Annotated in this window: 58 protein-coding genes, 1 tRNA gene and 2 pseudogenes (2 of these 61 cut by a window edge); 27 read left to right on the top strand and 34 right to left on the bottom strand. The window is 57.1% G+C overall.

Going from position 1 to position 55815, the window contains the following annotated elements:
• The 6 genes from recO to KQI82_RS04630 form a co-directional block, all read right to left on the bottom strand.
• Positions 1-30, bottom strand: the 5' portion of a protein-coding gene (gene recO, locus KQI82_RS04655) for a DNA repair protein RecO (RefSeq protein ID WP_216631725.1). The gene continues 723 nt to the left of window position 1, outside the view; the window shows 30 of its 753 coding nt (coding positions 1-30); it begins with the start codon at positions 28-30; its stop codon lies off the left edge, out of view.
• 280 nt (positions 31-310) lie between these two features.
• Entirely contained in the window at positions 311-1207 is an 897-nt protein-coding gene (gene era, locus KQI82_RS04650) for a GTPase Era (protein WP_216631724.1), read from the bottom strand.
• 56 nt (positions 1208-1263) lie between these two features.
• Positions 1264-1767, bottom strand: a complete 504-nt coding sequence (ybeY, locus tag KQI82_RS04645; protein WP_216631723.1) for an rRNA maturation RNase YbeY — start codon at positions 1765-1767, stop codon at positions 1264-1266.
• A 48-nt stretch (positions 1768-1815) separates the two neighbouring features.
• On the bottom strand, positions 1816-2781 hold the full coding sequence (locus tag KQI82_RS04640; RefSeq protein ID WP_216631722.1) for a PhoH family protein: 966 nt from the start codon (positions 2779-2781) through the stop codon (positions 1816-1818).
• Positions 2782-2813: 32 nt separating this feature from the next.
• The gene (yqfD, locus tag KQI82_RS04635) at positions 2814-4010 is read right to left on the bottom strand and encodes a sporulation protein YqfD (RefSeq protein ID WP_216631721.1); all 1197 of its coding nucleotides are present in this window, start codon (positions 4008-4010) and stop codon (positions 2814-2816) included.
• A gap of 19 nt (positions 4011-4029) precedes the next feature.
• A complete protein-coding gene (locus KQI82_RS04630; protein WP_216631720.1) occupies positions 4030-4296 on the bottom strand; it encodes a YabP/YqfC family sporulation protein in 267 nt (88 codons plus the stop codon).
• Between the two features lie 111 nt (positions 4297-4407).
• On the opposite strand from KQI82_RS04630, the gene KQI82_RS04625 reads away from it, so the two are divergent.
• Positions 4408-5304 (top strand): nucleoside recognition domain-containing protein, encoded by an 897-nt coding sequence (locus KQI82_RS04625; RefSeq protein ID WP_216631719.1) that lies wholly within the window; start codon positions 4408-4410, stop codon positions 5302-5304.
• A gap of 112 nt (positions 5305-5416) precedes the next feature.
• On the opposite strand, the gene deoD is transcribed toward KQI82_RS04625, so the two are convergent.
• The 3 genes from deoD to KQI82_RS04610 are packed head-to-tail and all read right to left on the bottom strand — an operon-like array spanning position 5417 to position 7825.
• Positions 5417-6136 (bottom strand): purine-nucleoside phosphorylase, encoded by a 720-nt coding sequence (deoD, locus tag KQI82_RS04620; RefSeq protein ID WP_216631718.1) that lies wholly within the window; start codon positions 6134-6136, stop codon positions 5417-5419.
• A gap of 28 nt (positions 6137-6164) precedes the next feature.
• Positions 6165-6821 carry a deoxyribose-phosphate aldolase gene (gene deoC / locus KQI82_RS04615; protein ID WP_216631717.1) on the bottom strand — a complete coding sequence of 219 codons (657 nt, stop codon included), beginning with the start codon at positions 6819-6821 and terminating at the stop codon, positions 6165-6167.
• A 14-nt stretch (positions 6822-6835) separates the two neighbouring features.
• The gene (locus KQI82_RS04610; protein WP_216631716.1) at positions 6836-7825 is read right to left on the bottom strand and encodes an MBL fold metallo-hydrolase; all 990 of its coding nucleotides are present in this window, start codon (positions 7823-7825) and stop codon (positions 6836-6838) included.
• 153 nt (positions 7826-7978) lie between these two features.
• On the opposite strand from KQI82_RS04610, the gene KQI82_RS04605 reads away from it, so the two are divergent.
• The gene (locus KQI82_RS04605) at positions 7979-9277 is read left to right on the top strand and encodes a S1C family serine protease (protein WP_216631715.1); all 1299 of its coding nucleotides are present in this window, start codon (positions 7979-7981) and stop codon (positions 9275-9277) included.
• Between the two features lie 73 nt (positions 9278-9350).
• Here KQI82_RS04605 and KQI82_RS04600 read toward each other — a convergent pair whose 3' ends face one another.
• The 7 genes from KQI82_RS04600 to KQI82_RS04570 all read right to left on the bottom strand — a co-directional run bounded on the left by KQI82_RS04600 (position 9351) and on the right by KQI82_RS04570 (position 16284).
• A complete protein-coding gene (locus KQI82_RS04600) occupies positions 9351-10220 on the bottom strand; it encodes an AraC family transcriptional regulator (RefSeq protein WP_216631714.1) in 870 nt (289 codons plus the stop codon).
• Between the two features lie 170 nt (positions 10221-10390).
• A complete protein-coding gene (locus tag KQI82_RS04595; RefSeq protein ID WP_216631713.1) occupies positions 10391-11047 on the bottom strand; it encodes an HAD hydrolase-like protein in 657 nt (218 codons plus the stop codon).
• A gap of 80 nt (positions 11048-11127) precedes the next feature.
• Positions 11128-12090, bottom strand: a complete 963-nt coding sequence (locus KQI82_RS04590; RefSeq protein ID WP_216631712.1) for a DMT family transporter — start codon at positions 12088-12090, stop codon at positions 11128-11130.
• Positions 12091-12219: 129 nt separating this feature from the next.
• On the bottom strand, positions 12220-13197 hold the full coding sequence (locus KQI82_RS04585) for a D-isomer specific 2-hydroxyacid dehydrogenase family protein (RefSeq protein WP_216631711.1): 978 nt from the start codon (positions 13195-13197) through the stop codon (positions 12220-12222).
• 237 nt (positions 13198-13434) lie between these two features.
• Positions 13435-14685, bottom strand: coding sequence for a tetratricopeptide repeat protein (locus tag KQI82_RS04580; RefSeq protein ID WP_216631710.1), 1251 nt, complete (start codon positions 14683-14685; stop codon positions 13435-13437).
• Between the two features lie 16 nt (positions 14686-14701).
• Positions 14702-15118, bottom strand: a complete 417-nt coding sequence (locus KQI82_RS04575; protein WP_216631709.1) for a hypothetical protein — start codon at positions 15116-15118, stop codon at positions 14702-14704.
• Positions 15115-16284: an SPFH domain-containing protein gene (locus tag KQI82_RS04570; protein ID WP_216631708.1), complete on the bottom strand. Its 1170-nt coding sequence runs from the start codon at positions 16282-16284 to the stop codon at positions 15115-15117. The genes KQI82_RS04575 and KQI82_RS04570 overlap by 4 nt, the downstream gene beginning before the upstream one ends.
• Positions 16285-16456: 172 nt before the next feature.
• Here KQI82_RS04570 and KQI82_RS04565 point away from each other — a divergent pair, with 172 nt between their 5' ends.
• Positions 16457-16768: a helix-turn-helix domain-containing protein gene (locus KQI82_RS04565; RefSeq protein WP_216631707.1), complete on the top strand. Its 312-nt coding sequence runs from the start codon at positions 16457-16459 to the stop codon at positions 16766-16768.
• A gap of 173 nt (positions 16769-16941) precedes the next feature.
• Here KQI82_RS04565 and KQI82_RS04560 read toward each other — a convergent pair.
• Positions 16942-17013, bottom strand: a pseudogene (locus tag KQI82_RS04560) (NADH peroxidase); the annotation flags it as partial.
• A gap of 183 nt (positions 17014-17196) precedes the next feature.
• Here KQI82_RS04560 and KQI82_RS04555 point away from each other — a divergent pair.
• The gene (locus tag KQI82_RS04555; RefSeq protein ID WP_216631706.1) at positions 17197-18408 is read left to right on the top strand and encodes a tyrosine-type recombinase/integrase; all 1212 of its coding nucleotides are present in this window, start codon (positions 17197-17199) and stop codon (positions 18406-18408) included.
• Positions 18409-18479: 71 nt separating this feature from the next.
• Here KQI82_RS04555 and KQI82_RS04550 read toward each other — a convergent pair whose 3' ends face one another.
• Entirely contained in the window at positions 18480-19556 is a 1077-nt protein-coding gene (locus KQI82_RS04550; protein WP_216631705.1) for a helix-turn-helix transcriptional regulator, read from the bottom strand.
• Between the two features lie 85 nt (positions 19557-19641).
• A complete protein-coding gene (locus tag KQI82_RS04545; protein WP_216631704.1) occupies positions 19642-19824 on the bottom strand; it encodes a ribbon-helix-helix protein, CopG family in 183 nt (60 codons plus the stop codon).
• A 125-nt stretch (positions 19825-19949) separates the two neighbouring features.
• On the opposite strand from KQI82_RS04545, the gene KQI82_RS04540 reads away from it, so the two are divergent.
• Positions 19950-21251, top strand: coding sequence for a hypothetical protein (locus tag KQI82_RS04540; RefSeq protein ID WP_216631703.1), 1302 nt, complete (start codon positions 19950-19952; stop codon positions 21249-21251).
• A 60-nt stretch (positions 21252-21311) separates the two neighbouring features.
• Here the strand turns inward: KQI82_RS04540 and KQI82_RS04535 are convergent, their stop codons facing one another.
• The 3 genes from KQI82_RS04535 to KQI82_RS04525 form a co-directional block, all read right to left on the bottom strand.
• A complete protein-coding gene (locus KQI82_RS04535; protein ID WP_241426614.1) occupies positions 21312-21875 on the bottom strand; it encodes a tyrosine-type recombinase/integrase in 564 nt (187 codons plus the stop codon).
• A gap of 141 nt (positions 21876-22016) precedes the next feature.
• Positions 22017-22328: a DUF6809 family protein gene (locus tag KQI82_RS04530; RefSeq protein WP_216631702.1), complete on the bottom strand. Its 312-nt coding sequence runs from the start codon at positions 22326-22328 to the stop codon at positions 22017-22019.
• A gap of 62 nt (positions 22329-22390) precedes the next feature.
• On the bottom strand, positions 22391-22669 hold the full coding sequence (locus KQI82_RS04525; protein WP_216631701.1) for a hypothetical protein: 279 nt from the start codon (positions 22667-22669) through the stop codon (positions 22391-22393).
• A gap of 268 nt (positions 22670-22937) precedes the next feature.
• Here KQI82_RS04525 and KQI82_RS04520 point away from each other — a divergent pair, with 268 nt between their 5' ends.
• Positions 22938-23150 carry a helix-turn-helix domain-containing protein gene (locus KQI82_RS04520; RefSeq protein ID WP_216631700.1) on the top strand — a complete coding sequence of 71 codons (213 nt, stop codon included), beginning with the start codon at positions 22938-22940 and terminating at the stop codon, positions 23148-23150.
• Positions 23151-23347: 197 nt separating this feature from the next.
• Here KQI82_RS04520 and KQI82_RS04515 read toward each other — a convergent pair whose 3' ends face one another.
• The 9 genes from KQI82_RS04515 to rlmB all read right to left on the bottom strand — a co-directional run bounded on the left by KQI82_RS04515 (position 23348) and on the right by rlmB (position 32828).
• Positions 23348-23488 (bottom strand): hypothetical protein, encoded by a 141-nt coding sequence (locus KQI82_RS04515; protein ID WP_216631699.1) that lies wholly within the window; start codon positions 23486-23488, stop codon positions 23348-23350.
• A gap of 708 nt (positions 23489-24196) precedes the next feature.
• Positions 24197-24904, bottom strand: a complete 708-nt coding sequence (locus KQI82_RS04510) for a hypothetical protein (RefSeq protein WP_216559281.1) — start codon at positions 24902-24904, stop codon at positions 24197-24199.
• Between the two features lie 273 nt (positions 24905-25177).
• Complete coding sequence (locus KQI82_RS04505) at positions 25178-25381, bottom strand: hypothetical protein (protein WP_216559278.1); 204 nt, start codon at positions 25379-25381, stop codon at positions 25178-25180.
• A 22-nt stretch (positions 25382-25403) separates the two neighbouring features.
• Positions 25404-25841 (bottom strand): hypothetical protein, encoded by a 438-nt coding sequence (locus KQI82_RS04500; RefSeq protein ID WP_216559275.1) that lies wholly within the window; start codon positions 25839-25841, stop codon positions 25404-25406.
• 45 nt (positions 25842-25886) lie between these two features.
• A complete protein-coding gene (locus KQI82_RS04495) occupies positions 25887-26327 on the bottom strand; it encodes a hypothetical protein (protein ID WP_216559272.1) in 441 nt (146 codons plus the stop codon).
• Positions 26328-26830: 503 nt separating this feature from the next.
• Entirely contained in the window at positions 26831-27373 is a 543-nt protein-coding gene (locus tag KQI82_RS04490; RefSeq protein ID WP_216559269.1) for an NADH peroxidase, read from the bottom strand.
• Positions 27374-27637: 264 nt separating this feature from the next.
• A complete protein-coding gene (locus tag KQI82_RS04485) occupies positions 27638-29713 on the bottom strand; it encodes an elongation factor G (RefSeq protein ID WP_216559266.1) in 2076 nt (691 codons plus the stop codon).
• A gap of 212 nt (positions 29714-29925) precedes the next feature.
• The gene (locus KQI82_RS04480; protein ID WP_216559263.1) at positions 29926-32037 is read right to left on the bottom strand and encodes a hypothetical protein; all 2112 of its coding nucleotides are present in this window, start codon (positions 32035-32037) and stop codon (positions 29926-29928) included.
• Positions 32038-32069: 32 nt separating this feature from the next.
• Positions 32070-32828, bottom strand: coding sequence for a 23S rRNA (guanosine(2251)-2'-O)-methyltransferase RlmB (gene rlmB, locus KQI82_RS04475; protein ID WP_216559261.1), 759 nt, complete (start codon positions 32826-32828; stop codon positions 32070-32072).
• A gap of 404 nt (positions 32829-33232) precedes the next feature.
• Here rlmB and ftsH point away from each other — a divergent pair, with 404 nt between their 5' ends.
• A complete protein-coding gene (gene ftsH / locus KQI82_RS04470) occupies positions 33233-35368 on the top strand; it encodes an ATP-dependent zinc metalloprotease FtsH (RefSeq protein ID WP_216559258.1) in 2136 nt (711 codons plus the stop codon).
• 172 nt (positions 35369-35540) lie between these two features.
• Positions 35541-36803, top strand: a complete 1263-nt coding sequence (locus KQI82_RS04465) for a helix-turn-helix domain-containing protein (RefSeq protein ID WP_216559255.1) — start codon at positions 35541-35543, stop codon at positions 36801-36803.
• 63 nt (positions 36804-36866) lie between these two features.
• On the opposite strand, the gene KQI82_RS04460 is transcribed toward KQI82_RS04465, so the two are convergent.
• Positions 36867-37715 carry a pyridoxamine kinase gene (locus KQI82_RS04460; RefSeq protein WP_241426787.1) on the bottom strand — a complete coding sequence of 283 codons (849 nt, stop codon included), beginning with the start codon at positions 37713-37715 and terminating at the stop codon, positions 36867-36869.
• A 111-nt stretch (positions 37716-37826) separates the two neighbouring features.
• On the opposite strand from KQI82_RS04460, the gene KQI82_RS04455 reads away from it, so the two are divergent.
• From KQI82_RS04455 to KQI82_RS15935, 3 genes and pseudogenes are all read left to right on the top strand, one after another.
• A tRNA-Leu gene (locus tag KQI82_RS04455) sits at positions 37827-37911 on the top strand.
• Positions 37878-38216: a hypothetical protein gene (locus KQI82_RS04450; RefSeq protein WP_216559252.1), complete on the top strand. Its 339-nt coding sequence runs from the start codon at positions 37878-37880 to the stop codon at positions 38214-38216. The genes KQI82_RS04455 and KQI82_RS04450 overlap by 34 nt, the downstream gene beginning before the upstream one ends.
• Positions 38217-38325: 109 nt before the next feature.
• Positions 38326-38469: pseudogene (locus tag KQI82_RS15935) on the top strand (cupin domain-containing protein); the annotation flags it as partial.
• Positions 38470-38574: 105 nt separating this feature from the next.
• Here KQI82_RS15935 and KQI82_RS04440 read toward each other — a convergent pair.
• Both KQI82_RS04440 and KQI82_RS04435 read right to left on the bottom strand, forming a co-directional pair.
• On the bottom strand, positions 38575-40845 hold the full coding sequence (locus tag KQI82_RS04440; protein ID WP_241426613.1) for a bifunctional diguanylate cyclase/phosphodiesterase: 2271 nt from the start codon (positions 40843-40845) through the stop codon (positions 38575-38577).
• Between the two features lie 124 nt (positions 40846-40969).
• On the bottom strand, positions 40970-41887 hold the full coding sequence (locus KQI82_RS04435; protein WP_216559249.1) for a nucleotidyltransferase family protein: 918 nt from the start codon (positions 41885-41887) through the stop codon (positions 40970-40972).
• A 172-nt stretch (positions 41888-42059) separates the two neighbouring features.
• Here KQI82_RS04435 and KQI82_RS04430 point away from each other — a divergent pair, with 172 nt between their 5' ends.
• The 16 genes from KQI82_RS04430 to KQI82_RS04355 form a co-directional block, all read left to right on the top strand.
• The gene (locus KQI82_RS04430) at positions 42060-42458 is read left to right on the top strand and encodes a Fur family transcriptional regulator (protein WP_216559245.1); all 399 of its coding nucleotides are present in this window, start codon (positions 42060-42062) and stop codon (positions 42456-42458) included.
• Positions 42455-43411, top strand: coding sequence for a metal ABC transporter substrate-binding protein (locus KQI82_RS04425; RefSeq protein ID WP_216559242.1), 957 nt, complete (start codon positions 42455-42457; stop codon positions 43409-43411). The genes KQI82_RS04430 and KQI82_RS04425 overlap by 4 nt, the downstream gene beginning before the upstream one ends.
• On the top strand, positions 43408-44127 hold the full coding sequence (locus KQI82_RS04420; RefSeq protein ID WP_216559239.1) for a metal ABC transporter ATP-binding protein: 720 nt from the start codon (positions 43408-43410) through the stop codon (positions 44125-44127). The genes KQI82_RS04425 and KQI82_RS04420 overlap by 4 nt, the downstream gene beginning before the upstream one ends.
• Positions 44124-44945: a metal ABC transporter permease gene (locus KQI82_RS04415; protein WP_216559236.1), complete on the top strand. Its 822-nt coding sequence runs from the start codon at positions 44124-44126 to the stop codon at positions 44943-44945. Before KQI82_RS04420 ends, KQI82_RS04415 begins: the two co-directional genes overlap by 4 nt.
• Before the next feature lie 74 nt (positions 44946-45019).
• Positions 45020-45538, top strand: coding sequence for an RNA polymerase sigma factor (locus KQI82_RS04410; protein WP_216559233.1), 519 nt, complete (start codon positions 45020-45022; stop codon positions 45536-45538).
• Positions 45501-46385 (top strand): anti-sigma-V factor RsiV, encoded by an 885-nt coding sequence (rsiV, locus tag KQI82_RS04405; protein WP_216559230.1) that lies wholly within the window; start codon positions 45501-45503, stop codon positions 46383-46385. The genes KQI82_RS04410 and rsiV overlap by 38 nt, the downstream gene beginning before the upstream one ends.
• A 218-nt stretch (positions 46386-46603) precedes the next feature.
• Positions 46604-47059 (top strand): ribosome maturation factor RimP, encoded by a 456-nt coding sequence (locus KQI82_RS04400; protein WP_216559227.1) that lies wholly within the window; start codon positions 46604-46606, stop codon positions 47057-47059.
• Between the two features lie 37 nt (positions 47060-47096).
• Positions 47097-48164, top strand: coding sequence for a transcription termination factor NusA (nusA, locus tag KQI82_RS04395; protein ID WP_216559224.1), 1068 nt, complete (start codon positions 47097-47099; stop codon positions 48162-48164).
• A gap of 15 nt (positions 48165-48179) precedes the next feature.
• Positions 48180-48461 carry an RNase P modulator RnpM gene (gene rnpM, locus KQI82_RS04390; RefSeq protein ID WP_216559221.1) on the top strand — a complete coding sequence of 94 codons (282 nt, stop codon included), beginning with the start codon at positions 48180-48182 and terminating at the stop codon, positions 48459-48461.
• A complete protein-coding gene (locus tag KQI82_RS04385; protein WP_216559218.1) occupies positions 48448-49092 on the top strand; it encodes a L7Ae/L30e/S12e/Gadd45 family ribosomal protein in 645 nt (214 codons plus the stop codon). Before rnpM ends, KQI82_RS04385 begins: the two co-directional genes overlap by 14 nt.
• A gap of 175 nt (positions 49093-49267) precedes the next feature.
• A complete protein-coding gene (gene infB, locus KQI82_RS04380; protein ID WP_241426612.1) occupies positions 49268-51658 on the top strand; it encodes a translation initiation factor IF-2 in 2391 nt (796 codons plus the stop codon).
• Positions 51659-51874: 216 nt separating this feature from the next.
• Positions 51875-52237, top strand: a complete 363-nt coding sequence (rbfA, locus tag KQI82_RS04375) for a 30S ribosome-binding factor RbfA (RefSeq protein ID WP_216559215.1) — start codon at positions 51875-51877, stop codon at positions 52235-52237.
• Between the two features lie 2 nt (positions 52238-52239).
• Positions 52240-53193 carry a DHH family phosphoesterase gene (locus KQI82_RS04370; protein ID WP_216559212.1) on the top strand — a complete coding sequence of 318 codons (954 nt, stop codon included), beginning with the start codon at positions 52240-52242 and terminating at the stop codon, positions 53191-53193.
• Positions 53194-53221: 28 nt separating this feature from the next.
• Positions 53222-54085 (top strand): tRNA pseudouridine(55) synthase TruB, encoded by an 864-nt coding sequence (gene truB, locus KQI82_RS04365; protein ID WP_216559209.1) that lies wholly within the window; start codon positions 53222-53224, stop codon positions 54083-54085.
• Between the two features lie 6 nt (positions 54086-54091).
• Positions 54092-54982 carry a bifunctional riboflavin kinase/FAD synthetase gene (locus KQI82_RS04360; protein WP_216559206.1) on the top strand — a complete coding sequence of 297 codons (891 nt, stop codon included), beginning with the start codon at positions 54092-54094 and terminating at the stop codon, positions 54980-54982.
• Between the two features lie 203 nt (positions 54983-55185).
• Positions 55186-55815 carry the beginning of a SpoIIE family protein phosphatase gene (locus KQI82_RS04355; RefSeq protein ID WP_241426611.1) on the top strand. 1362 nt of this gene lie beyond the right edge of the window, so only the first 630 of its 1992 coding nucleotides appear in the window; the start codon lies at positions 55186-55188; the stop codon falls past the right edge of the window.

Raw genomic sequence — 55815 nt, 5'->3', positions numbered from 1 at the left:
GATCCCCGGCGTCACCAGATGAGATGTCATCTATGTACCCTCCCCGCGGCGGAGAGAGTCTCTCCGCCTAAGCCGTCTTAGAGTCCTGCTGTTCTTCCTCGGCACACTGCCGTTTATATAAAAGGTAAAAAACCGGACAGCCGGTCTCCATAAAAAGTGTCCAATATTCGCTTCCGTCCATGTCTGCATCCTCCCTTTCGGGATTAGCATGGCGCGGAGTGTCGAATTTTATGACTGGCAAATCCTGCGCAAAAGCGAAAACCGCCCCATCCCCCATCCCGCAGCTCCCTGCGGAGGATGGATACCGCGCTTACTCCTTATAGCCGAAGTTCCTGATGGACGCGGGGTTGTCGCGCCAGTTCTCCTTGACCTTCACCCAGGTCTCAAGATAGACCTTGGTCCCCATGAAGCGCTCCATGTCCTGGCGGGCCAGTGTGCTGATTTTTTTCAGCATGGCGCCCTGCTTGCCGATGACGATGCCTTTATGGCTGCTTTTTTCACAGTAGATGGTGGCTTCCACGTCGATGATCTCGTTTTCCCGCTCGGAAAAACGGGTGATCTCCACCGCCGTTCCGTGGGGGATCTCCTTGTCCAGGCACACCAGCAGCTTCTCCCGGACGATCTCCGCCATCACCTGCCGCTCCGGCTGATCCGTGGTCATTCCGTCGGGAAACAGCTGAGGCCCTTCGCAGGCGTACTTGTGCATCTCCGCCACCAGCTCCTCCAGCCCCTCTCCGGTGTGGGCGGAGATGGGGAGGATGGCCTTGAAGTCAGGATATACCTCGTGGTACGCGGCCATCACCGGCAGCAGTTCCTCCTTTTTCACCGTGTCAATTTTGTTGATGCACAAAATTGCCGGCAGCCGGCCCTCCCGGATGCGCTGGATCAGCGCCTCCTCCGGCGCGCCCACATGGGCGATGGGCTCCACCAACAGCAGCACGCAGTCCACTTCCGCCACACTGGCGTTGACCACTTTGACCATGTAGTCTCCCAGTCGGGTGCGGGCCTTGTGGAGTCCCGGAGTGTCCAGCAGCACATATTGAGTGTCGCCCCGGTTTGCAACGCCGTAGATGCGGTTGCGGGTAGTCTGGGGCTTGTTGGACACGATGGCGATCTTTTCGCCCACCAGGGCGTTGGTCAAACTGGACTTTCCCACATTGGGACGCCCGCAGACGGTGACCATGGCTGTTTTTTTGATCTCATTCATAAAAGGTGATCCTCAACTTTCTTGAGCGTTTTATTTTTCCCGCAGCAGGGTATTCTCTATCGCTGGATGCCAAGCTCTGATAAAACGGCCTCTTCCCTTGCACGCATCCGGGCCTTCTGCTCCCCCTCGTCCAGGTGGTCAAAGCCCAGAAGGTGCAGCACCGAGTGGGCCACCAGGTAGGCAAGCTCCCGGCGGCCCGAGTGGCCGTACTCCCGGGCCTGCTCCTTCACCCGCTCCATGGAGATGGCCATGTCGCCAAGAGGCAGCAGCCCCGTGGCCCAGTCCAGCAGCTCACCGGCGCTCTCCTCCGTAGGAGGGCAGTCCGGTGAAAATTCAAACATGGGAAAAGAGAGCACGTCCGTGGACTTGTCCACATCCCGCATTTCCAGGTTGATCTGCCGTATTCCCGCGTCGTCGGTCAGCAGCACGTTGACCTCACAGGGCACCGTGACCCCCTGCGCCGCCAAGGCGGTGCGGATGGTCTTTCGAATCAGCGCCACATTTCCCTGGCTGGCCGCGCCGGGCACATCCGCCGTCACCGCAATCCGATTCCGCTTCATTCTTCATCCCTCTTTCTCTTTTCCTGTCCGGTCCGGGCACTGCGCCTCTTATTGTTTCACCCGTTTTCTCTTTTCATACTCGTCATAGGCCTTGACAATGCGCTGCACCATGACGTGACGCACCACATCCTGATTGGTCAGGGCGCAGATGCCGATCCCCTCCACACCGTCCAGCACCCGCATGGCCTCCTTCAGCCCCGACGTTTTGTCGGAGGGCAGGTCGATCTGGGTCACGTCGCCGGTGATGACGATTTTGGAGCCAAAGCCCATGCGGGTGAGAAACATCTTCATCTGTTCCCGGGAGGTGTTCTGGGCCTCATCCAGGATGATGAAGCTGTCGTCCAAAGTCCGGCCCCGCATGTAGGCCAGGGGCGCCACCTCGATGTTGCCCCGCTCCAGATACTTCTGATAGGTCTCCGCGCCCAGCATGTCAAAGAGGGCGTCGTAGAGAGGCCGCAGATAGGGGTCCACCTTGCTCTGGAGGTCGCCGGGCAGAAAGCCCAGCCGCTCTCCCGCCTCCACCGCCGGGCGGGTGAGGATGATGCGGTTGACCTGCTTGTCCCGGAAGGCCGCCACGGCGGCAGCCACAGCCAGGTAGGTTTTTCCGGTGCCCGCGGGGCCCACGCCGATGGTCACCGTATTTTTCAGCACCGATTCGATATACTGCTTTTGTCCGATGGTCTTGGGCTTCACCGGGCGGCCCTTGGCGGTGATGCACAGCACATCGCCCGTCAGCTCGCTGACCCGCTCCTCCTGTCCGGTGCGGGCCAGGCCGATGACGTAGCGCACGTTCTGCTCGCTGATGGGCTCCCCCCGGGAGGACAGCGTCAGCAGCGCCCGGATGGCCTTGCAGGCCAGCATGGTCTCCTCAGGCTCACCGTTGACCCGCAGCTCACCCTCCCGGTTGACCACCGTGACGTGGAACTCCTCCTCCAAAAGCCGAATGTTTTCATCGAAGGAGCCGAAGATATTCACTGCCTGCTCCAATCGTTCAATGCTGATTCGCTGTTCCATGGATACACTCCTTTGCGGCGTCAGTCCGCCGATCAATCTGTGAGGTCTGTGGGAATGGGCACTGACTTCCCGATCTGCTCCACGCACTCTGCGGAGAGGGTAACGGTCAAAATGCCGTTCTTTTCCCGGGAGGAGCAGATGGTGGAGGAAACGCTTCCCTCCTCGCCGACCAATGTGGCAAGATACGCCTGGAGGATTTTTTCCCCCTCCCGCTCCGCCTCTTCCGCCGGGCGGCTGACCTCCTGGGTCTCATAGAGCCGGTACGTCTCCTCCACCCAGCTGATGGGCAGCGCAAAGCCGCCCGGCAGCGTCCATTTGATTTTCCTGCTTATTTTATCATAATCCCCCGTGTCAATGCTACCATTCCCATAAAATTTTATCCGGCTTGTTCCAATGGTCAGCGCATAGCGGTGTTTTTCCGCCCCCGTGTCCACTTTCTGCGTTATGGTGAGCGGCATCTCCATGCTCAGCTGATACCAGGTCCTGGCATAGACCTTGCCCATGCCGGCCAGGACCCGGGCGCCGAATGTATCCGTGTCGCTGACGCCGGAGATCAGCAGCTGGCCCGCCTCCACCGTGTCGCCCTCCAGCACCTGCTTGTCGCCGCCCAGCGCCTCTACCCGCACCACATAGCCGTCTTTCACCGCCACCACGTTGGCGGGGGACTTTTTGTCCGCCAGCTCCGGTTTGATTACCCGTTCCCGCACCTGGACATGGGCCCGGTAGCCGGAGACATTCACGGCGATCCAGGAGAGCTCCGGGATATCTATCAGAACGTGGTTGCGCAGGTCCTCCGAATCCACGCTGAGCCCGAACACACCCCGGGTCAATCCATTTTTTTCAAGAGAGCGCAGAATCTGCTCATCCGTCACCGTCCGGTTCCCCTCCAGTTCAAAGTCCCAGACAAAAAAGGAGCCCAGCAGCAGCATCCCCAGACACAGGCAGAACCCGGCCAGCAGCACCTGGCGGCGGCGGGCGGCACCCAGGAGAAAGGGCACGCCTGTTTTTTTCTGCACGCAGAGGGTGCAGTCCAGCTTTGTGGCGGCCTGCCGCAGCCGGTGGTAGTCCTTCCGGGTCAGGCGGCAGGTGAACTCCGTCGGGGAGCGCCACTGCAGATCCCACAGGGCGATGCCCTGGGCCGCGCAGAGGTTGAGCACCCGCTCCGGAAAGCCGGATTCCGCCCGCAGCCACACCTCTCCCCGCAGGAAGTTGCTTCCCTGCTCCAGCACAGTTGTCCCCTCCCTTCTACTACTGTAAGAATTCCACACCGGCGATGGTGCCGCCGATGCGCAGGGCCTCTGATGTCATGGCCAGCAGCTCCAGCCGCTCTCCCCGGATACGCACCACCCGCCCCACCGTGTTCACGTCGATGATGCGGTCGCTGTAGGAGAGGATGCCCTGGTGATTTTCGATGAGCAGCTGCCTCTGCCCCACCAGTTCAATGTGGGGCAGCCCCGCCACCACCTCGCCCGGCAGGTCAAAGAGCTCCGCCACCCGTGCCAAGATTTCTTCCATATGAGTTCCTCCATTTCCGTACCTCCAATCTATGTCCCTCTCCGGAGAAACTTGCGTGTCCCCGTCATGGTAGGGACAAAAGATGCATAGGTTGGACGGGGTGATACAGAAATGAAGCGAAAACTCCTCTATCTTTTCCTGCTGCTGACTATGGCGGCACTGCTCTACTGGTCCCAGGATGTGCGCGCCGGCGTGCAGGAGGGGATATCTCTCTGCCTCCAATCGGCCATTCCCTCCCTCTTCCCCTTCTTTGTGGTATCGTCGCTGTTGATCGACCTGGGGTTTGCCGACGCTCTGGGGCGGCGGCTGGAAGGCCTCATGCAGCCGCTGTTCCACGTGGGCGGCGCCGGAGCTGCGGCGCTGGCGCTTGGGGTCCTTGGCGGATATCCCGTGGGGGCCGGCACCGCCGCCGCCCTCTATTCCCAGCAGGCACTGAGCCGGGACGAGGCTCAGCGGCTCCTTGCCTTTTGCAACAACTGCTCTCCCGCCTTTGCCGTGAATGTCCTTGGCCTGGGCGTTTTCGGCAGCGGCCGGATCGGATTCTGCCTGTGGCTCATCCATGTGCTGGCCGCGCTGCTCACCGGCCTTTTCTTCCGCGGCAAACGCTCAGATCTCCGTGGCGTCCGGCTTCGGCGCGTAAAAAAAGCACTTTCCTTTTCCGAGGCCTTTGTCAAGGCCGCCGGCAGCGGCGCCCGCTCCATGGCCGGCGTGTGCGCATTCATCATCCTCTTTTCCGTGGCGCTGCTGCCTCTTCGCCGTCTGGGCGGTGAGACCGGCGCGCTGCTGATCGGCTTTACGGAGCTTTTCAATGGCGCCGCGCTGCTCAGCGCCGACCGCCTGGGCTTTCTCACCGCGGCAGGACTCCTTGGCTGGGGTGGTCTCTCCGTTCACTGCCAGACCCTCTCCGTCATCCCCGGCCTATCCTCCCGTTACTACTGGATGGGCAAATCCATCCAGTGCCTTTTATGCGTGCTCTTGGCGGCTGCCGCAAGCCCTCTGTTCTTTTAAAACGGCAGCCTCTTCTGCACGCCTTTTCCGCGCCTCGCCGACCGGATAGGAAAGCGCCCCCGCTGCCGGATTGGCAGCGGGGGCGCTTTTCGTCATGTTTCTGCCATGTAGATCAATCCCGGCTGGCCATCTCAACGGCCACCCGCAGGGCGATGCGCATCATCTGAGTGAATCCGGTCTGACGGTCCTCAGAGGACAGCTCCTCCCCCGTTATCAGGCTGTCGGAGATGGTCAGCAGCGCCAGAGCCCGCTTGTGGGCCTGCGCCGCGTTGCAGTAAAGGCCCGCCGCCTCCATCTCGGCACACAGGACCCCCATTTTGGCCCAGTCCATGGTGGAGTTGGATGCATCGTAGAACACGTCGGAGGAGAGCACGTTGCCCACCGGCATCCGCACCCCCATCTCCCGGGCGGCGGCCACCGCCGTCTCCAGCAGTTCAAAGCTTGCAATGGGCGCGAAGGTACCGGGCATACGAAACTGGGACACATAGTTTGAATTGGTGCAGGCGCCCTGGGCCGCCACCACATCCATCAGCTTTAAGTCCGGAGACATGGCGCCGGCGGAGCCGATGCGGATGATGTTGTCCACATCGTAGAAGTGGAACAGCTCATGGGAGTAGATGCCGATGGAAGGGGTGCCCATCCCGGAGGCCATGACGGAAACCGGCACACCCTCGTAGGTGCCGGTGTAGCCGTGGATGCCGCGGACATTGTTTACCAGCACGGCATCCTTCAAAAAGGTCTCTGCGATGAATTGGGCGCGCAGCGGGTCGCCCGGCATCAAAACGGTCTTGGCAAACTGGCCCTTTTCGGCGCTGTTGTGAGCAGTAGACATGGTATCTTCTCCTTTTCCGATTGTAAATTCAGTTGCTTCCCTCTTTTACCGCCTTGACAATGCGGGATGTGCCCAGGCGGTCGGCCCCCAGGGCGATGAAATCCTCCGCGTCCCGGAGCGTGGAAATCCCGCCCGCGGCCTTTACCTTCACCCCTGGCGCCACATGAGCGCGCAGCAGCGCCACATCCTCCCGGGTGGCTCCGCCTGTGGAAAAACCGGTGGAGGTCTTGATGAAGTCGGCGCCGGAGTTGGAGACCACCTGGCACATGCGGATTTTCTCCTCCTCCGTCAGCAGGCAGGTCTCCACAATGACTTTCAGCACATGGCGCTGGCAGGCGGCCTTCACCTCCCGGATTTCCCGCTCTATCTCATCGTAGCGGCCGTCCTTCAGCCAGCCTAAGTTGATGACCATATCGATCTCCGACGCTCCGGAGGTCAATGCCTCCTCCGCCTCAAAGCATTTGGCCGCCGTGGTGGAATAGCCGTTGGGAAAGCCCACCACGGTGCACACCGCCACGGCGCCCCGCACATGGTCCGACGCCTGACGCACATAGGCGGCCGGGATGCACACCGACGCGCAGCCATAGGAAGCGCCGTCGTCGCACAGGGCACGGATCTCCTCCCAGGTGGCGTCGGGGCGGAGCAGCGTGTGGTCGACTCTGCTTAAAATCTCTTTCAGTTCCATTTTAGGTATCCCCCTTATACTTGGTCCAACGCCGGGAAATATCGGCGGATTCCCCCCGTCTCCCGGCACAAAAGCCGGCCGCGAACCGCCAGGTAGTCCAGGTGGGACAGCGCCTCGCCCACGGCGAACCACTTCTGGGTCAGCGGGAAGTCCTCCCAGCTGCGGCAGCGGATGTCCCAGGACATTCCCCCGGCGATCTCATAGGCGCTCTGCCCCGGGGCGCGGCTCACCTGGTCCAGCGTGTTTTGAAGCCGGGTCCCGTGATGGGCCCGCAGCTGGATGACCCGCTGGCGAAAGTCACCCTCCACCGCCCGGTGGGCTGGCAGAGGAGTCTCTACCTCCAGATCGGCCACCAGGTCCAGGCTCTTCAGATAGCTGCCAAGGGCGTCGGGCATGCTCCTCCAACGGGTGATGTTGGGCGAGATGTGATAGAGCACGTGGTCGCCGCAGAAGAGCATTCGTTTCTCCGTCTCATAGAGGCACATGTGGCCCGGCGTATGCCCCGGCGTCAGCAGACATTTCAGGCGGTAGCCTCCATAGCGCAAGATCGTCCCATCCCGCACCGGCGTGTAGCCTGAAAAGGGCACGGGGTGGATGTCCCTGGCCGGATTGTCGCCCCATAGCTCCCTCAGCTCCGTGCGTGGGAAGCCCTCTTTGAGATAGGCGTCGAAATTCTCCTCCCAGTATGCCTCGCTCTGGCTGTGGATCAGCAGCGGCACGTCCACATCGCTGAGCATGGCCCGGCAGCCGGGCCGGAGCAGCTCCTGGGCAAGGCCGGTGTGGTCGGTGTGCAGATGTGTCAAAAACAGGTCCGTCCGGTCCATGTCCACGCGCAGCTCCAAAAGCTGTTCCGCCATGGCCCGGCGGCAGGGCTCCTGGCGAAATCCCGTGTCGATGAGCAGATTCCGCTCCCCTGTGATGAGATAGCTGTTCAGGTTCTTAAGGGGGTTCTCCGGCAGCGGGATGTCCAGCCGGTATAGGTTTTCTCCAATTTGTTCAGCCATATTCTCTTCCTTTCCCCGATAGTTTAACAGATTGTACCTTTGCTGTCCACGTTCTTGTAAAAAATGATGGCCCGTGCTATGATAGAGACCGCATTCCGTATCCTCCGCCGTTTTTGCGGCGCTGGCATTTTATTCATTTGGAGGTACCCTCACATGAAAAAACGCATTGCCGCGGCGCTTTGCGCCCTCTTGCTGGCAGTGAATCTGATCCCGGCCGCCAGCGCTCTGCCCGGCGAGCAGACACTTGCGGCGGACAAGCTCAATACGCTTGGCCTGGTCAACGGCACCGGCTCCGGTTATGACCTGGACCGCTCCGCCACCCGGGCCGAGGCAGTCACTTTGATCGTGCGCCTGGCCGGCGGAGAGCAGTCCGCCGCCAGCGGCAGCTACCACGCCCCCTTTACCGACGTCCCCGCCTGGGCCCAGGCGGATGTCAGCTATGCCTATGCCTGCGGCTGGGCGGCCGGCACTTCTGAAACCACCTTCTCGCCCAGCCGAACCGTCAGCGCCGATGAGTTTTTCACCTTTCTGCTGCGGATTTTGGGCTATCAGGACAGCAACGGAGACTTTGTTCCCGGTGAGGCGGCCCTCTTTGCCCGCCACATTGGGCTCTCCACCGTGACCTCCTACTCCACCTTCACCAGGGGCGATCTGTTCGAGGCCATGCTCAGCGCCCTGACCTTCCCGAAAAAGGGCGGCACACAGACGCTTTTGGATGGCCTGATGGCCAAGGGCCTGGTGAGTCAGGCCGCGGCCAACGCCCTGGGGCTGACCAGCGAATCCCTCACCGCCCGCCAGATCGCCGACCGCTGCAGCTCGGCGGTGTTCTTCATGGAGTGCTACGCCACCGACTACTACCGCGACACCAATACCACCTCCAGCACCTCCAGTGGATTTTTCATCACCTCTGACGGCATCGCCGTCACCAATTACCACTCCATCGACGGCATGGCCTACGCCAACATCACGCTGATCACAGGCGAGAAGTATCCGGTGGAGAAGGTTCTGTACTACGATGCCGGCGAGGACATCGCTGTGCTGCGGATTTCCACTCTCTCCACCGCCGGCGAGCGCACCTCCGCCTTTGCCTTTTTGCCCATGGTATCCTCCGACACGGTCCGCAACGGCGACGTCATCTATGCCATTGGCAGCCCTCTTGGCCTTCAAAACTCCGTAACCTCCGGCGTGGTCAGCAGCTGCTCCCGCACCATTGAGGGCTTTTCCATCCCCGTGATCCAAAATACCGCCTCCATCTCCATCGGCAGCAGCGGCGGCGCGCTCTTCAATGAGTTCGGCCAGGTCATCGGCATCACCAGCGCCTATCTGATCTACGGCAACAACATGTACCTTGCGGTCCCCATGGACCCTGTTCTGAGGGCGGACCTGAGCGTGCCCGGCAAAACGCTGGAGCAGGTGAAAAACATCGAAAAAACAAAATCCGACGCAGCCTGATCCAGCCGCCCCTTTCAAATAGAGGGAGGGAAAAGCAATTGCTTTTCCCTCCCTTTTTCTGTCCGCGAGACTCTTACGCCGGCCTGACCGGCCACAGCTCGATATAACCTCTTGTCCCAATGGGCTCCAGCTGAATTCTTGGGCTCCGGTCATCCCAAACGCACCCGATCAGGGCCGGGTCGTACCGCTTGACCGCCGTCTGCACCTCCTCAATGGCACCGCAGTAGTCCTCCTCCGCAAAGGGCTCCCCCCGAAACATCAGGTATCTCCCGGCCGGCAGCGAGATCAGGTCAAATCCCTCCGGCACCGCCCCACTGTAGTCCGGAGGGACTTCCGCGCCCTGGACGTACTCCGACGTCCCCGGTTTGCGGTACAGCGGCGGCAGGTAGAGGCACACCGGCTCCGGGCCGATGGACTGAACGCTCTGGAGAAGCCCCCACACATCACAGCCCACCTCCTCACAGTAGGACCAGTAGTCTCCGGCCTTGATCCCCCGCTTGATAAGCACCTTGCGCGCAGGCTTTTCCACCATCTGAACAAATACGGTCTTCACAGGTTCCACAGCTTTTCTCCTTTCGATGTGCCTGAATTTTACCCCGTAAGGTGTGAACAGATAGATGGGACCGGGGTCGGCCGCATAGTCGCCCGGGTTGCATCCAAATTCTCGGAAGAAGGCCCGCTGGTACCCGTCCACGCTTCCAAATCCGGCTGCAAAGGCGGCGTCCGCGACTTTTAAGCCCCGCCGCAGCCCCAGAGCGGATTTGGAGAGGCGAAGCCGCCGGATATATCCGGCCGGCGTCATGCCCACCAGGTTCACAAACAGCCGGTAGGAATGCCAGGGCGAAAAGAGCGAAGCCCTTGCCAGGTCCGCCGGCGTGATGGGCTCATACAAATGGACCTCAATATAGTCCTGCATCCGCTGCACCGCCTCAACCTGCTCCATCCCTCAATCCCTCCTTACCTGCTGTCAGTATAGACCGCCGCCCGGCGCCCCTCTCGACTTTTTTTGCCTTTTTCACGGGCGGCCTGGTCGGCCGCGGAAGCTCTGTCATAAAAAGCGGGACAGCATTCTATGCTGTCCCGCCAAATCTCATCCATACACAGGCCGCCATTTCAGTGGCTCAAAATAAACTCCTCCAACTCCTGGACGCTATGTACCACCGCCACGGCTCCGGCCTCCGTCAGTTCACCCGGTGCGGCGTAGCCGAAAAACTCCACGCCCAAACAGTCGATGCCGCACTCCCTGGCGCCTAACACATCAAACTTCCGGTCGCCCACCATCAGCACCGACGCCTTGTCCTCCTCGCCGATTTTCAGGCGCCGGAAGGTTTCCCGGATCACCTCCGCCTTGGAAGTCTCTCCCACGGGCGGACTGCCGGCGATGACGCTTAAGGATTGGTCGTAGCCGAAATGGGCGCAGATCTGCTGGCACATGTCCTCCGGCTTGGAGGAGGACAGCGCCATCACGTAGCCCCGCTCCTTCAGCCGCCGGCACAGCTCCGGCAGACCCGGCGTGGCCGTGTTCTCAAATTTTCCAATGGGCACATACCGCTCCCGGAATATGCCCACGGCGCGCTGGGCCTTTTCCAGGCTGTAGCCGCAGTATTCCATAAAGGAGTTTTGCAGCGGCGGGCCGATGAACTTGATCAGCTCCGCATCGTCAGGCACCCGTTCTCCCATCTTTTCAAAGGCATAGCGCAGGCACTTGAAGATGCCCTCCTTGGAATCGGTCAGCGTTCCGTCCAGATCAAACAGGATATAATGATACATCGTTTCTCATCCTTTCACATGAAAAAGCGTATCATAAAATTCTCTGCCGCGCAAGTCATTTTATCGATTACCCATGAACTTTACGCCTCATTTACATCGATTTGCTCTGCCGGCGCATCCTCCGGCGGCCCAGCGGCGTCGCCTTCCATCCCCTCCGCCGTCAGCTCCGTATCCCGGGGCGCGGGCACCGCCTTGCGGGAGCGCAGCTGCTCCAGGAGCACACCGCTGAAGATCAGTACAATGCCGAACAGCATCCGCATCGTGATCCTCTCATGGAGGATGATCGCGGATAAGATGGCGCAGAACACGCTCTCCGTAGAGAGGATCAGCGAGCAGCGCACGGGGCTCATGTAGCGTATGGTGATATTTTTAATCATGTAGCACACCACCGTGGGCATCACGGCCAGATAGAGCACCGCTCCCGTGCTCTGGAGCGTAAAGCCGCCGCCGCTTCCTTGAAACAGGGTCAGGATTCCCATGAATACCGCCGTGGAGGCAAACTGCAAAAAGGTCATCTGTGCCGCCGTGCAGTCCTTGCCCATGGTGACCGTCACCAGCGCGTAGACGTTGTAGAGAAGGGCCGCCAACAGCAGCAGCAAGTCTCCGACCTCCACCGCGTAGGACCCGCCGGTAAGGCTTAAAAATCCCACGCCGGTCAAGGCCAGCATGGCCGCCCCCACCGACCGCAGGCCCGGCTTCACGTGGCAGACCAGCCAGTAGAGAAACGGCATCATCACCACGTTGGTGGCGGTGATGAACGCCGCCTTTGTGGTCTGGGTCATGGTGATGCCGTACATCTCCGCGGCAAAGCTGGCGGTGGTGACAAGGCCCAGCGCAATGCCGGTCTTCCAGGTCTGGCGGGAAATGCCGCGCAGCTCCTTGCGGAAGATCAGCCACATCAGCACCGCGCCGATCAAAAACCGGTAAAACACGATTTCAAACTGCAGCATCCCGCTGTTCAGACACACCTTAGACGCCACAAAGCTGCTGCCCCACATCATGGATGCCAGCAGCAACAGTATAGAGGCCTTCCGCTGACTCATCTCTTTTCACGCATCCCTTCCAGAATCTTCCTCCATCGTAGCACACCCGTTCTGAAAAGGCAATTGGGAAAACATATCTTCCGGTGCGGCAAAAAGGGAGGGCTTTCGCCCTCCCTTTCGCGATATCACTTATACCACCTGCCAGGGGTTCTTCTCGCCCCGGTCGTCGTACAGGCAGCTGAGGATGGAGTTGTGCACCATGTCCGAAACACTGCGGTCCGTGTAAAAGGCCATGTGGGGCGTCACCACCACGTTGGGCATGTCCCGCAGGATGGAGAGCCTGCGGTTGCCCACCACGTCGCTGCGGCGGTCGAAATAGTACATCTGGAACTCGTCCTCCACCACGTCCAGGCCGCAGGCGCCAATCTTGCCGGATTCCAGGCCCTCGATCATGGCGTCGCTGTCGATCAGGCCGCCCCGGGCGGTGTTGATCAGGATCACGCCGTCGGGCATCTTTTCAATGGCCTTGCGGTCGATCATGTGGAAGTTCTCGTCGGTCAGCGGCATATGGAGGGTGATGAGGTCGCAGCGGGTGAACAGCTCCTCCAGCGGCAGATACTCCACATCCACCTGGTCGCTTTTATAGAGGTCATAGGCGTAGACCTTGCAGCCAAATCCCTTCAGGTCCCGGATCACCGCCCGGCCGATGCGGCCCGTGCCGATGACGCCCACGGTCCGCTCCGGCAGAAGTCCTCCGTTGATGCCCTGGAGCGTAAAGTCGTTGATGGAGGCGCGCTGCATGATCCGCTTCATCTTGCGGATGGACATGAGCATCAGCATCACCGTGTAGTCCGCCACGCACTCCGGCGTGTAGCTGACGTTGGAGACCTTCATCCCCACCTCCTTAGCATGGTGGTAGTCGATGTGGTCGTAGCCGATGGTGCGGGTGGAAATCATCCGAACGCCCATCTCCCGGAACCGGTCCACCAGCTCCGCCGGTACCGGCGTGGTCAGAATGGAGATATAGTCGTAGCCCCTGGCCAGCACCGCGTTTTCCATGCTGACCGGCTCCCGGCTGATGCCAAGCTCCACGTTCAGTTCCTCAGCGTGCTTGAGGAAAAAGGCCTCCTCGTCGAATTCCCGGCACCCATATGCAAACAGTTTCATAATACATCCTCCCTTGATGCTGTTCTATCACACTTTTTGTATGGTAGCACCGTTCCCCCGGATGGTCAATCTCAATTTATCCGCATTGCGGAAAAAACCGCGGAGCATGCTCCGTGACCGCACAGAAGCCATAAAAAAGGGAAGCAGCGTACGCTGCTTCCCTTTTTATCCGTCTAACCTATAAAGTTGCATAAGTTGCAAATCAGTCCAGCGGCCTAATAAAAGACGCTTATGTAGTTACCATTCTCTGTCCTGATACGGTGTATCCTCTACACCCTCATTCTTTAATTTTACAATCATGCGGTCAAGCCTGCCTCTCCACGTCTTCTTAAACCACTCTGTATGGCCAAACCACTTTACAAGCGTGGGGCTAATTGCATAATAGGTGTGGATAAATGCCCGGCCATACCACGTTTTTGCCAATGTATAGTCGCGGTAGCGGCGCAGTGTCCACACTTGTGGGCAGTCGTAGGATCCATATACAGCGGTGGCAACATAACAGCCGCTGGAAGCCTTGGGGCGTTCCGGGATTGTATAATTGGGATCGATTTCCTTAATTTTATTATGGTACTCCATAATTTGATTGATAATCTTCTCTTTGCCTTCTCCTGTGTACTGATATTCTTTTCCCCACGCGCCATTTGAATATCTGTAAGAAGCCGAGGATTCGATTTCCTTTAGAATAAAAATGATATTCTCATAACGTTGTTTGTCTGCAGAAGCATCGTCATCGCTTAAGGAAATCGCATATTTCAGCAAATCCACAGCAGCCCACGCCTGCTCCGTGTACCTATCCCATGCGGCCTTAGAGGGGTGCCCGGTAGACCCCCAGTAATCTTTTTTAATGTCGCCATTATATGCGGCTACAACAGCCTGATTGATTTTTGTCGCAATTTCAGATTTAAAATCTTTGGGCTGCACACCGCACTTGGTCAAAAGCTGCAAAGCATACAGCTGCACCTTGACACAGTTGCTTTTGATGGTGTTGGCGTTGTTCGTGCTTCCGTTTTTTGAATAGTTGTTGCAGCATAGCTGCACCAGAGCCTTGGACAGATTGGTGATCTCCTGCGATGCGCCCTTCTTGACTTCTTCCGCTTTATCTTCCGGCACATTTTCAATGGCCTTGGTAAAGCAGTTCACAGACTCTTCCACGCGAATATTGGCAAGGGTGGATTGCCAGCCTGCCGCCTTGCCCTTAAGAAACCAGGCTTCATAATTGCTGGGGTCAATCTCGATGATTTTGTTGCAGTAGTTCTCCGCTTCCTTTTGATTGCCTGCATCATAAGCGCTGTTGGCCATCACCAGATAGTTCGCTATTTTATCGCTGCTGTCAACTTTAACTGTGCCGGCGACCTCAACCGTGCCCTCTACCATCATTTTTTTGGCTTCTTCAATGGAATACTTTGTTCCGCAAGACTGACAGACAAAAACACCGTCCTGTTTCAGTAATTCTGTGCTCCCGCACATTTCACAAGTTAACTGCTTCACTTTTCCCGCTCCCTTTTTATAATTTAGTATGATGATTTTTTTGACGTTGATCGATACGGTCAACGTGATTTCGCCCTATCAAAGAAAATACAAACAGCAAGCACATACTGGCCAGAAATATTGCATTGACTATCACCGCGATTTTACCAGAGGTGCTGACCAGCGCAAATATCACGCAGAGAATGATCTGCCCGGCAATATAACACACTGAGTAAAACAACAGAGGAGTCTGCAAAAACTGTTGTTCAGGAGAGGGCTTTTCCCTCCAGGCCGTAAACCACAAAATAAGCTGCGAAAAAAACGCAATCAATGTAAAACCATAGGTAATCCACTCTGCCTTTTCCATTTCTTGGGGCAGGAGAAATACAATCAAATGCGCCAAAACAATCCCAACCAGCCATAGCAGGATTCCCAGTACTTTATTTTGCTTCATTGAATTTCCTCCCGTTTGGCACCGCACTTTGGGCAGAATTTTCCCGGGCGCTCAAACAAATAGCCACACTTGACGCAGTGTGGTACAGCCGCCACCCCGGCGCCACAATTCTCGCAAAAAGCCGCCCCCGGCATAAGCTGAGCGCCGCAGTTTTCACAGAACAAATGCATAGCGGCGGGAGCGTTCATTGTTCCAAGCACACCACCAACAGCACCGCCAACCATGCCGCTGACTGCGCCGCCGACGCCTGTCATCATGCCAAGGCCAATCCCGGCGCTGCTGAAATTGCCGGCTCCCTCGTTTTGAGCGGCCTTTTCGGCTATATCAAAACCACGTTCCTGCTGGTATGTATACCCTTCAATGGAACGCTTCTGTGCGGTTCCCTGTGCCTTAATAATTACCTTTTGCCTCTCCGCCTCTTGATCGATTACGCCTACTTGCTGACGAATTCTTGCCTCGGCAATGTCCGCATACTGGCGAAAATGCAGTTCTTTGAACTTTTCGTACTGCGGCTCTCCATCGGGCTTTACAATATTGGAGACAAAAAAGCGTTCCAGCGCAATTCCGTAATCAGCAAAGTCAGGCGTGAGCTTTTCTTTAAGTGCGGAGGAAAAATCGAGGAGCTGTTCATCTATTTCAAAAATATTTGCCTTTAACTCTCTGATACTCTGCGCTATGTATGTTTTTACCTTTGTCATCAGGAAGGCCCGGAAATATGATACCAATTTATCACGGCACATATCGTGTTCTGTGCCTACAAGTTTTGTAAGCAGCTTGATGCTGTTTTCTGCCCGTAAGCTCATTTCTCCGCTTGCGCCAATAGAGAGTGGAAACCCATAGGTCGGCTCCACATACTGTACCTTACTGTCCGTCCCCCAGCGGATTGCCATCTGCTCAATCTTGTTGATGAAGTAGACTTCACAATGAAATGCAGATTGTCCTCCAGTGGGAATGTTGATCGCATGGCGCAGCAGAGGAATATTTTCTGTTTCCAGCGTGTAACGTCCGGAGCCAAACAGGTCGAGCGGCTGTCCATTTAGAAAAAAAACAGCCTCCTGCGACTCGTGGACGATTAATTGCGAGTTGGTATTGAAGTCCTCTTTGGGATATTTCCATACAAATATTGAGTTATCCCCTTCGTATTTAATAACTTCCGCAATTGCCAAACAGTCTCACCCCTTACATAGATATAAGTTTTTTAAACGGCATTTTTATTTTTTTAACATCTATACGACCATAATAACATTTTTAAAAGTGCTAATCAAGATGTTTAAAGTTTTTAAAAAGTATATTTCTTATGGTTGCACGGTTATCCTTGTTACACAAGGAGGCGATCGGATGGATACAAACTTTGTCCGAGAGAGAATCACACAGCTCCGCATGAGAAAAGGCGTTTCAGAGTATCAAATGAGCTATGATCTCGGGCATAGCAGAGGATATGTCAATAACATCTCTTCAGGTAAATCCCTCCCATCCCTGACGGAGCTGTTCGCCATCTGTGAGTATTTTCAAATTACACTGGTTGAGTTCTTTGATGAAAATATTAGTAATCCCGCATTGTTGAAAAACGTGGTAAATGAATTGGAACAACTGAGTGAAAAGGATTTGCAGCTGATCCAAACAATTGTTGAACATTTAATACAAAGATAAAGATGAACGGTTTTATCCTTGAACCGTTCATCTTTATCTTTGTATCTCAAGCTTATTTCTTACCGATTCTCAAAATAGTGATGGGGTTTACTGGCCTATCCCACATGTATCTATAAATAAAGAGGATGGAGCAATGCTCCATCCTCTCAAAAGTGCTTTAAGCAATTAGCACTTTATTTGCCGAAATAGCGCTTCAGCAGGCCCTCAAAGGCACGGCCATGTCTCGCTTCGTCGCGGGCCATCTGTTAGTCACTTCGCATTCGCTCGTGACTAAAGTGTAGCCTTTCCAGCTTGTTTCTAAGGAAATTGTATCATTATCTGCGACTTTTGGCAAGAGATTTTGTAAGCCAAAGTTGCACAGTGTGTAAGTCTTGGCAAATAGCAACCCAAAATGTTGCACCTAAATTTGCACTTTAGGAGGCAACAGCATGGGAAGACAGAATGATGTGGGTGTATTTCAGTTGGAAAATGGTCTTTGGGCTTTTCGCTACACTTTCACAACGGATGGAAAGCGAATTTCCAAAAGAGGGAGCAAAGATGAATTCGGCGCACCACTCCGCACGAAGAAAGACGCTATAAAGGCAAGGCAAGCCGCCCTTGCTTTAGCGCAGGATGCCAGAAAGCCGAAGCCCGTAGTCAGAAAAACGGTAAAGGAAGTCTATCAAGAATACTGCGCAAACGGGCGGAAAGACAGAGCCTACCAGACAATCCGCAAGCAAGACAGTATTTGGGACAATCATCTTTGCTCCAAATTCGGCAAGCGGTTTGTGGATGAAATCAGCTCGGCAGAGGCCAATGATTACCTTTCCGAACTCTATTATGATGCAGAATATTCCTATCAATACACGGAAAATTTCTTGAAAATGTTTTACCTAATCTTTGGTCAAGCTCATTCCCGAAACTACCTTGACGGAGCTATCTATAACAAACTCTGCGTTAATAAAGATACGAAAATCAAGATGCCAAAGATGAAAACAGAGGACGATACCAGCATCATAGCGTTCAGTCGTGAGGAACTCACACTTTTGGATGACTACTTCAAGGGGACAAATGCAGAAACGGCGTATTTGCTTGGGCGGTATTGCGGTCTGCGTATCAATGAAGCCTTTGGGCTGAAATGGTCGAATGTGGATTTAGAGAATGGCACGATAACCATTGACAGGCAAATGCAGTATCAAGAGGGACTTATTAAACTCATTCCTCCCAAAACGCGCAACTCCAAACGGACAATATACCTCTGTCCCACGCTCAAAGAGCATTTGGAGGAAAAAGCTCGGCGGCGGGCAGAAGATGAAGTGAAGTTTGCCGTCTTACGCGAACAGAAGCGGCGGTTTATTGACGATCTGGACGGAAAGAAAATTGCCTCCACAGATTTGGTGAATTGTCTGCCGGACGGCACTATTCAGACAGTCAATTCTTTCAAATACCCATCCCGTGAGATAAAAAGCAAGCTGGGCATCAATTTCAAGTATCATTTTCTCCGACACACTTACGGCACGATGATGGCGGAGCTGAACACACCTACACACTTGCTTTGCAATCAGATGGGGCATGGTCACATTCATGTTACTCAGCGTTATTATCTCGCAGTTTCCAAAACGGGTATTGAAATTTTACAAGATAATCTTAATCGGCTTTAATCACTCTACGGCATCGACTTTTGACAACAATCCTCCAGAAGTATCAACTTTCTGGAGGATTGTTTTATCTTTTATTCACTTTCGTATCTGTTGGAGATTTCATTGAGGAAGTTTTTCATGCCCTCCACTACTTCGGGGGGATTGATGATTTTGGCTTTTGTGTGGAAGCCGCAGACCCACGCGTAAAACTGCTTGCTGATCTCCACGTGGGCAGATACAACAAAGTGTCCTTTGTCATCGGGACGGTAGAAAACCTCTCCTCCGTTGCCGAAACGCTCCACAGCGGTGTCCAAAAGGTCGTTGGTGAAACGGATGCTGACAAATTTATCTTCGCCGCCGAACATGGAAAAAACACGCTGGGTATAGGTTCTCATGTCGATTTTGTCATAGACGGCAGCCCCATCCCTCGCCTCATGCTTGATCTCTACGTCTTTCATGCGGTCAAGGCGGTATGTTCTCATGTCCTCTTTTTCGCTGTCGTAGGCCAACAGATAGTAATTGCCGTCGTTGATAAGCAGCTTGTACGGGCTGCGGATGTAGTCTTTTCCGCCTCTTCTGGCTACCTGAGTGGAGCGGTCATTTAGGGTGTATTTCAGATACTTAAAGCTAATTTTGCATTTTTCTTTGATTGCCCGATTGATTTTCAGCATAGAGCGCATGATGTGCTTGTTACTGGTTTTGTTGCGGCCTACAAGATAGACTTCGTTGTGCAGCTCTTCGATCTGGCTTTCGCTGCACAGGTCTTCAATGGTGGTCAGCAGATGTTCTTCTTGGCTCTTGGAAATGAACTTAGAGGCGCGGACACACTCAGCCAGAAGACGCAGTTCTTCAAAGTCGTAGGGACGGCAGACGACTTTGTAACCTCGTTTGCTGGTATCGTAGATGATTTCGTAGTTGAGGCGGTCACGATCATCAATCTCGGCTGCCGCGTCGATAGCAAAAAGCTCGTTTAGCGCGTCAATGTCACGGGCAATGGAATGGCGGTCTGCGGTGATGCCGTATTCCCGCAAATGCTCCTTGATGGCCTCGGAGCTGGCAGCATGGTCATCGTCTGTGTGCTTCAAAAGATACTGCCATACCAGTAGAGATTTGAACTTCTGGCCGGGACGCTTGCCGCCCTTGTCGCTGTTCTTGATTGGTGATGCCATGCTTGCCGCCTCCGTGATTACTTTTTCGCCATTATACCATGCTCACGGCAAAGAAAAAAGGGCAGGAATATCCCACCCCTGATGCTTATACAATTTCAAGATTTTTGATTCCGTGGCTGAGAATGATGTTTATTAACTCATTTCGGGAATAGTTGCTTTCAGCAGCGGCTTTATCAATCGCCGTCAGGGTCTCTTCTTTTATGCGGACGGTAATGACCTTGTTCCCATCTTCGCCACGGCGTTTAATTTTTAAAGTTTCATTGCTCATATCATCTCGCCTCTCAATCTACATTTCATTATAGATTGACAAAGACGAACGAAATATACTACAATAAGATTGCTATATCAATATCAACTGTGATATCAACTAACAAGAGAGGGAAGGTTACGAAAATGGCTCGTTATCGTTGTGCAGCTTGCGGCAGTCCTAATGTCGTAAAGGATAGCCAAGCAGGAGGGGTATCATACAATTACAAAAAAGGAATTATTGGTGCGGTTGTTCTCGGCACTGGTGGAGCTGTTGCAGGAATTGAAAATAAAACTCAACTGGTATATAGATGCCCAGATTGCGGCCTTACCATGACCTATCCCATGGATGAAGCCGAAAAGCTTGCTATTGATGCGGGTGTGCAGAGTGCCGCAGCGAGAGATCGTCTGACGGTATATGGTATTTCCGTGCCTTGGAATTACTTTACCAAAAAGTATGTCAATATTGAAAGCGGAGCAGCTGACGAAGAAACGAAAGCAAATGAAGCACACTCGGTTAAAATGAAAGAAATCAGCACCCAGACCATGCGGATAGTTGCTGATTCAATTATTGAGGATTATCAAATCCTTCAAGCTGAGGCGGCCCTTTTAGAAAAAGATGAGTATGATTTTGAAGGTCGTCAAGCCGCATGGGAGGCGGTATCAAAAAGCGTGTTAGATGCGCGGCGGAACGAATACGAGCAGGCAGAGCAGAAAATCCTGTCCCAACTCCGCGAAGAAGTTGAAAAGGCAAAGAAAGAACTGGAAGACAAGATAGAACACGCAAAAAACTCCCATGAAACAATGTTGGCAGAGAAAACAGCATTAGTTGAGGAACAATCTGGACTGGGGTTATTTAAGGGAAAAAGGAAGAAAGAGATTGCCCAACGGTTACAGGAATTGGAAGCGACAATGGCGGCCAATGACCTTGTGCGTAATACGGCAGAACAATCTTTTGTTAATGCTGAAAAAGAGATAACAGAAAAAGCAAATAGCAACATTGCCGCAGAAAAGGCAAAGATTGATGAGAAATATCCGTTGGAAGAAAGTCCTGCTGACCACAGAGAGAAAGTCTTAAAAAAGAAAGCTTACTTAGATGACATCAGAGAAAATGGCGGATATACGGCAAAGCAGAAGGCAGCCCGCTATATTGCTACTTATAAATTTATTGAATTTGTAACTGTGGGTTCGAAGAATCCAGTGGCATTTTCACTCCTCACAAATGAAAGAGACATAAGTGGTGACTTTGAAACCTATCCTGCTTCCGACATTGTTGAAGTGTATGAAATGCTCAAGGAGAAACTATCTGAAATTCTCGCTTCGGATGTTTCCAGTCTGGGTTTCTTCAACGAACAGACTGTTGCCGCTGCCTTGAAGGAGCTTACCGATGCAGGTGTTTTGAACCTTGTAACAATCAAATACAAACGATATTATTCGATTCAGCGATGATTTTCAGTAAAACAGGGAGCCGATTTTTCGGCTCCCTGTTCATCTATCCAAAAGAAAAGATTACAAGAGTTGTGCGTGTCCCTGAATGGCTGCTTCAATCCTCTGCGGCTCAATGCCGATGTAACGCTGTGTGACGGCGGCGGAGCTGTGCTGCAAGAGCCGCTGAACAAGGGCGATGTCGTAACCATTAGCTTTGTAGATTTCCGTGGCATACCACTTGCGGAAACTGTGGGTGCTGATGCCCTCAAAGCCTAAATAGTCACAGACGATGGCAAGTTGCTTCTGCACGGCTCGCTCCGTGATGGGGAAAATCAAGTCCTCTCTGCCGATACCGTTCCGCAGACAGTAGTTCTCGACATACTGAGCGATTACCAGCGGGACGGTGAAGACACGCCGCTTGCCCGTTTTCTGCTCCACGATTTCAAGGCGGAAGCGGTCTCCATCCCGAACAATGTCACAGGGGCGGAGTTTCACAATATCGCTGATACGCAAGCCCAAATTCCCCTCCAGAACAAGGGCGGTTGCGATACGCTCATTGGGACGGCAACCGCAGAAACCCTCTTTCATGGTCTGGATGATTTCTTTGTATTGCTCCGTGGTGAGAGCCTTTGTTTTCTTGTTCATGGTGTCCTCCAGAAGAGAAAAGTTCGTAATTTTCAGCGGTCAAGTTCGTTTGTTTGCCGCGTCAGCTTCGATGCCTTGAAATGTCTGGCTTTTGGTGTTCGTATTTGTTAGATTATAAGAACTTTGAAGAGGCGGCGGAGGTTAGTCCTCCGCCGTATCCATTTCGTTGATTTGGAGCATCGGGGAGTCGTAGTCCCCTACCACATCCAAAATCATCCTTGCCCCAAGTCGGAAACCACGGATAAAGGTGTCGCAGTCCTTTACATCTTCAAGCTGCCCTTGTTGATCGCAATGGGTTTCATACGCTTTCTTTCCAACGGCAGAAAGGTCTTTATAAAAGATGTCTGCGGTTTCGTTGGATTGCCGCACCAGTTCGGCATACGGACTCCCCTTTCGATAACCTCTATCACTGGGGGTGATTTTCCCCTCCCATAAATCCTCCAGAATATACATCTTCAAATCCTCCTATTTTCTCACTCCACGGGCTTTCTGTTGCCCGTGGAGCGTTTTTCCAGTCAGCAAGACACGGAGAAGCGGCGGGAGCTGACGGGCTTGGTGAAGTCCTTATAGAGATCAGCGTACAGACGCTTAAAGGTGGTGCTGTCGAAGCGGTTGGAGATCACGCTGGTAAAGCGGACGATGTAAGCACCAGCAACCAGCTCTTCGGTGTCCTGCCGAACCATCTCTTCCTTGATGGCCTCGCGGATGGCATCGGCTTTGGCTTTCGCCTTGGCAGCCAGATCGTCGTAGTTGTTCATGGTTTCGATCATGGTAATCATTTCGTTCTTAGTCATTGTGGTTTCCTCCGTAATCTTTATCTTTTTTTGAAGCGCGGCGTGAGTTCCTTTCGCGTCCTGCCTACTCGGAGAATGCGTTTCGCGCCCCCTTGAACTGTCTATATAATACACCTTTTTCGAGTGTAATACAATTCGCAAACTGCACAAATATTACACTTGTTTTATGTGTAATATTGACACTTGAAATGGGTGTAATTCTGTGCTAAAATAAGGACAATGGAAGAGGTCTGCAAATCGGGGCTTGCCCCAGAGGGAGGAAACAACAATGCCGATGCAGTACAAGGTTGATGTGCTTGCCATGCTCAAAGAGACTGGCTACAACACAAACAAAATCAGGAAAGAGAAGATCATGGGGGAAGCCATGCTCCAAAAGTTGAGAAGCGGTCAGATGGTGTCGTGGGCTACCCTTGAAACGCTCTGCTTACTTTTGGACTGTCAGCCGGGGGACTTGATCGAGTTTGTCAAAAACACGGAATGACGGGGCTACCCTTTCGGGACAAAAATTTTTCAGATGCCCCTTGCCGAAATCGGGTGGGCAAAACTCCCACGGAGAGACATTTTTGTTTCGGATGACGGGTTTGGCGTCTGTTCTCGACAGAAGAAAAGTCTGCCGTCAGGCGGAGGATAACGAAAAAAGGCGGAAGTCGTTCCTTTCAGAACGGCTTCCGCCTCTTGTTATTTCCAATCCTTAAAAAGATCGTCCAACGCCAAATCGAGAGCAGTTTTCATGCTCTTCTGCATAAAAGATAGAATCTCTGCTTCCAGCACAGATTTCTTCTTTTTCTTCTTATCTTTGTCTTTCTTTTTGTCGCTCACTTCAACTTCACCTCGCTGGTAAAGGTAAAGTGCGGTGTTTCTTCTGCGCCCGCTTCCTGTCGGGCGTAGTATCTCCGCATGATCTCATTTCGCGCATCTTCTAAACGCCATGCGGCAAGGGTTTCTGCGGACGGCTCGCTGGAAAGGCTGCGCCGCAAATCCTAAGTGTGTCTGATCTGCATTTCAAGCAGTTCAAGTTTGCTGTAATTCATACTGTATGAACCTCCATGGTGGTATTTACAAAGGGAAGTCCCCCTCAATCTATGTAAAATCTGCTCCATCTGGATTCATGTATTTTGCTACTGCAAAATCTCAGACAGAGTGATGGTGCTTGCAATTTCATTGATTTCGTAGCTGCGCCAGTTGTCGGCCTTGGGTATCTGCGTGTTCAGGACGGGCTTTAGCTCCCTGATGAACTCGCCCTCTTTCTCTCCCAGCTCTTCTTCGATCAGCTTGGGGGTCAGCTCTACGGCATAATACAGGACAGAAAAGCCAACTGCGTGCCTGTGCCGTTTTGCCTCTGCAAGTATGCGGTATTTGCGCTCACTTTCTGTTTTGATACCTACCCAATGCTACGCCAGACGGCGGAGCATATTTTTGCTCTTTCCAACATAGACGGTCTGGCCGTCGATGCTGATTTCGTAAATGCCTGGGTGTTCAAACTATTTCGCCCAGCCGTCGCGTTTCAGCATGGCATAAACGCGGTCTTCATAAGTTGCTCCTGAACCATGTTTCATGGTAGTCCTCCTTTGAGTTAATCTTTCTTTCGTCTGGAGGGAGGCTGACAGGCGCGGCGGCAATCTCCTGCGCCAGTTCGTAGATTTCAAAGATGTAGTCTTCTCCGATGGCGTTGAACAACAATCCTCTGCAAGCGTAGTAACAGCAACCGAACTCACGCCAGAGGGATTTGTAGGTTGCATCCCACGCGGACGCGGCGGCTTCTTTTCCCGTTTTTCCTGCTTCTTCGGCAGCCAGCCTTGCCACCTCCAAATACTCGCTTTTCTTCTGGAAGTATTGCGCCATTTCATCATCATCGGCGGCAACAGGCGTGCGGTATTTTTCTTTCCCGAACCGCTGTGTTTTCCAGAAAGTTTCTCTTCCACACTTCTGGATGATGTCGCTGCCGATCAGCCTTTTGCACCAGCTCCGCAAGGTTCGGTCTGTGACATCCACATCGTATTTCAACTGCATTTGGATTGCTCTTTCGTCCCACGGCATACTGTCAAAACTGCCGATGTCGGTAAAGGCGCAGAGGAAACAGGCGAAGTCGTATGCGTTGATCTGAACATCAAGGTTCAGCTTTCGTATCAGAATTTCTTTCAACTTCTCTTCTGGTAGATCGGGCTTTCCTGTGATCTCTACTCCGCTTCTGGAGTAGTCGTATTCATACCCCCATTTCTCAAGAGTGGCTTTCACTTTTTCTGCAAAATGCTTGCTGTCTTTTGGATTAACCGAAAGGGCTTCGGCAATCTCCTATCTTGAATAGAATCTACATTCTAACTGTTCCATCTCTTACTCCGTGCCAGACTTTCTTCTTCATGCCCCCAAAGGTTTTCCAACTATACTTTCTATTTGTGCGGAAGACGTTTGGGGGGATTCTTCTAAAAAGTGACTTTTCATCTCTTTTTCTATAATTATTATAACATTTTTTAATTAAAAAATCAAAATCAGGCACTTTTAGAGGCGGTTTTAGGGGAAAGTGACCAGATAGGCTTCCATCAGCTCATCATCAGACATGGGGCCGAACTCGGCATCCAGACGCTCACGCTCAAATCCGGCGGTTTCGTAGAACTCATACAAGATTTCCAGAAGTGCCTCCATGTAGGTGCAGTTCCATTCCTGTGCCAGCTCCACCAGCTCGGCAATTCTTGCTTCTCTCTTGGTAGTAGTCATTTTCTTTTCCTCCATTTCTTAGTTAAGCGGTCTTCTTGATTTTGTATTCCTTGATGTCGGGTGCCTTAACGGGCAGCACGGTCAGCTTGCCATCCTTGAACGTAGGGGCTTTGTCGTAGCTGGGGAACTGCTCAACGAACCAGTCAGCAACAAACTTGTAGGGGCTGGCAACGGCCTTAGACAGAGCCTTGACGGTTTCAAACACTTCCAGCAGCTCGTCTGCATTGTCGTAAGCCTTGATGTGCTTTTCCATGTTGGCGTAGGTCAGACGCTTGTTCTTGCTGGGGGTCTTGACCTCACGGCCAGCTTTGACAACGACGGACAGGGAGGGGAAGTCTTTCAGAATTTTCTTGACCAGTTTGTTTTCGGGAGTGCCGTATTCCTGAGAAGCGGAGTGAAACTTGTAGTTCATAACCAGAGTGTTGTTAGTGAAGTCGATCTTGTAACCCTTAGTAGCCATAATTTAAAATTCCTTTCTTAATTCAAATTCGTATCTGTTGGCGGATTAGAAGTTTGCGGCGGCGGGAACGGCAAACATATCGTTTTCAGCGGACTTCTTAGCAGCCAGTTCCTCGAAGTAGTTCATGTAGTCATTGACATCGGGATACTTCTTCTTGAACCATGCCAGAACTGCACGGTAGGGGTTAGCCTTGACCTTAGAGAGGTTGATCTGCTTCTGGAACTCCTTCATAACCTCGGCAGCATCGTCCTGCTCGCGGATGAAAGCAGCCATGTTTTCATAGGTCATGTTCTTGGTGATGTTCAGCTTGTTGGGGTTCTTCTTGATGGTCTTGGTTACCATCACAGCCTCGGGGAACATGGCCTTGTATTCACGCCAGAGCTTGAATTCGTCGGTGCCGAAGATGGAAGAGTTCTTCTGGAAAGCCTTGGTAACCTGGGCGGTGGTCTCGTCGATGTAACGGATGGTGTTCTTGTTGGTAGTCATAGTAGTAATCTCCTTTTAATCATTTATTTTTTGTTTTTGTTGGGGTTTTGTGTTCCCCTGTTTTCTGACTTAAGTATAACAAATTTCCATTTTATACTTGGCACATAACTGTGCCTCGTGGTATAATGATAAAAGAAAAATAAAGCCTCTTTTTTGAGGCTTTTTAACCGTAGAATATGGGTGGCGGCGGAGCGGAAAATACGGTTGCTTTAAGGCGAGCCGCCGCAGGACTTCTATGTGACTACTGGACACTACAATGTTGAGGTTTTATACCGCGAAGTTATAGAAAGTAGTCAAAAGTTGATGGCGTATTCCGTTTAAGATGAAATTGAGTGCTGTAAGCACTTGATGATAGAGTTGCACATTTTGAAGTTGCACATTTGCAGGATTACACACATGCAAAAACAAGCGCGTTGCACATTAGGTTGCACGGCTCTCGGCGGCGGGCAAAAAAAGAGGAAGCAGAATTGCTTCTGCTTCCCCTTGGAAATGCTGTATTTTGATTAGCCGAAGTAACGAGCCAGCAGACCCTCAAAGGCCTTGCCGTGTCGGGCCTCATCCCTTGCCATTTCATGAACCGTGTCATGAATCGCATCCAGGTTCAGCTCCTTGGCCTTCTTGGCCAGCTCGAACTTACCCATGGTGGCGCCGTTCTCAGCCTCGACCCGCATCTCCAGGTTCTTCTTGGTGGAGTCGGTGACTACCTCGCCTAACAGCTCGGCAAACTTGGCGGCGTGCTCAGCCTCTTCATAGGCGGCCTTCTCCCAGTACAGGCCGATCTCAGGATAGCCCTCGCGGTGAGCGACACGGGCCATGGCCAGATACATACCGACCTCGGAGCACTCGCCGTTGAAGTTGGCCCGCAGACCCTCCTTGATCTCCTCGGGAACGTCTTTTGCAACACCCACCACGTGCTCGGCAGCCCAGCTCATCTCACCCTTCTGCTCGGTGAACTTGGCGCCGGGGACGCCGCACTGGGGGCACTTCTCGGGGGGAACATCGCCTTCATGTACATAGCCGCAAACAGGGCAAACCCACTTCTTCATAACTCATATCCTCCTGATTTTTAAAAATAAGTCCTGCTCTTCTATTCTTATATCACTGATCTTCCGCCATCCGGTTTTCCGGCGGCTTGTTTGGTATGGTCTGAGTATATCAGTTGGCCCCCAAAAAATCCAGTTGCTTTTGCAACAAGAATAGAAGTTCAAAGAAATTTCACAATTTGCCGGTTTTTGTCAAATCAAACCTGAAAAAACAGGGCGGCTCCGGCTGATCCGGAACCGCCCCGCATGTTTCGTTTATCCGGCGGTTTACTCCGCTTCCGCCAGCGCCTTGGCCTCTGCAATCGCCTTCTCCTGCGCGGCGGGAGGGCAATCCTCATAGCGCACGAAGTGGAAGGTGAAACTGCCCCGGCTCTGGGTCATGGCCCGCAGATCGATGGCATAGCTGCCCATCTCGGCCATGGGCACCTCGGCGGTGATGACCTGATCGCCGTCCCCGGTGGGGTCCATGCCCATGACGCGGCCGCGGCGCTTGTTGAGGTCGCCGATGACGTCGCCCATATAGTTGTCGGGCACCGTGACCTTCAGCTCGCCCACCGGCTCCAGCAGCACGGGGTTGGCCTCAGGCAGCGCGGCCTTGTAGGCCAGCTGCGCGGCGGTCTTGAACGCGATTTCGGAGGAGTCCACAGGGTGGTAAGACCCATCGTAGAGCACCGCCTTCAGATTCACCACCGGGTATCCGGCCAGAGGCCCGTGGATGCGGGCCTCCCGCAGTCCCTTTTCCACGGCGGGGAAAAAGTTTCTGGGCACGCTGCCGCCGAACACCTCCTCGGCAAAGATCAGGTCCTCGGCCTCCTCGCAGGGTTCAAAGCGGACCCACACATCGCCGAACTGACCGCTGCCGCCGGTCTGCTTCTTGTGGCGGCCCTGCTTCTGGACGGTCTTGCGGATTTTCTCACGATAGGGCACCCGGGTGGGCTTGAGCTCTGCTTCCACATTGAAGCGGCTCTTCAGCTTGCTGACCAGCACGTCGATCTGCATATCGCCCGCGCCGGAGACCACCATCTGGTGGGTCTCGGCGTTGTTGGTCACGGTGAAGGTGGGGTCTTCCTCGTTCAGGCGGGTCAGACCCTGGGCGATCTTATCCTCCTGGCCCCGGGTCTTGGGTACGATGGCCACGGAGTAGCAGGGCTCTGCAAAGGGAATCCCCTTGAGCGCCACCACCTTCCGGGGATCGCAGAGGGTATCGCCGGTCTTGACCTTATCCATCTTGCCGATGGCGCCGATGTCGCCGCAGGTGAGCTCCTTGACCTCGGTGGCCTTCTTACCCCGCATCACATACAGCCGGCCCAGCTTTTCATTGGCGCCGGTGCGGGAGTTGACCAAGCTCACATCCGCCGTCACCGTGCCCGAGAGCACCTTGACGAAGGAGTACTTGCCGTACTGGTCCGAGACGGTCTTGAACACAAAGGCCGTGGGCACGCCGCCGGGGGAGACCACAAACTCCTCGGTCTCGCCGTCCTGGCGGGTGGCCTTGTGGTAGTTGCCCTCCATGGGGTTGGGCAGCAGGTCCACAATATAATCCATCAGCATCAGAGAACCCATGCAGTTGACGGCGGAGCCGCACAGCACAGGGAACATGCTCAGCTCCCGGACGCCCTGGCGCAGGCCCTGAATCATCTCGGCATAGGTGAAGTCCTCGCCGCCGAAGAATTTGTCCATGAACTCCTCGCTGGTCTCGGCCACAGACTCCTTCAGGGCGTTGTTGAACTCCTCAATGACATCTCCCTTGCCCTCGGGAATGTCGATCTCCACACGCTTAAGGTTCTGCATCTCGTAGGCGCGCTTGTTGACCACGTCGATGATGCCGGTGACCCGTTTGTCCTCATCCCAGATGGGCACGATCACAGGCGCGATCTTGTTGCCAAACCGCTGGCGCAGCGCGTCAAAGGTGGCGTTGTAGTCGCTGTTGTCCTCATCGGTTTTGGAGATATAGATAAAGCGCGGCATATTGCGCTCTTCGCAGTACTTCCAGGCCTTCTCCAGACCCACGCTGATGCCGTCCTTGGCAGAGCAGACAATGATGGCCGCGTCGGCCGCCCGCAGCGCCTCCATCACCTCGCCGGCAAAATCAAAGCCGCCCGGGGTGTCCAGGACGTTGATCCTACAGCCCTTGTACTCCAGCGGGGCCACCGCAGCGGAAATGGAAATCTGGCGCTTGACCTCTTCCGGATCATAGTCGCAGACGGTATTGCCGTCGACAGCCTTGCCCATCCGGTCAATGGCACCGGTCATATAAAGCAGGCTCTCCGCCAGGGCGGTCTTTCCGCTCCCACCGTGTCCCAGCAGACAGACGTTGCGGATGTTTTGTACAGAATAGCTCATGATCTTTCCACTCCTTATGTTTGGACTGTCGCACATTCCGGACCATGGCGCCCACACGCCCTGTTTCCCTCCGGAATTCTTGCCTAATGTATAAATTATACAACGACTGCCGGAGCAATACAACTATAAGTTTGGCAGTATCACCATTTTCTACGCCCGCGTAGAAAATCCCCGCCTTTTGTGCACGTAGACGCAAAAGGCGGGGCGTTCCATCAGAAGTGATTGACCCATCCGGAGAGCAAAAACGCGGGCACCAGCCACAGCAGCAGGAAAATCAGCAGGTTCAGCGGCGTGAGCAGGGTGTAGGCCCCCACAAAGCTCAGATAAAAGCTGAGCACCGTCCCCGCCACGCTGCCCAACAGCGCCAAAAAGGAGCTGCGGGAGGCCGCCTTGCAGTAGCGGCGGCTGCCGGCCACCGTCTCCACATAGGGCATCAGCCCCTCCCGAAACACCAGCGCGGCGGGCCGCCCCTTGTAGTCCGCCTGTTCCGAAAGGGCCAGCCGGTCGGAAAGCGGCGGATACTCCACCTTGGCGGAGGAGCCGAACTTCCGCTTCAAAAGCGCCGGGTTGATGTTGCTGTCCCGGGAGCACAATATTGCCGTCAGATGGCTGCGGCGCATAGCCCTCAGCGCCCACTCCACATTTTCCGACACCAGGTACTTAACGGCAAACACCGCCACCAGCTGCCGGTCCACGGCAAGGTAGACGCCGGTCTTCAGATTCAGCCCGCCGGGCAGGCGCACGTCCATCTTCCGCATAAAGGAGGCGGATCCAAGGAGGGCCGTCTCGCCGTGGATGGTGGCGGAGACGCCGCCCTCTTCATAAAAGCTGAAGTCGTCTATTTGCTCAATCCGCCCCCCCTCGCTTGACAGGAGGCTGTCAAAGAGGCGCCTCAGCCCGCTGCCCGAAGCCTGGGCCAGGCTGGCGGCGTAGGAGACCACCTTGCGCATCTCCTCGCCGAAGACCTTGACGCCGTTGAGACTGACTGTTCCCGGCGGGAACAGGTCGCTGTCCGTCACCACCATGGTCCGCTTTTTCCCGATCCGCTCCGCTCCGGCGTAGCCGGCCACGGCGCTGCCGTTTTTCTGAAGCCGGCGGGAGAGCTTGGCATAGGCCAGCTTGTCCGCCAGCGGAAGCGTAAAGGTGGCGCCGGCGCAGAGGATGGCCGACCAGCACCAGAGAAAATCCTGAGCGTGCTTCTGACCCACCGACGCCAGCACGGCAAATACCAGCGTGGCGGTCAGGATCACCGGCAGCAGAATGGACTGGCGGCGGGAAACCGTGCTGGGCCGCTCCGTGTCGTTGAAAAAGCCGGTCACTTCCCCTTTTTGCTTGCAGGCCCCGTCGGAGGTATCCGCCACCAGATAAGGCGGGTCCGGGTCCATGGCGGCGGTGCGGTAGCTGTCATAGCGGCCGCAGGCCTCCTTCTCCTGCCCCCACATGGCAAACACCATGGCGGCGCAGGCTGCGGCGGCAAAGGGCTCCGCCTCGCAGCGCTGGGCCAAAAAGGGCTGGGTAATGCAGTCCAGGGCAGTCACCACGCAGGACAGGCCCACTACTATCTCCGGCGTACAGCGGCGGTGTCCCAGGGCGTAAAACCCCTCCCGGAACACACCCCAGCCAAGCACGCAGATCACTGCCACAGCGGCAAACTGTACCAAGGCGCGGAGCAGATTGTCCCCCGTCCAGAAGGGCATCTCCACTCCCCCCGCCTCCAGCCCCAGCAGGGTGCACAGGATAAGCGTGATCACTGTGGCGGCGGGGATGGGGCGGTGGCTCCGGCGGCGGAGCCTGCGGTATACGTCCGCGGCCTCCACCAGGGTCGGTTCCTCCGGCTCGGGTTCCGGTTCCGGCTCAGGTTCTGGGGGCGGCGGCAGCTCCTCCGTGTCCTCCACCGGCCGGCGGGAAAAGAGGAACCTGCGCCGAGGCCGCTCCTCCAGAATCTCATCTTCCTCCGCCAGCACGGAGTCCACCGTGCTGCCCACGATCTCCTCCATGCTGATGGGCCGGGGAGGGCGCGGCAGCTCCTCCGGCTTCGCCGGAAGTCCTTCCTCCCGGAAGCTTGTCTTCTCCGGAGGGCCGTCCCCGGGAGCAGGCTCTTTGGCCACAATAGCCTCCCGCGGAGGCTCTCCGCCGCGCGGCGGCTCAGGCCGGGCCTCCGGCTCTTCCTCCGCAGCGACGGGAGGCACAATCCCCTTTCCGTACTCCGAGAGAATCGCCTCAAGGGAAAACTCCGGGTCGCCTTTTGGCACCCTTGTGCCGCCTAAGAGCTCTTTCGTGTCGGCAAGAGGATCATATTGGTCTTTTTCTTCTCTGTTGCGCATCAAATCTCACCCAAGGCTGAAGTCCTGTTCTCTCATGAAAGGCGCTGGCGCACCGCCTCGTAGAGGAGGATGGCCGCAGCGGCGGAGGCGTTGAGGGAGCTGATCTTCCCCCGCATGGGAATGCTGACCAGAAAGTCGCAGTTCTCAACCACCAGCCGGCTCATCCCGTCCCCCTCGCTGCCGATAACCACGGCGGCGGGCCCCTTCAGGTCGGCGTCGTACAGGGCCGTGCCCCCTTCTGCGGCGGTCCCGAAAATCCAGATCCCCTGCTTTTTCAAATCCTTTAAAAGGGACGGGATGTTCGGCACCCGGGACACCGCCATATGCGCCACCGCTCCAGCGGAGGTCTTCCCCACCACCGCGGTCAGACCGGCGCTGCGCCGCTTGGGGATGATGACGCCGTGGGCCCCGGCGCACTCCGCGGTCCGGATGATCGCGCCTAAGTTGTGGGGGTCGGAAATCTCATCACAGACCACAAGCAGCGGCGCCTCTCCCCGCTCTTCAGCGATGCGCAGAATCTCCTCCACCGCCACGTACTCCCGCACCGCCGCCAGGGCGATGACGCCCTGGTGGGCGTGGGTACGGCTCATGGCGTCCAACTTCCGCCGGTCCGCCTCCACCACCACGACGCCGGCGGCACGGGCCGTGGATGCGATGTGGCCAAGGGTCTTGTCCGTCTCTCCCTTTTGCAGGTATATTTTATCAATGCGTTCACCGGCCCGCAGCGCCTCGATCACCGCATTGCGGCCCTCGATGATGCCGTCTGCCTCGGCAAAACTGTTCTTTTCCATGAAATGACTCCTTTTTCAAGGACCGGAGCGCCGCGTGTTCCGGCGGAATCCGTCCATACTATAAAAGCGCCAAAAGCGCCTCGCGGCCTCCCGTCAAAAAATCATCCTGTCTCATGCGGCCGCGAGGTGCCGGGAAACCCGTGAAGCTCCAAAGCCGTCTCCGGCAATGCGCCGCGGGCCCGCGGTATCTTCAGAAAATCAACCAGAATGACTGTATCGCGGTTATTATACCATGTGCCCGGGACAAGATAAAGCAAATTCACAGAAATTTCATAGAAAATACCCGCTCCCGCCTTGTAGCTTTTGGCTTTGTGTGCTATACTTCCATTGTTTTTAGGAAGAATTCCGCAATCGTTTTTCTGACATTGACTGGAAAATTGTTCTCCTGAAAGGAGTTTATCTGCATGGATCAAAAAAACCGGAATAACCGCGGCGGCGGTGGAGGCGGCAGCGGCGGCAACTGGAGGGGGATTCTCTCCCTGGTGGCCTGGGCGCTGCTGCTGACCGTGATCTTCAGCTACACCGGCTCTTACATGAACAAGAGCATGGACGCCTCCGCGCAGATCGAGATTGAGTACAGCGAATTCATCCAGATGGTGGAGGACGGCCATGTGGCCGGCGTAGAGCTGGACGACAGCACCGGACTGCTGCTGGTCACGCCGGAGGATGGATACACCTACACCGACGCGGACGGCAACGCCCATGACAAGAACTACCAGCTCTATACCAAGCAGCTGGAGTCCAACGACACCACCCTTGCCTTTTTGCGGGAAAACGGCGTGGAGCGGTATAAGTCCGACTACGTTCCTCAGATCAGTCCCATTCTCACCTTCCTGATCTCCACCATTGTTCCCTTCCTGCTCATCATGCTGCTGCTCTCTTTGTTCATGCGGGTGATGATGAAAAAGAGCGGCGGTGGCGGCTTCGGCGGCATCGGCAATGTGGGCAAGTCCAACGCCAAGGTTTACATGGAAAAGCAGACCGGCGTCACCTTTAAGGACGTGGCGGGCCAGGATGAGGCCAAGGAGTCCCTGACGGAGATCATCGACTTTCTTCACAATCCCCAGAAGTATACGGAGATCGGCGCAAAGCTGCCCAAGGGCGCGCTGCTGGTGGGCCCTCCGGGCACCGGCAAGACGCTGCTGGCCAAGGCCGTGGCGGGCGAGGCCAACGTGCCCTTTTTCTCCATCTCCGGCTCCGACTTTGTGGAAATGTTCGTGGGCGTGGGCGCCAGCCGTGTCCGCGACCTCTTTAAGGAGGCCAGCAAGGTGGCGCCCTGCATCGTCTTCATCGACGAGATCGACACCATCGGCAAATCCCGCGACAACCGCATGGGCGGCAACGACGAGCGGGAGCAGACGCTGAACCAGCTGCTGGCGGAGATGGACGGCTTTGACCCCACCAAGGGCGTCATCCTTCTGGCCGCCACCAACCGTCCGGAGGTGCTGGACCAGGCGCTGCTGCGGCCGGGCCGCTTTGACCGGCGCATCACCATCGACCGGCCCAATCTGGCCGGCCGCCTGGCCACGCTGGAGGTCCATACCCGCAACATCCGCCTCAGCGAGGATGTGAATTTGAAAAAGGTGGCCCTTGCCACCGCAGGCTGCGTTGGCGCGGACCTTGCAAACCTGGTGAACGAGGCCGCCCTCCGGGCCGTCCGCCTGGGCCGCAAGGCCGTCAATCAGGAGGACCTGCTGGCCGCCTTTGAGCTGGTCATCGCCGGCACGGAGAAAAAGGGCAGCGTCCTCACGGAATTTGAGAAAAAGTTAGTGGCCTATCACGAGGTGGGCCATGCCATGGTGGCCTACAAGCAGAAAAACACCGAGCCGGTGCAGAAGATCACCATTGTCCCCCATACCCAGGGCTCTTTGGGCTATACGCTGCTGATGCCCGAGGAGGACAAGACGGAACTGCGCACAAAGGACGAGCTGATGGCCAAGATCACTGTCTCCATGGGCGGCCGCGCCGCCGAGGAGGTAGTGCTGAACACCATGACCAACGGCGCCTCCCAGGACATCCAGGACGCCACCAACGTGGCCCGGAACATGGTGGCCATGTTCGGCATGAGCGAGGAGTTCGGCATGATGGCCCTGGCCTCCCGGCGCAACCAGTATTTGGACGGCGGCTACGGAATGGACTGTGCCCAGGATACCGCCGCGGCCATGGATAAGGCGGTCAAGCAGATTCTGGACCAGTGCTACAAGCAGGCGGTGGAAATTTTGAAGGCCAACCGGGAGGATATGGACAAGGTGGTAGCCTACCTGCTGGAGAAGGAGACCATCACCGGCGGCGAGATGGTGGCCATCCTGGAGGGCCGGGACCCTGAGCAGGTGGAGGATGCCTATGCCTCCACCCATCCCCGGGGCGGCGAGATTGAGCCGGCCGCCAGAAAGGTCCATATGATTTCCCAGAAGATCGAGGCGCCGGAGGAGGTCAGTCCCGAGTCGGAGGTTTCGGACGAGGAACCGGCGGAGGAAGCGTCCGGCACAGCGGAGGAGGGGACATCGGAGCCCCCCCAAACCCCGGACCGGCAGCAATAATCAAAAAGGCGCGCCAAATGGCGCGCCTTTTCCATCTTTTCTTTTTCCACAGCCCCTGCGTCCCAATGCATTCAGCCTCTGCTAACCGGAGGTTGACAAAAATCAACGGCCGGTTGGTGGCCTTTTTCCCCCGCTCCCTGCTATACTCCATGGTGTAAAGGAGGTCGCCCGAATGACCATTGGACAGAGAATCGCACAAAAGAGAAAAGAGCAGAACCTCTCCCAGGAATCCCTGGGGGATGCGCTGGGCGTCTCCCGGCAGGCCATCTATAAATGGGAGAGCGACGCCACGCTGCCGGAGATTGAAAAGCTGATCGCCATGAGCCGCCTGTTCCGCGTATCCGTGGGATGGCTGTTGGGCGTGGAGGAGGAGCTTCCTTCGGACCTCCCGCCGGCTGAGCTGACAGACACCCAGCTGAAGATGGTGGAAGAGATTGTGGAGCGGTATATCCAGGCCCAGCCTCCGGCAAAAAAGTCCTCCTGGGGAAAGTGGGACGTGCGCATCCTGTTCGCCCTTTGCGGCATCCTGCTGGCTCTGCTGATGGGTATGAACAGCCGGGTAAAGCAGTTGGACAGCAATTACGACAGCCTGCAAAACTCCATCTCCCGGGTGGAGCGGAGCGTGGACAGCCAGATCGGAGGCATCTCCGGCCGGGTGGAGGAGATTCTGAAAGCGCAGAACAGCCTCACTGCCGACTATGGAGCGGAGATTGCCAGCGCGGATCTGAAGGAAAACCGCATCACTTTCTCCGTCCACGCCGTGCCCAAAACCTATACGGAGGGAATGTCCGTGGAGTTCTCCATCGACAACGGCACGGACAGCGTCTCCTACATTCCCGGGGAGAGGGCAGCAAACGGCGGCTTCACCGCCACGCTGGCCTGCCGCCTTACGGACAGCATCAACATCTCCGCCGTGTTCACCTCTGCCGACGGCACCCGCCAGACTCAGCTCCTGGAGCGCTTTGGCGACCTGTATACCAGCACCCTCCCCGCCGTGGATCTGATGACCTATGACCATCTGCTGTATCAGAAGGTGGATGAGAGCGGCCGGATCCCCCTGCCGGAAACCTATGTCAGCACCCGGCCGGCCTTTTCCGTGTACGCCGTCAACGGCGACATCGGCCAGTCGGAGATTGGCTCGGTGCGGGTGGGCCTATTTAAAAACCGCAGCCTGATCGCATGGCTGGAGCCCTGCGATCAGCCGGACAGCTTTCACGGCGACCTGGAGGATTTCTCCTTTTTCCGTCTGACGGGAGGAACCTATATCACTATGACAAAGGACTCCGATCAGCTCTGCTTTGCCGCCGTGGTGACGGATGAGTACGGCCGGGAGCTGGTGTACAGCGACATCCCCTACATCCTTCAGGATGGGGAGCTGACCTGGCCCAATACTTCGGACATCAGCAACCACGATCCCGCCGACTGGCGGTATTGAGCGCTGCACAGCAAAAAATGCCGCCGGAGCACTGCTCCGGCGGCCCTTTTCACAAGTTCCGGTTCATCCCCTGTGCAGCTTCCACAGCAGCGGCTCAAAATCCACTCCCTCCCGCACCGGCAGGTTCTGGGGCGCCGAGTAAGCCGCGCAGTCGCGCACAAATTCCACCGCGTCGGACACGGCTTCCATCAAGCCGCGGCCTCTCACCAGCGCACCTGTCAGAACGCTGGCAAACACGTCTCCCGTCCCGTGAAACTCCCTGGTCTCAAAGGTGGTCTGAATGATCTCCGTCTTTCCGCCGCGCGCGTCAAAGCAGGCGGCGCCGATCTTTGCGGGTTCCAAAGAGACGCCGGTGAGCACCACGGACCGTCTCCCGTTCAGGCTCAGTTTCTCCACGCATCGGCAGTATCCGTGCGCATCGGTGCGCAGCGCTTCATAGGGAACTCCCAGCAAAAAGGCCGCCTCCGTCAGATTGGGGGTGATGACGTCCGCCAGCGTGGCCATCCGCGCCATGGCGTCGCACATGGCCGGCGTGTAGGTGGCATAGCTCTGCCCGTGGTCCCCCATCACCGGGTCCACCACGACCACAGTGGACTCGTCCCGGCGAAAGGTTCGGATGAACTCCGCCGTGATCTCCATCTGCCGCTCACTGCCCATGAAACCGCTGTAGATGGCGTCGAAGCGCAGCCCTAACTCTCTCCAGTGGGCCGCCACCTTGGGCATCTCATCGGTCATATCCAAAAAGGTGTAGCCGGTGAACCCGCCGGTGTGGGTGGACAGAAAGGCCGTGGGCAGCGGACAGCACTGAACGCCCATGGCGGAGAGCACCGGGATCGCCACGGTGAGGGAGCAGCGGCCAAATCCTGACATATCGTGGATGGCGGCAACGCGGGGAGTTGGCATTTTGTTCATCTCCAAATACAATCAAATTGTTTTTATTATACGTTGTTTTTTTCTGTTGTTCAAGCAAGGAAACTGTGTTAAAATAGCCAAAGATAGCCCGGCTTCCCGCCGTGCCGGCACGCGGGCATGATGGAATTGGTAGACATGCGAGATTTAGGTTCTCGTGCAGCAATGCGTTGGGGTTCGAGTCCCCATGCCCGCACCACCCACCGCAAGCGCCATGGCACTTGCGGTGGGTTTTTCCATTTTACAGCGTGCCAGGATGCTCCGCCCTCATTTTCAGTTGGAAATGGGGGCGGAGCATTTATCTGGTTTGGCAGCGGCCACATAGACGCCGCAATGGTGGGGGGCCTGGGCGGAAACGCCTCAGCGCCGGTGGGGCTTGTGGGGGTGTGGCTGGCGATGTGCGCGGAGCTCTGCATACGGGTCGTTTTATTTCTGATCCGCCTGCTGCAGGGAAGGTGGCTCACCCTTCCGGCTCTGACCAGCCATGGCTCCGAAACCCAATGAGTCCTTTCTCCCCGCCTTTTTTCCATTTCACTTGGTCTTCTCAAAATTTCTCAAAATCGAACTGTCTTGTACAAGCGAAAAGCATTGACATGATCAGCAGGGCACCTTTGAAATCCACTGTTCCGGGGAGGAGCCCATCATCCTTCACGAAAATGACAGCATCTACCATACACCGGGCACACTCCACCGCTTCTGCAACCCCGGCGACACCGACGCAATGGCGATCTCCATCCTGTCCGACGTCATTTACTGATGCCGGTTTTACAGCCTCCGCCCCCCTTGGGCGGCGGAGCGGGTCTTCAATCAATAAAGAGCCGTCACGTGAACGTGACGGCTCTTTTCCATTTTTATCCGGTTTTCATTGGGCGGCGGAAAATTCCCTGGCCCACTGTTCAAACTCCGATACTGGGCGGGGCTTGGAGAACACATAGCCCTGAATCATGTCGCATCCGATGCCGGCAAGAAAACTCACCTGGTCCTCCGCCTCAATCCCCTCCGCCACGGTCTGTGCGCCGATCTCCTTTGCAAGCCTCACAATGGAGACAATCAGCTTTCTGGCCTTCGGCGCGTCGATGTCCAGGAAGAACCGGCGGTCCATCTTGATCACATCCACATCAAATTCCATCATCATCCCAAGGGAGGAATAACCCGATCCAAAATCATCCAACGAACAGCGGAATCCCATCTCATGCATGCGGTGAATCTGTCCTTTTACGATTTCGATGGTACTGTCGTCAAAGAAAATGGATTCCGTCAGCTCCATCTCCAGCAGGTCCCTTGGTATCCGGTATTGCCGCGCGATGGCATAAAACGCATTTAGGCAGTCCTCTCCCTGGAAGTGCCGGCGGGAAAGATTGACGGAAATGGTCAGTACCGGCTCTCCATTGTCGATCCATTTTCGAATCGTCTTGCAGGCCTCTTCAAAAATGTACAGGTCCAGCTGGCATATTTTCCCGTTCTTCTCAAACAGCGGAATGAAATCGGAGGGATAAATCATCCCCTTTTCCGGGTGGATCCAGCGCACCAGCGCCTCTGCGCCGGCAACCTGTCTGCTTCCAAGGCTTACCTTTGGCTGGAGGTAAAGCTGGAAGTCCCCCTTCTTCAGGGAACTTTCAAAGAGTTCGTTGAGCTCCCACTCCTTTTTCAGCTGCTGCGTCACCGCCATATCATAGAACACGCACTGCCCTTCCCGCAGCGTCGAGCGTTCGTCGCGGCAGGCGGTCTTTGCCCGGTCCTGCACGATTGTGATATCCAGCGTGGGGTCCTCTATGAGGTAGGCCCCCTGCTGAATGGTCAGAGGATGGGCCAGCTCCCTTGTGTCATTGATCTCATCCACCATTTCCCCCAGCCTTCTCCGGGTTGTCTCCGGATCGCTTTCCTTCAGGCAGAGGAAAAAGTTGTCGCTGTCAGCCCGGGCCGCTATCTCCTCCGGGCGGATGCGCCGGCACAGCACCTCCATCACACGGCGCAGCGCGGTGTCTCCGGCAGCCGTGTCAAACTCCTCATTGATCAGCTTAAAGTTCTTGATGTTCAGGAGCACCACCGTATAGGAACCGGGCGGCGCCCCCTCCAGCAGCTCCCTGCAGCGGATTTGGAAAGCCGTGTTGTTCATCGCCCCGGTGAGGCGGTCCACAAACGCAAGCCGCTTCATCTGACCGAAGTGCTCCCGATAGGTCCTGAAGAGCACAAACAGGATCAGCGCAAACAGGAAAATCATACCGTTGATGATGAAAAAGCTCTGAGAGATATAGAGGTCCGTCTGTTGGGAAATCAGGTCGGAGGGAATCAGGGTCAGCAGCACCCAGTCATAACTGTCCAGCGGATTATAGGCAAGGGTCAATTCGCTTTTGTCCACTGCGGTAAACGCAAATGAACCGCTTTTTTTCGCCTTCATGTCCTCCTGCATCCGGCGGATGTCCTGGACGGTTTGCCGGCTGTCCTCCCCCTCATCCATGAAGACATCCTCAAGGTGCAAAAACGGGTCCAGATTGGTGGGCGAGATCACCACATCTCCGTTGGAATCCACAATGCAGGTCAGTCCCTTTCCGGAAAAGCTCTCCAGCCGGATCAGCTTCTGCATATTCTCCTTGTTCCGCTCTCCGGCAATGACTCCCCTGACTTCCCCGCCCTCAAACACCGGCGTGGTATAGAGGATGCCGCCCTGATTTAAAAAGGTGACGCCGTCCCCTCCATTCAGGACCGTCTGCATCGCCTCCAAAATATCCCCATCCACCTCCCGGGAACCGGCGGTGAGCAGTGTCCCGTCAAGCTGCAGAAAAAACAGGTCGTTGAAGTGGAGCAGTTCTCCTCTCCTGCTCAAAACTTCTTGAATGTCGCCGGCCGCCCCTATTTTTGTGAGTTGCAGTACACCGTCGCCCAGAAGCTGCAGATCCATGACATTTTTCTGAAGCCGGTAATCGATGTCCCGCGACAATTGCAGCGACACATCCTCTGCATAGATCCTGGTTCTCAGGTCGATAGCCTGCTTCAGCCTTGCCGCGTTCCAGATCATAACCGAAGAGACGATTACAATCAACACAAATAAAGCGGTCAGCACCCCTTTGTAGTGAAACGGTTTCCCTCCCGGTATCTGAATGGCCTCTTTTACGCCTTTCGTCGTTTTCCCCATCCCGTCCGACTCCTGCCTCTTGTTTTCAATTCTCTTTTGTGATAAGGGCATTCTGCTCTCCCTCCCGCAAAAAGCCAATATCCTTTACTATAACTTTGGGTCAAATTTGCTTCAGCCTTCTCTTTTATGCCCGCAGCGAGGCGGGATAGGTTCCGGCGCTGTGCAGCTTTTTCAGCTCCTCCGCCACTGCGGAGCGGTCCTCGTGATAGGTCATGCCGAACCAGCGGTCGGCGGAACGGAGCACGGAGACCTCCAGCCGCCCCTGCCCCAGAAGCTGCCCCACCATCACCGGCAGCAGGCACTCGGCCTTCAGGTTGTCCCCTGCCTCGGTGCGGAGGAAGTCCTCAAAGTACTGGCGCATTTCCTCAAAAATCGAGGGCATGAATCCCCAGAAGTTCATGGAGACCACCGTATCCGGCGCAAGATTCTCCCCCTGGTCCAGGTCCTTCAGCGTCCCGTCGGCGTAAAGCTGGATCTTCAGCGCTTCGCGGATATGCGCTAACTTTCCTCCGGAGGCGGTGCACACACCCCGGGAGACGGTCCCGTTGAGACTGGCGGTATTTTTGAGAAGATACCCCACCATGGTGGCCTGTCCCCGCTCCGGCAGACGGCACAGCTCCTCATAGATGGTGCGGTATGCGTCTACGCCATAGTAGTCGTCGGCGTTGATGACGCAAAAAGGCTCGCTGACCGCCCCGGCGGCGCACAGCACCGCGTGCACCGTGCCAAAGGGCTTGGTCCGTTCCTCCGGAATGTGATAAAACGAGGGCACGCTTGAAAAGTCCTGGCAGACATAGGCGACTTCCACCGGCTCTCCATCCGCCGTCTTCCCGGCCGCGATCCGGTCGCCGCAGAGCTTTTTCATCATCTCCACCATGTCGGGCTTGATAATGAACACCACTTTTGTAAAGCCCGCCCGCAGGGCATCATAGATGGAGTACTCCATCAGAATCTCTCCGTTGGGGCCAATGCCGTCCACCTGTTTGTTGCCGCCGTAGCGGGAACCCATGCCCGCCGCCATAATCACCAATGCCGCTTTCATCGCGTTACTCCTTATCGACTAATTTCTGTTGTATGTTCTGCGCAGCTGCACACTTAATTTAATACTACCATACCTGAATTGGCCCTTTTTTTCAAGTCCCGCTTGACTTTTCCATCAATCTGTTTATAATACAAAAACGATAATCATTTTCAAATTCAGGAGGTGTGCAGAAATGCCCTATACCACAAAGCAGCAGCGGGCTGTGCTCAGCTGCATCGCCGCCCACCGGGACGGGCATGTGACGGCTCTTGAGCTGGCGGAGGAACTGCGCGGTCAGGGCGAACGCGTGGGGCTGGCCACGGTGTACCGCCAGCTGGAACGGCTGGAACAATCCGGGCGCATCCATAAGATCAACACCGAGGCCGGGGCATGCTACCAGTACTGCGATCATCCTGAGGGAGGGTGCTTTCTCCTCAAGTGTGAGCGCTGCGGGCGCATCCAGCACATGGACTGCCTCCATCTGGAGCCGCTGTATCGCCACATCGCCCAGGAGCACCGCTTTGTCATCAATCCCCGAAAGACCATGTTCTATGGTCTTTGTGAAACCTGTGCAAAGGAAGGGAAAAAATGAGACGACTGATTGCCCTGCTTGGAGCCCTGACCCTTCTTTTGACAGGCTGCGGCATCCAGCAGAAAGAGCCGGCGGACGACGCGGCCCTCTCCGTGGTCTCCACCCTGTTCCCCTACTATGATTTTGCCCGGGCCATCGGCGGCGGCCGGGTGCGGGTGACGCTGCTTCTCTCGCCGGGACGGGAGAGCCACAGCTATGAGCCCACCCCCTTGGACGTGATCCGCATCAGCGGGGCCGATGTGTTCCTTTACAACGGCGGCGAGGGGGAGACCTGGGTGGATGAGACGCTGGAGGACCTGGAGACGCCCGGTCAGGTCCGTGAGCGGATGATGGACCACGTGGACGCGCTTGAGGAGGAGCTGGCGGAGGGCATGGAGGCCGAGGGCGGCCACGGGGAAGAAGACGACGGCCACGGCCACGAGATTGAGTACGACGAGCATATCTGGACCTCACCGGTCAACGCCATGGCGCTGGCGGAGGCGGTCTGCGGCGCGCTGAGTCAGGCGGACCCGGAGGGCGCGGAGTACTATGCCTCCAACCTGTCGGACTATCAGGCCCGGCTCCAAGCCTTAGATGAGGAGTTCCGGGATGTGGTGGCCCACGCAAAGCGCCGCATGCTGATCTTTGCCGACCGCTTCCCCCTGCTGTATTTCTGCAAAACCTACGGCCTGGACTACCGGGCCGCCTTCCAGGGGTGCAGCGGCGACACGGAGCCCTCGGTGCGGACTCTGGCCTATCTCATCGACAAGGTTCAGGAGGAGCATATCCCGGTGGTCTATCACCTGGAGCTCTCCAGCGAAAAGATCAGCGGCGCCATCTGCGAGTCCACCGGCGCAAAGCCCCTGGAGTTCCACTCCTGCCACAACGTGACCCGGGCGGAATTTGAAGGAGGCGTCACCTATCTCAGCCTGATGCAGGCCAACGTGGAAGCCCTGAAGGAGGGATTGCAATGAATGAGGAAAACGAACTGCTTGTCTGCCGCGACGTGTCCTTAGGCTATGAGGGCAGACCTGTGCTGGAGCACGTGAACCTGAGCGTCCGCTCCGGCGATTACCTTTGCGTGGTGGGAGAGAACGGCTCCGGCAAATCCACGCTTTTAAAAAGCCTCCTGGGGCTGCTGCCCCCTCTGTCCGGGGAGATTCTCCGCTCCCCGGCCCTCCGGGACCGGGCCGTCGGCTACCTTCCCCAGCAGACGCCGGCGCAAAAGGACTTTCCCGCCACGGTTCTGGAGGTGGTGCTTTCCGGCTTTCTCTCCAACCGGGGGCTGAAGTTTTTCTACACCGCGGCGGAGCGTTCCGCCGCCCTGATGAATTTGGGGAAGCTTGGCGTCCTGGAACTCCAGGGCAAGTGCTACCGGGAGCTCTCCGGCGGCCAGCAGCAGCGGGTCCTGCTGGCCCGGGCGCTGTGCGCCGCCTCTCAGCTTCTCATCCTGGACGAGCCCATCACCGGTCTGGACCCCGCAGCGGCCCAGGACCTCTACAAGACGCTGCGCTATCTCAACAAGAAGGAGGGCATAGCCGTGCTCATGGTCACTCACGACATCAAAAACGCCCTTCAGGACGCCAGAACCATTGTCCACATCTCCCACGGCGGGCGCTGGTTCTGCGGCTCGGTGGAGGAGTACCTCCGCTCGCCGGAGGGCCGCCGGTTCGGAGGTGGGCGGTCATGAGCCTTCTTCTTCAGATGTTTACCTATCCCTTCATCGTCCGGGCCTTTGTGGTGGGCATTCTGGTCTCTCTCTGTGCGGCCCTCCTGGGGGTGCCCCTGGTCTTAAAGCGCTATTCCATGATCGGCGACGGCCTCTCCCACGTGTCCTTCGGCGCCTTGGCCGTGGCCGTGGCCGTGGGCTGGGCCCCCCTTGCCTTTTCCATCCCGGTGGTGATCCTGTCCGCCTTCTGCCTGCTGCGGGTGGCGGACAGCGGCCGCTGGAGCAGCGATGCCGCCATCGCCGTCACCTCCGCCTCCGCCCTGGCCATCGGGGTCATCGTCACCTCGCTGACCACCGGCATGACCACCGACGTGGACAGCTACATGTTTGGCAGCATCCTGGCCATGTCCGGCGCCGACGTGGCGCTGAGCGTGGGACTGAGCGCGGCGGTGCTGACGCTTTATCTCCTCTTCTACCACAGGATTTTCGCCATCACCTTTGACGAGAGCTTTGCCCGGGCCACCGGCACCCGGGTGGAGCTGTACAACACCCTCCTCTCCGTTCTGACAGCCCTGACCATTGTGTTGGGCATGCAGATGATGGGCGCCATGCTGATCTCCAGCCTGGTGATCTTTCCGGCGCTCTCCGCCATGCGCCTTTTTAAAAGCTTTCGCTCGGTGGTGCTGTGCGCTGGAATTTTATCGGTGCTCTGCTTCTGTGCCGGACTCACCGCCTCTTACCTGCTCTCCACCCCTGTGGGCGCGTCGGTGGTAGTGGTGAACCTGATGGTCTTTTTGTGCTTTTGCGCCCTGCGGGCGGTGAAAAGCCGCAGAATATAAAAATTTTTCCTTCTTCCAAACTTTTTTCTCTCTGCCGCCGTCTGATGGATAAGACAGCGAAAAGGAGGCGTGAAATGGGACTTGGCACGGTTCAGAAACAGGTGGAAACGCAGATTCTGGCATCTTATGAGTCCATGTACCGCCTTGCCTACACCTATGTAAAAAACCGGGACGACGCCATGGATGTGGTCCAGGAGAGCGTCTATAAGGCCATCTCCCGCGCCGGAGAGCTCAAAAGTGAGCAGGCCGTCAAGACGTGGCTGTACCGCATTGTGGTCAATGCCTCATTGGACCTGCTGCGCAAGCGCAGCCGTGAGACTCCGTCGGACCAGCTGCCCGACTCCGGGCGGGAGGATGTCTATCAGGACGTGGACACACTGCGCTCGCTGGATATTCTGAACCCCCGGGAGCGGGCGGTAGTGGTCCTCCGGTTTTTTGAGGACCGCAAGCTCCAGGAGATCGCCGACATCTGCGGTGAGAATTTGAGCACCGTCAAAACCATTCTGTATCGGAGCCTCAGAAAGCTGAGGGCCCATCTGGCGGAAGGAGAGCACCATGAAAGAGCATCTGAACAACTGCAAACAGGAATATGAGTCCATCCCTATTCCGGAGGAACTGGAGTTTCGCGTCCGCTCCTCCATGGAAGAGGCAAAGCGCCGGTCACGACGCGACTGCGCCCGGAAAACCTGGAGGCGCTCCGCCACCACGGCAGCGGCGGTCCTGGTCCTGATGGTGGCGCTGGTCAACTCCAATGCCGGCATCGCCAGCGCCATGGAGAAGGTCCCCGTCTTAGGAGCCATCACCCGGGTCTTCACCTTCCGCACCTATGAAGATGAAAGGCCTAATTCCTCCGCCGACATTCGCATCCCCCAGGTGGTGGGCGGTCCGGATGAACTGACCCAGGCCATTGCCGACTATACGGACACCATCATCGCCCGGTATGAGGAGGAGTCCGGCATTGTCAACGCCAGCGATGTGGAGGCGCGGACCAACCACTACCAGGTGGGCGTGGACTACTCCGTGGTGACGGACAGCGACTCCCTGTTCGCCCTGCGCTTTGATGAAGCACTGGTCATGGCCAGCGGAACGGAGTCGGTGGTGATCTACAACGTGGACAAAGCCAGCGGAAAGATCATCAGCCTTGCCGACCTCTTTGAAAGCAGCAGCGACTACAAATCCCTCATCTCCGAAAACATCAAGGAGCAAATGCATCAGCGCATGGAGGAAGACGACAGCGTGTATTACTGGCTCAACGATGAAGTGTCGGACTGGAATTTTACCACCATCACCGACGAGACGACCTTTTATGTCGATGAGAACCAGGAGCTCATCATCGTCTTCAACGAAGGCGATGTGGCGCCCATGTACATGGGCGTGGTCGAATTTGTAATTCCCGCTTCCGTGACGGAGGGAATCGCCCGCCGCGGATACCTGAATTGAACGCGGACGGGGGAGAGCCTGACTCTCCCCCGCCCTTTTTGTCCTTTCGCCTGTTTTTTCTTCAATTTTATCCGGAAGAATCCGGAAAAAGGCTTGCTTTTTACGGATGGTTGTGATATCATAACGCATGTTGATGTTAGACGATGGCAGAGTGGGCTTTTGAAGTCCGCTCTTTTTATTGGCCTAAATGGGCTGGTTAAAAATTGGAAGGAGTCTCTATGAAGAAGATCACAGAACTGGTGGCCGAGCTGGCCGAACCCGCCGTAAAGTCCCAGGGCTGCGAGCTGTGGGACGTGGAATATGTGAAGGAGGCCGGCACCTGGTATCTGCGGCTCTATCTGGACAAGGAGGGCGGCGTGGACATCCTGGACTGCGAGGCCGTGTCCCGGGCGGTGGAGCCGCTGTTGGATGAGGCGGACCCAATCGAGGGAAGCTATACCTTTGAAGTCAGTTCCGCAGGCTGTGAACGGCCCCTGAAGCGGCCTTCCGACTTTGAGCGGTTTATGGGAAGTCCCGTTTCCCTGCGGCTCTATCAGAACCGGGACGGCAGCAAGGAGTTTGCCGGAACGCTGAGCGGCTACGACAATGGGGACGTAACCGTTGAGGTGGGCGGCAGGCCCATGGCGTTTTCCAAAAAGGACGTGGCACTGGTGCGTCTGCGTGTTGAATTTTAATTGAGTTTCAATGACGATAGAATAGGAGAGCAGCCTCATGAAATGTGATGAAATTTTTGCCGCACTGGCGCTTTTGGAAAAGGAGCGGGGCATCCCCCAGGCCTTTATGATGGATAAGATCGTTCAGGCGCTGACCACCGCCTATAAGCGGGACCACGAGGGCGTGGAGAACGTGGTCGTGGACGTGGACGAGGCCAAACAGGACCTTAAGATGTATGTCCAGAAGGAAGTGGTGGAAGAGGTGGAGAACCCCGCCTCTCAGATTTCCCTTGAGGACGCCCGCGACATCTCCGCCAAGTACGAGTTGGGCATGATGGTCAACTTCCCCGTGAACAACGTGGAGTTTGGCCGCATTGCCGCCGGCAACGGCAAGCAGGTCATCATCCAGGGTCTGCGTGAAGCCGAGCGGGGCATGGTCTATGATGAGTTCAACTCCAAGCAGCACGAAATTCTCACCGGTGTGGTCACCCGTGTGGACCCCCGTAACGGCAACGTCTCACTGCGCATCGGCAACGGCGCCGAATCCACCGAGGCCCTGCTCACCGCCGGCGAGCAGGTGCAGGGGGAGGTTTTGGTTGAGGGCATGCACGTAAAGGTGTATGTGGTGGAGGTGCGCCGCTCCACCCGCGGGCCCCAGGTGCTGATCTCCCGCACCCACCCGGGCCTTGTGAAGCGGCTTTTTGAGCTGGAAGTCCCCGAGATTTACGACGGCACCGTGGAGGTCCGCTCCATTGCCCGGGAAGCCGGCAGCCGCACCAAGATGGCCGTGTGGTCCAACGATGAGAATGTGGATCCCATCGGCGCCTGCGTGGGTCCCAAGGGCCAGCGCGTGGCCAACATCGTGGAGGAGCTGCGGGGCGAAAAGATCGACATCATCAAATATAGCGACGACCCCGCCGAATTCATCGCCGCCGCCCTGGCCCCTGCCGACGTGGTGGAGGTCCTGATGGCGGAGGAGGGCAAGGCCTGCCGCTGCATGGTGCCTGACGACCAGCTGAGCCTGGCCATCGGCAAGGAGGGCCAGAACGCCCGGCTGGCGGCCCGTCTGACCGGTTATAAAATCGATATCAAGCCGGAAAGCTATCACGAGGAAGCGGAAGAATAATCAAGGAGGCAGCTAATGCAAAAGCCTAAGAAAATCCCACAGCGGCAATGTATCGGCTGCCGCGAAATGAAAGAGAAAAAGGCTCTCATCCGCGTGGTCCGCTCGCCGGAGGGAGATATCTCCTTAGACAGCGGCGGACGAAAAAACGGCCGGGGCGCCTATGTGTGCCCCAGCCCGGAGTGCCTGCGCAAGGCCAGAAAATCCAAGGCGCTGGAGCGTGCCTTTGACTGCGCCGTACCGGCGGAGGTCTATGACGCCCTGGAGTCTCAGTTAGGAGCGCTGGATGGAGAACAATAATCTGCTGCATCTCATCGGCCTTGCCAAAAAGGCGGGACGGCTGGAGGCCGGGGAGGAGCCGGTGGGGATGGTCTGCCGGGTACAGGACGTGCGGCTGATCCTGCTGGCCTCCGACGCGGCCGCGTCCACAGCGCGGCGGGCGCTCCACTTTGCCCAGGAAGGCAAGTGCCTCTGGCTCCGCCTCCCCTTCTCCAAAGACGAGCTGGGCCGGGCCGTGGGCCGCACCTCCTGTGCCATCGCGGCCATCACCGACATCGGCTTTGCCAGCGCCGTGGCCGACAAGTTAGCCGCATCCGATCCGGATGCTTACGGCGTCACGGCTGAAAAGCTGAGGCTGAAGGCCAGGCGGGCCTCGGAGCGCCGCAGGGCGGCCGAGGAAAAGCGGGTTGCCAGTGAGCAGAAAGCGGCCGCGGAAAAAAGAGCATCCGCAAAGCGGAAGGTCTCCGCAGAAAAGACGGCGCCTCCAGCGGCGGAGGGCAGAAAACCAGGCCGGGGCGGCGCTGCCCGAAGTCCCCGGAGCCCCGCCGGACAAAATGCCCGGCGGCGCATTGCGGCGAAGAAAAATCCCTACTCCGGCAGCCGGCCTGTTAAGCGTGGAAAGGGATCGTTTCGCGGCAAGGGCAGCAGCTGACAGGTAAGCGGCGCCCGCTTTGTACGCGGGGGTTTGCGTGTGTTTTTTGGACGGCTTCGCTCCGAAAAGCAATGTCTGCGCAATGACGCAGCAAAAGCGCGTCTGGATGGCGCGAATGGCGGTCTTTTTCCGCCCGGACAGGAGCGAAGCTAAGCTTATATGGAGGTGGCTTTATTTGGGTACAATCGACAAATACAGAGTGCATGAGGTGGCGAAGGATTTCGGTCTTTCCACCCGCGAGATCACGGAAATCCTGACGAACTATGCGTCCACGCCGAAAAACCACATGCAGGTGCTGACGGATCACGAGCTCTCTCTGATCTTTGACTATCTGACGCAGAAGCATCCTGTGTCCGGGATCCAGGTGATCTTTGCGGACACCTATAAGGAGCCGGCGGCGCAGCCCAAGCCCGAGGCCCCCAGGCAGCAGCCCCAGGCTCCCCGGGCCGAGAACCGCCCGGAGAATCGCCCCCGGCCGCAAAATGGGGTTTCCCCGAGGCAGGAACAGCCCCGGCCCCAGCAGGCGCAGCCCCAGGGTGGCGCCAAGCCCGCTCAGCAGAACGTGCAGCGCCCCACCACCCGGGTTCCCCAGAAAAAGATTGTGGACACCCGCAAGGGCGGCGACGTGAACCTGGCCAAATATGACCAGCGGCTGGAGGAGCTGGCTCCCGAGCGCGCCAGCCGGATGCAGCAGGGCAAGGAAAAATTCCGCAGCAACACCGGCGGCCGCCGGGGCGGCGTGCCCTTTTCAAGCAAGCGCCGTCAGGATGAGCAGGAGAAAATGCGCCGCCTCCAGCTGGAGATCGCCAAGAAGACCCCTCTGAAGGTCCAGATCCCCGATGAGATCTCCGTGGGAGAGCTGGCCTCCCGGATGAAGAAGACCGGCGCCGAGGTGGTCAAGGTGCTGATGAAAAACGGCATCATGGCCTCCCTGCCCCAGATCATCGACTATGATACCGCCGCCCTGGTGGCCATGGATTTGGGCTGTAAGGTGGAGAAGGAAGTCACCGTCACCATTGAAGAGCGCCTCATTGACGACCACGAGGATAAGCCGGAGGATCTGGTGCCCCGGGCTCCCGTGGTGGTGGTCATGGGCCACGTGGACCACGGCAAGACCTCCTTGTTGGACGCCATCCGCAACACCTCCGTCGCCTCCGGCGAGGCCGGCGGCATCACCCAGCACATCGGCGCCTATCAGGTCCAGATCAACGGCAAGCCCATCACCTTCTTGGATACCCCGGGCCACGAGGCCTTCACCTCCATGCGCGCCCGCGGCGCCATGGTGACGGATATCGCCATTTTGGTGGTGGCCGCCGAGGACGGCATCAAGCCCCAGACCGTGGAGTCCATCAACCACGCCAAGGCCGCGGACATCCCCATCATTGTGGCCATCAACAAGATCGACAAGCCCGAGGCCAACCCCGACCGGGTGAAGCAGCAGCTCACCGAGTACGGCCTGGTGAGCGAGGACTGGGGCGGCGACACCATCTGCTGCCCCATCAGCGCCAAGAAGAACATCGGCATCGACACTCTGCTTGAGATGGTCACGCTGACCGCTGAAATGGCGGAGCTGAAGGCCAACCCCAACCGCGCCGCCCAGGGCACGGTCATCGAGGCCCGCCTGGACAAGGGCCGCGGCCCGGTGGCCACGCTGCTTGTGCAGAACGGTACGCTGAACCAGGGCGACATCATCATCGCCGGCACCGCCGTGGGCCGTGTGCGCACCATGGTGGACAGCAAGGGCAAGCGGCTGGAGAAGGCCGGTCCCTCTGTGCCTGTGGAGATTGCCGGCCTCAGCGAGGCACCTTCCGCCGGCAGCACCTTCCACGCCGTGGCCGATGAGCGCATGGCCCGTGAGCTGGTGGAGCAGCGCAAGGAGGAGGAGAAGTCCAAATCCTCCGCCCCTGTGCAGAAGGTCTCTCTTGAGAACCTGTTCGACCAGATTCAGGCGGGCGAGCGCAAGGAGCTGGCCCTCATCGTCAAGGCCGACGTCCAGGGCAGCGTTGAGGCTGTCAAGGCCTCGTTGGAGAAGCTCTCCAACGAAGAGGTCAACGTCCGTGTCATCCACGGTGGCGTGGGCGCCGTCAACGAATCCGATGTGATGCTTGCCGCCACCTCCAATGCCATCATTGTGGGCTTCAACGTCCGTCCCGACGCGGCGGCCCGGGACAGCGCCGTCCGTTCCAATGTGGATATGCGCATGTACCGGGTGATCTATGACTGCATCGACGAGATCGAGGCGGCCATGAAGGGTATGCTGGCGCCCAAGTTCAAGGAAGTGGTGCTGGGCCATGCCGAGGTCCGCCAGGTCTACAAGGTATCCGGCGTGGGTACGGTGGCCGGCTGCTATGTCCAGGACGGCAAGATTGTCCGCGCCTGCTCCGTCCGGGTGGTCCGGGACGGCATCGTCATCCACGAGGGCTCCCTGGCCTCCTTGAAGCGCTTTAAGGACGACGCCAAGGAGGTGGCCGAGAACTATGAGTGCGGCCTGACCGTGGAAAGGTTCAACGACATCAAAGAGGGCGACATCATCGAAGCCTTCACCATGGAGGAGATCAAGCAGTAGGTCTTTCCCTTCCAATGAAACCGGGGCGGGCGGATTCGCCCGTCCCGGTTTTTCAAAGCAGCCGCGTCCCCTGTCTTCCGCGGGAGAATTCTCCGGCGGAAGGCCAGTGCATCCCGAACTTTTACGGCGCCGCTGCACATACTATCCCATAGCGCCGCTCTTTCCCGGGCGGCGCCTCACAAAATTCAACTTCAATCCCGGAAAGGAGGCCGCTTTATGCCCAGCAACCGAATCGGCCGTATCAACGAGGAGATCCAGCGGGAACTGTCCGCCCTGATGCGGCGGCTGAAGGATCCCCGGGTCCAGTCCGGCATGGTGACCATCACCCACGTGGACACCACCGGCGACCTGCGCTATTCCCGCATCTATGTCAGCGCCCTGGACAAGTCCCAGGAGCAGGACATCCTGAAGGGCCTCAAATCCGCCTCCGGCTTTCTGCGCCGGGAGCTGGGCAGCGCCCTGCGCCTGCGCTACACCCCGGAGCTGCAGTTTGTGGCCGACGACTCCATCCAGCACGGCGCCCATATCCTTGAGGTCCTGCGGGACATCGAGCGCCGGGAGGAGGAAACGGAGGAGTGAATATGACCGCCAAAGAGGCCGCGCAGCTGCTGCGCTCCTTTGACAACGTCCTGATCCTGACCCATCTGCGGCCCGATGGGGACACGGTGGGCTGCGCCAGCGCCCTCTGCGCCGCGCTGCGGAATCTGGGGAAGACCGCCTATCTTCTGCCCAACCCGGAGATTACGGACAACAGCCGCCCCTATGCTGCGCCCTACTTGGCGCCGGAGGGCTTTTGCCCGGAGAAAGTGGTCAGCACCGACATCGCCGCGCTGTCCCTGTTCCCGGAAAACGCCCTGCCCTATCAGAACCGGGTGGACCTGGCCATTGACCACCACCCCTCCTATGAGGGGTTCGGAGCAAGCAGCTGCGTGCGGCCCCAGTGTGCCGCCTGCGGCGAGATTCTCTATGAGATTGTCCGGGACCTTGGGCCCATCACGCCGGAGATCGCCCTGCCCCTCTATGTGGCCGTATCCACAGACACGGGCTGCTTTGTCTACTCCAATACCACCTCCAACACCCACCGGGTGGCGGCGGCGCTGATGGACACGGGCATCGACTACCGTCAGGTCAACAAGACCTTTTTCCGCACCAAAAGCCGTAAGCGCCTGGCCCTTGAGGCAGACATGCTGCGCAGCATGCAGCTTTTCGACAGCGGCCGCATTGTGGTCATGCAGATTCCCGTCTCCTTGATGGAGCGGGTCCAGGCCAGCGAAAGCGACGCGGAAGACCTCTCCTCCCTGGCAGGTCTTGTGGAGGGCAACGACTGTGCCGTCACCATGCGGGAGCTGCACACAGACGTCTGGAAAATCTCCCTGCGCACCGGAAGCCGGGTCAACGCCACCCAGGTCTGTCAGCTGTTGGGCGGCGGTGGCCACGCCGCAGCGGCTGGCTGCACCATCAAGGGCAGCGCCCAGTCGGCCACCGAGCGGATTTTGGACGCCGTGGCCCGGGTCGCAGGCGATTTCCCGCGCTAACGCCGAACTATTGACTACAGGGGGAACTATGCCGAACGGAATTCTCATCATTGACAAGCCCCGGGACTGGACCAGCATGGACGTGTGCGCCAAAATCCGGGGGATGCTCCACGAAAAACGGGTGGGCCACGCCGGAACCCTGGACCCCATGGCCACCGGAGTGCTGCCTGTTTTTGTGGGACAGGCCACCCGGGCGGTGGAGTTCGCGGAGAAGGGCCGCAAGGAGTACGCGGCCACACTGCGGCTGGGACTGACCACCAACACCCAGGACATCACCGGCGAGGTGCTGGCCCGCTCCGATGTCAGCGTTTCGGCCCAGGATGTCTCCGCCGCCCTAAAGCGCTTTACCGGGGAGCTTCAGCAGATTCCGCCCATGTACTCCGCCATCAAAATCAACGGGCAGAAGCTCTGCGACCTGGCCCGCAAGGGCCGGGAGGTGGAACGGGCTCCCCGGAGCGTCACCATCTATGCCCTGGAGCTCACGGATCAGCTGAGCGAAACGGAGTTTTGTCTGCGCTGTGTGTGCTCCAAGGGTACATACATCCGTACGCTCTGCCACGACATCGGACAGGCCTTGGGCTGCGGCGGGTGCATGAGCGCGCTGCGCCGCACCATGGCCGCCGGGTTCACCCTGGCCGAGGCCGTCACTCTGGACGAGGTGCAGCGGCGAGGCGAGGCGCTGCTGATGGATGTGGACCGCTTTTTTGAACAATATCCCGCCTACCGGATTCAGCGGGAGCGGGAGGAGTTTTTCTGCCTCCACGGCAACCCCATCCCGGCGCAGCTGTCCCAGGGGACCTACCGGGTCTACGGCCGGGACGGACAGTTCCTCTGCCTGAGCCGATGGGAACGGGGAAAGCTTGTCAGCATCAAGAATTTCTTTGGAGCGTGATCAGACGTGAAAGTCATTGCACTTGGTTTTTTTGACGGCGTCCACCTGGGCCACGGCGCCCTGCTGCGCCGCACGGCGGAGGTGGCCCGGGACCGGGGCCTGTCCCCCGCGGTCTTTACCTTTGACCGGCCGCCCAAGGCGGTGGTCACCGGCCGTCCCATTCCCCTGATCAACTCCCCGGAGGACCGCCAGGGTCTGGTGAAGCGGCTCTACGGCATCGACAAGATCATCATGGCCCCCTTTGACCAGCGGATGATGACCATGCCCTGGCGGGAGTTCATCACCGGCTTTTTGGTCGGCGAGCATCAGGCGGTCCATCTGGTGGCGGGCCACGACTTCCATTTCGGCCATAAAAATCAGGGCAATCCTCAGCTGCTCCAGGAGACCTGCAAGGAGTTGGGTATTGGCTGCGACATCATTCCCCGGGTGGAAATCGGCGGTATGACCGTCAGCTCCACCTACATCCGCCAGCTTGTGGAGGAGGGCGACATGGAGCGGGCCTCCCGGTTTTTGGGCCACCCCCACACCCTGACCGGCACGGTCCGCCACGGGCGCGGCATCGGACGATCCCAGCTCTTTCCCACGGCCAATCTGATCGTCCCCCCCAATGTGCTGATCCCCAGCCACGGCGTCTACGTCACCCGGGCCTATTTGCCCGACGGCTCCGCCTATGACGCGGTCACCAACGTGGGCAACCGCCCCACGGTGAACAACGGCGCCGACATCACGGTGGAGGCCTCCCTGCTCCATTTTGAGGGCGACCTCTACGGCCAGACGCTGCGCCTGGACTTTTTCAAAAAGCTTCGCGGTGAGATGCGCTTTGATTCGGTGGACGCGCTCCGCGCCCAGATTCAGCAGGACATCGGCGCCACGGCCTCCTATCTTGCCTCCCTCTGATCGCCTCCCTCTGCGGTTTGATGCCGCAGGGGGAGTTTTTTGCCTTTCAGGCGCGCTGAACGGTTCATTTTCCCTTCTTCCCAGAAAAATATGGAAAATTTTATTCCCCTGTCTTTTCCCGACAGCCTTTTCGGGGAGGGCTTTTGTAGAATGGGACAAGCGATTCTACGAAAGGGATGGTCACAGCCGTGAAGCGTTTATCTTTGAATAAGGAGCAGATGTCCCTCCTGCTTGGCTGCGGGGTTCGCTTTTTCCTGTCCGCGGCCCTGACAGGCAGCACTGTCGCCGGAGGATATCAGCCCTTTGCATTGGGCTTTGCCGCCGCAGCGGGAACAGGGGCCGCCGGCGGGGCGGCACTGGCCGGCTGTCTAACTGGTGCGGCTCTCTTTTTGGAGTTTGCGGACGCGCTCCGATTTTTAGCCGCCGCCGTGCTGATTTTTGCCGCGGCCACTGCCTTCGAGGGGACTCGTCCGGCCAAGAGTCCTCTTTTCACCCCGGTGCTCTCGGTCTTTTTATTTCTCTGCGTACATTTTATCTATCTTTTCCAATCCTTCCGCTTCTGGGACAACCTCTTTCCCTGTCTCGCGGCCGCAGCGCTGACCGGTGTCTCCGCCCGGCTATACACATTGCTGCTGCGCCAGGAGGGCAACCGCCAGCTGACGCTCCTCTATGTGTCGGTGACACTGCTGACCAGCGTGGCGGGGCTGGCCCTGCCGGGAGGCATCTCCCCGGGGCGTGCCGCCGTATGCTGTCTGCTGCTCTACACGGCCTATCAGCAGGGCATGGGCATCGGCGCGGCCGCCGGCATCTGCACGGGCCTTGCCATGGACCTC

Source organism: Dysosmobacter acutus (genome assembly GCF_018919205.1).
In the GTDB taxonomy this organism is placed as follows: domain Bacteria; phylum Bacillota; class Clostridia; order Oscillospirales; family Oscillospiraceae; genus Oscillibacter; species Oscillibacter acutus.
This window is presented reverse-complemented; position numbering and strand designations above follow the sequence as displayed.

Bases quoted from the DNA above. Each gene is read 5' to 3' on its own strand.
- era (WP_216631724.1), bottom strand. From the start codon at position 1,207: ATGAATGAGATCAAAAAAACAGCCATGGTCACCGTCTGCGGGCGTCCC.
- ybeY (WP_216631723.1), bottom strand. From the start codon at position 1,767: ATGAAGCGGAATCGGATTGCGGTGACGGCGGATGTGCCCGGCGCGGCC.
- KQI82_RS04640 (WP_216631722.1), bottom strand. From the start codon at position 2,781: ATGGAACAGCGAATCAGCATTGAACGATTGGAGCAGGCAGTGAATATC.
- KQI82_RS04630 (WP_216631720.1), bottom strand. From the start codon at position 4,296: ATGGAAGAAATCTTGGCACGGGTGGCGGAGCTCTTTGACCTGCCGGGC.
- KQI82_RS04625 (WP_216631719.1), top strand. From the start codon at position 4,408: ATGAAGCGAAAACTCCTCTATCTTTTCCTGCTGCTGACTATGGCGGCA.
- deoD (WP_216631718.1), bottom strand. From the start codon at position 6,136: ATGTCTACTGCTCACAACAGCGCCGAAAAGGGCCAGTTTGCCAAGACC.
- deoC (WP_216631717.1), bottom strand. From the start codon at position 6,821: ATGGAACTGAAAGAGATTTTAAGCAGAGTCGACCACACGCTGCTCCGC.
- KQI82_RS04610 (WP_216631716.1), bottom strand. From the start codon at position 7,825: ATGGCTGAACAAATTGGAGAAAACCTATACCGGCTGGACATCCCGCTG.
- KQI82_RS04605 (WP_216631715.1), top strand. From the start codon at position 7,979: ATGAAAAAACGCATTGCCGCGGCGCTTTGCGCCCTCTTGCTGGCAGTG.
- KQI82_RS04600 (WP_216631714.1), bottom strand. From the start codon at position 10,220: ATGGAGCAGGTTGAGGCGGTGCAGCGGATGCAGGACTATATTGAGGTC.
- KQI82_RS04595 (WP_216631713.1), bottom strand. From the start codon at position 11,047: ATGTATCATTATATCCTGTTTGATCTGGACGGAACGCTGACCGATTCC.
- KQI82_RS04590 (WP_216631712.1), bottom strand. From the start codon at position 12,090: ATGAGTCAGCGGAAGGCCTCTATACTGTTGCTGCTGGCATCCATGATG.
- KQI82_RS04585 (WP_216631711.1), bottom strand. From the start codon at position 13,197: ATGAAACTGTTTGCATATGGGTGCCGGGAATTCGACGAGGAGGCCTTT.
- KQI82_RS04575 (WP_216631709.1), bottom strand. From the start codon at position 15,118: ATGAAGCAAAATAAAGTACTGGGAATCCTGCTATGGCTGGTTGGGATT.
- KQI82_RS04565 (WP_216631707.1), top strand. From the start codon at position 16,457: ATGGATACAAACTTTGTCCGAGAGAGAATCACACAGCTCCGCATGAGA.
- KQI82_RS04555 (WP_216631706.1), top strand. From the start codon at position 17,197: ATGGGAAGACAGAATGATGTGGGTGTATTTCAGTTGGAAAATGGTCTT.
- KQI82_RS04550 (WP_216631705.1), bottom strand. From the start codon at position 19,556: ATGGCATCACCAATCAAGAACAGCGACAAGGGCGGCAAGCGTCCCGGC.
- KQI82_RS04545 (WP_216631704.1), bottom strand. From the start codon at position 19,824: ATGAGCAATGAAACTTTAAAAATTAAACGCCGTGGCGAAGATGGGAAC.
- KQI82_RS04540 (WP_216631703.1), top strand. From the start codon at position 19,950: ATGGCTCGTTATCGTTGTGCAGCTTGCGGCAGTCCTAATGTCGTAAAG.
- KQI82_RS04535 (WP_241426614.1), bottom strand. From the start codon at position 21,875: ATGAACAAGAAAACAAAGGCTCTCACCACGGAGCAATACAAAGAAATC.
- KQI82_RS04530 (WP_216631702.1), bottom strand. From the start codon at position 22,328: ATGTATATTCTGGAGGATTTATGGGAGGGGAAAATCACCCCCAGTGAT.
- KQI82_RS04525 (WP_216631701.1), bottom strand. From the start codon at position 22,669: ATGACTAAGAACGAAATGATTACCATGATCGAAACCATGAACAACTAC.
- KQI82_RS04520 (WP_216631700.1), top strand. From the start codon at position 22,938: ATGCCGATGCAGTACAAGGTTGATGTGCTTGCCATGCTCAAAGAGACT.
- KQI82_RS04505 (WP_216559278.1), bottom strand. From the start codon at position 25,381: ATGACTACTACCAAGAGAGAAGCAAGAATTGCCGAGCTGGTGGAGCTG.
- KQI82_RS04500 (WP_216559275.1), bottom strand. From the start codon at position 25,841: ATGGCTACTAAGGGTTACAAGATCGACTTCACTAACAACACTCTGGTT.
- KQI82_RS04495 (WP_216559272.1), bottom strand. From the start codon at position 26,327: ATGACTACCAACAAGAACACCATCCGTTACATCGACGAGACCACCGCC.
- KQI82_RS04490 (WP_216559269.1), bottom strand. From the start codon at position 27,373: ATGAAGAAGTGGGTTTGCCCTGTTTGCGGCTATGTACATGAAGGCGAT.
- KQI82_RS04485 (WP_216559266.1), bottom strand. From the start codon at position 29,713: ATGAGCTATTCTGTACAAAACATCCGCAACGTCTGTCTGCTGGGACAC.
- KQI82_RS04480 (WP_216559263.1), bottom strand. From the start codon at position 32,037: ATGCGCAACAGAGAAGAAAAAGACCAATATGATCCTCTTGCCGACACG.
- rlmB (WP_216559261.1), bottom strand. From the start codon at position 32,828: ATGGAAAAGAACAGTTTTGCCGAGGCAGACGGCATCATCGAGGGCCGC.
- ftsH (WP_216559258.1), top strand. From the start codon at position 33,233: ATGGATCAAAAAAACCGGAATAACCGCGGCGGCGGTGGAGGCGGCAGC.
- KQI82_RS04465 (WP_216559255.1), top strand. From the start codon at position 35,541: ATGACCATTGGACAGAGAATCGCACAAAAGAGAAAAGAGCAGAACCTC.
- KQI82_RS04460 (WP_241426787.1), bottom strand. From the start codon at position 37,715: ATGAACAAAATGCCAACTCCCCGCGTTGCCGCCATCCACGATATGTCA.
- KQI82_RS04450 (WP_216559252.1), top strand. From the start codon at position 37,878: ATGCGTTGGGGTTCGAGTCCCCATGCCCGCACCACCCACCGCAAGCGC.
- KQI82_RS04440 (WP_241426613.1), bottom strand. From the start codon at position 40,845: ATGGGGAAAACGACGAAAGGCGTAAAAGAGGCCATTCAGATACCGGGA.
- KQI82_RS04435 (WP_216559249.1), bottom strand. From the start codon at position 41,887: ATGAAAGCGGCATTGGTGATTATGGCGGCGGGCATGGGTTCCCGCTAC.
- KQI82_RS04430 (WP_216559245.1), top strand. From the start codon at position 42,060: ATGCCCTATACCACAAAGCAGCAGCGGGCTGTGCTCAGCTGCATCGCC.
- KQI82_RS04425 (WP_216559242.1), top strand. From the start codon at position 42,455: ATGAGACGACTGATTGCCCTGCTTGGAGCCCTGACCCTTCTTTTGACA.
- KQI82_RS04420 (WP_216559239.1), top strand. From the start codon at position 43,408: ATGAATGAGGAAAACGAACTGCTTGTCTGCCGCGACGTGTCCTTAGGC.
- KQI82_RS04415 (WP_216559236.1), top strand. From the start codon at position 44,124: ATGAGCCTTCTTCTTCAGATGTTTACCTATCCCTTCATCGTCCGGGCC.
- KQI82_RS04410 (WP_216559233.1), top strand. From the start codon at position 45,020: ATGGGACTTGGCACGGTTCAGAAACAGGTGGAAACGCAGATTCTGGCA.
- rsiV (WP_216559230.1), top strand. From the start codon at position 45,501: ATGAAAGAGCATCTGAACAACTGCAAACAGGAATATGAGTCCATCCCT.
- KQI82_RS04400 (WP_216559227.1), top strand. From the start codon at position 46,604: ATGAAGAAGATCACAGAACTGGTGGCCGAGCTGGCCGAACCCGCCGTA.
- nusA (WP_216559224.1), top strand. From the start codon at position 47,097: ATGAAATGTGATGAAATTTTTGCCGCACTGGCGCTTTTGGAAAAGGAG.
- rnpM (WP_216559221.1), top strand. From the start codon at position 48,180: ATGCAAAAGCCTAAGAAAATCCCACAGCGGCAATGTATCGGCTGCCGC.
- KQI82_RS04385 (WP_216559218.1), top strand. From the start codon at position 48,448: ATGGAGAACAATAATCTGCTGCATCTCATCGGCCTTGCCAAAAAGGCG.
- rbfA (WP_216559215.1), top strand. From the start codon at position 51,875: ATGCCCAGCAACCGAATCGGCCGTATCAACGAGGAGATCCAGCGGGAA.
- KQI82_RS04370 (WP_216559212.1), top strand. From the start codon at position 52,240: ATGACCGCCAAAGAGGCCGCGCAGCTGCTGCGCTCCTTTGACAACGTC.
- truB (WP_216559209.1), top strand. From the start codon at position 53,222: ATGCCGAACGGAATTCTCATCATTGACAAGCCCCGGGACTGGACCAGC.